Below are 56,388 nucleotides of genomic sequence, written 5' to 3' on the forward strand. Positions count from 1 at the left end.
GGTTTAATGTAAATCCACTACGTGTTCATTACCAAATGAAACTCAATTTTGGAATTAGTTATCCTCGTCCGTTCGAAATTGGCGCAGACCGATTGGTCAATGCAGCCTATTGTGCCAAAACCTACCCAGGAAAAAAGGCCATCCTTGTGGACTTAGGAACTGCAACTACCTTTTGTGTAATCAGTGAAAAACCTGAATATGTCGGTGGGGTGATTGCACCTGGTTTAAAAATTTCCATGGACGCTTTAACACGTAATACTGCTCAGCTTCCTCCGATCGTTTTTGGATCTCCTAAGCGGGTGTTAGGCGAATCTACTGTGGAGTCAATTCAGGCTGGGTTTTTCTTTGGTTGGATTGGTTTGTTAAGAGAAATTGTAAGAGCTATCAAAGAGGAACATCCAGGAGATTATGTAGTAGTCGGAACGGGCGGACTCGTCACCACCATTCATGCTTCGCATAACCAAGTATTTGATGAAATTGATCCTATGATGACTTTGAAAGGTTTGAAAATTTTAGCAGACTTAAATTCCTAATATTTTTTTACGATAGGCCTCACCCATAATTTCATACCCAATTTGGTTAGGATGAATGGGGTCAGAAACGGGATATAAAGGAACTTCGCCAGTATAGGATTCAAATATAGATTCAATTTCAACATAATCCAAATTGGATCTATTTTCTTTGAGTCGGCGTATGGTTTGGTTGTTAGTGCGTATGGTTTCCCGAATCGAAGCCATATTGGTTAAAGGAATTGTAGTAACCATTACTTTTGAGGTTTGTGAAGATTCCAAAAAAGTAATCAGTTCTATGGTTCTAGGTTCAAATCCACTCGTTCCATAAACCATTGCATCATTGGTCCCTAGTTCCAGTAACCAAAGATCGGTAGGAATCTCATTTAGGCGATTTTTATTTTGTAACCAATCTTGCGTCGAATAACCAGCAATCGAAATATCAGTTACTTTAAATCCAGGGGTGAGTTTTGTTTTTAGTCCGAATCCATCGGACCATTGCCCTAAAGAATCTCCTACAATTGTGATACGACGATCCATTGATACTCCTGCTAGAAGAGATAGATATTGGTTTGTTGGTTTATCAGAGTGGTAACAACCAATCAACAAAAAGATGGAGAGCATTGAAATGAAGAAGGTTTTATTGGGAACCTTTACTTTCATTTTTTTGTATAAACAATGGTTTTATAGTGTAACCAATGGTTGCCGGGAACAGGAATTTCCCATTCCTCCCTTTTCCAAGATGATTTTTTTAAATAATCTTTTATGACATGATTGATTAGTTGGTCATCGTAAAACACAAAACTGTCTCGTGACTTAATGGTCTGGATGTATGCTTCGGAAGGAATATCCAACTCGCCTGGGATAAATTCTAAAACATTCAAATCGGGTCGATTTTTTCGTAAGTCGAAGTAAGGATCGGGAAGAGCTTGTAAATAGACAAATTTTGAATCTGCTAAAATCATTTCTAAATGTTGAAAATGTGATTCTAAAATTTGTTTTGAATCTGTTTTATACCAGTGGATGTGATTTGTATAGAGTAAAGCAAAGAGAGATAATAAAATACCTACAAATGGTAATCTGAAACTTAATATTTTCGAATCGCATAACAAAGCCATTCCGAAGGCTAGTGGAAAAAGGATATGGAAAACATACCATCCTTCAGAAGAAGTATATAATGCAATTAGGATTGATAGAATCCAAATCCAAAACAAAATCCATTTTTGATCTAGTTTCCTAAATGATTTGATGGATTGATACGAAATATGCGCTAGGGCAATGAGTTCTATTATGATGACGACCAATCGTAATTTTGGAAACCCGAAACCGAAAGAAAAAACTTTTACTTTGTCTATTAGAGTGAAAGTCTCCAGTAGGTTTCGTTTGCGCGTAAGTTGTGCTCCGAATTGAATTTCAAACCAATCCCAATTCGGATGGATGTAATATATCCAACACAAAATCGGGAGAATTCCACCGAACAGAAACCAAGGAAGGGACTTCAAACCAAAGTTTCTCCAGACCAAAAAAAGTGTTACGAGCCCAAAGGAAGCACCAATGGGATGAGATAAAAAAGAAAGGGAGAGTGTAAAGCCCACTAAGAAAACATACCATGTTCTCGATTTATCTTTGTTAGTTGCGAAAAGAAGACTTACGACAAAGAAAAAAGCAGTGAGCCCTTCCATCCTGGCAGCGGTTCCAAAACGAAAAAGAAGTGGTTCCCACAAAATACTAGCAAATGCAACTTGGCTGGCAAATTTAGATAGGGATTCTCTTCTCAGTAACCAATAAAAACTTATAGCAGTGGCATAAACGATGGCAACATTGGCAATGCGAACTGTTGTTAGTGTGTCGGGAAAAATAGACAAAGAAAGGCCGGAGAAAAGTAAATACAGTGGTGGCATCCAGAGAGTTTTGGATTCCATTCCGGGAATGAGGCCATTCAAAACATCGGTTTGTAAATGGCCTCCGGTGGCAAAAGACAATGCTGGCGAGAAAAACAAAACCTCGTCAGGCCAAACAACAGGGAAGATGTCCAGGTTGATCCAGACCTGGAAGAAAAAGAGTGCGGAGATAATGAGAAACGAGGCGTAAGCCACGTGCTTATTATTTGGAGAGGGAATTAATGGCTTCTTGTTCCGTCTCAAAGACTTCAAACAAGTCCAAAAGTTCCACCACATCGAACACCTTTTTGACAGGAGGTGTGATACAGCAAAGTTTTAGTTTTCTACCTTGTTTGTCCAACTCTCGAACCATCCCAACAAAGATGCGAATTCCAGAGGAGGAGATGTATGAAATAAGCTCCAGGTTGATGATGATATCGCCCTCGCCGTTTTGCACGTCGTCGGCCAATTTGGCCTCCACTTCATCCGAATGGGTAATGTCCAAACGACCGTTAAGGTGAACGAGTGTGTGCTTTCCTATTTTTTTGGTCTTAATTTCCAAAGCGAGCCTACTTGGTGACTAGAATCTCCGAAAACACCAAAGGTTCAAGAAATTTTTAAGCTGCTTGGTTTTTGTTTCGATTAAAAAGTCGCGGATCTGTTCGTTCTTCGACCGGAATGTGTAATAATATTCTTTGTTTGGTAGAACGAGTAGATCTATGTCCCAAAAACTCTTGGATTTCCCAAACCGGAAAACCTTTTTTGAAAAGATCTAATGCGATCACATCACGAAGGAAAGGGATATGAATTTCTCTTGAGATAAGGTTACTTGCATTCTTTAGAATTTTTTGAATGGTCCTCGTCCGTAATTTTCCATAACGACCGGGAAATAGATAGTCGGTGGGTAAGAACTCGGATGAGTAACGATAGAGTTCCAATGCTAAGTTAGGTTCAATAAAGATTTTTCGTCTACGCAAACGACCACCGTTCTTTAATTTGAAAAGACTACGTTCAGGATTGAAGTCCGATATTTTGAGATGGATAATTTCTGGGAGTGATAGACCAGTACATACCAAAAACTTGATGATTAAGTAATGGAGGTAGTTACGATCACGGAGTTTGAACAAAAGAGTTCGTACTTCGGATTGGTCAATCAAACTGTTATCAAGTGTCATGACATCAACAGTCAGAACTTGTGGGAGGAGGGCTGGTAATTTCAAATTATTATTTAGCATATATTTTTCTCGCAGGAATGTAACAGTTATAACAATCTATGCAATCAATTTGTCACCAAACCGCAGTTTTGGATCAAAAATTCTGAAGAAATAAATTTACTTGTTCATGTTTTTGCAGCTTCCCATTTTCTGCTTGATTCATATTCTAAAAACGATCCTATCTTTGGGAGAAACGATAAAGGACAGAAACGAATGGACTCTTTGGAACTGAAAACGAATGACCCGGAACTGCAACTCACAAAGGAAGATTTACAAAAAGTTGAAGAACTCACTGGACAAATAAAACTAAATAATCCGAACGATGTTGTCTCTTACGGAGCCTCTGCGCAAGCCAAGGTTTCCGAATTTGCTGACAAAGTTCTTTCTGAAATCAAAACTAAGGATTCGGGATATGCTGGTGAACTCTTAAATAACCTATTGTTCAAAATCAAGGATTTGAATTTGGATAGTTTTGCGGGCGAAGGGAACACTCTGTCCAAAATTCCGCTGATTGGAGGCCTTTTTGACGCCTCAAGGAAATTCCTGGCCAAATTTGAAGACCTTCAATCCCAAATCGAAAAGATTGTGGAAGAACTACATACAGCGCGGACCAATCTCACAAAAGACATAACATTATTACAGGCGTTATATGAGAAAAACTTAGAATACTTTAAAGAAATTCAAGTGTACATAGCTGCGGGGGATCAAAAAGTTAAGGAGTTAAGAGACAAAATCTTACCCGAGATGTTGGCAAAAGCAAAAGCTCAAGGTGACACGTTGGCCTCTCAACAATACCAAGATATGATACAAATGGTGGATCGATTTGAGAAAAAAATCCACGATCTGAAACTCACTCGCATCCTCTCTTTACAGACAGGACCGCAGATCCGACTCATCCAAAATGGAAACCAAGTTCTTGTAGAAAAAATTCAAAGTTCCATACTAAATACAATTCCTCTTTGGAAAAATCAAATCGTGATCGCATTGGGTTTGTTACGTCAAAGAAAGGCTTTGGAAGCACAAAAACAAGTTTCCAAAACCACTAATGACCTAATCCAAAAAAATGCGGAAATGTTAAAAACAGGAACTGTTGAGATCGCAAGAGAATCCGAAAAAGGAATCATTGAAATCGAAACATTAAAAAATGTAAACCAGCAGTTGATCGAAACCATTACGGAAACTTTAAAAATTCAAGAAGACGGTCGCCAAAAACGAAAGTCTGCGGAACAAGAAATGATCAAAATCGAATCAGAAATCAAACAAAAACTATTGGAATCAAAATAGAATGACTGAAGTGCAATTGGAACAAAATCAAGAAGAAAAGAAATGGGCGAGGCGTGCCCATCTCTCTACAATCCTAACCTATCCAATGGCTTTATTGCCTTTTCCTTTTTTTATCTCTTCGCTTGGTGCAATGGTTTACCCGTTTGTTATGTGGCTTTCGAGAAATAAATCTTCCTATTCCGCCAAACAATCGCTAGAGGCAATGTATTTGCAGGCTTTGTTGTCACTCGGGTTTTTTGGGTTTGGAACTAAATTTGGTGATGATAGGGTTTTACTTGTGTTCTCTTACGTGCTTATGGCATTCCTTCATGTTATCTTTTTGGGAATTGCAATATACAGAACCACCATTGGAAAAGCCCACCACTATCCATTTAGTTTTTTCCCTCTTCTTTTTTCATCCAATCAGACCAAAGAGAACTGGAACGAATTAAAGAAAAAATTTGAAGATAAAGTCGAGTTTACCGAATACAAATCGCAAATGGAACGATTGGATGGTTTTCGAGTTTTAACAGAAAAAGAATCCAAATCATTAACTGATCCAACACTCCAAGGATTAAGTACTGAATACTTACATTCCTTATCTGATTTACGTGTCAGACTTGCGGAAGACCCATTGTCTTATCGAAAGGCAAAACAATTTCTGAATTATTTTCCTGAAACTGTATCTAAGATTTTGAGTCAGTACAATAAAGTGAGTGCCGATGCGGGTTCTGCAGAAACGGAAAAAAGAAAAACGGAACTTAACTCTTTACTGAGTGAAGTGATCAAAACAACAGAACAAGTCAGAAATAAACTGAAAGCAGATGAAACCCTAAATTTAGATGTTGAGATCACTGCGATGAAGAAAAACATCGAATTTGGTGGGTATTAATGCAATCAGAGTTACTGGATAGATCTTATCATTTTCTAAATTTCCTCCCAACTGTTTCCGACTTTTTAGTGCAAAAACATAAAGAATCGGGACTGAAGGTAGATGAAAAAGGTCTATACAATCTTGTGACGGAAGCTGATTTAAAAGCGGAGTCCATGATTTTGGATGAGATCCAAAAAAACTATCCTACTGATGGGATTCTTTCTGAAGAACGAGGAAAGTTAGAAGGTAAGTCTGGTTACACTTGGGTGGTGGATCCTTTGGACGGTACTACCAATTACACGCATGGACTCCCATTATACGGAATTTCTGTTGGTGTTGTAGAAACGGAAACTATGACACCCCTCATTGGAATGGTTTTTTTTCCAGAGCTAAATACCTATTATCATGCGATCAAAGGCCAAGGTGCCTTTCGAGAAAAAACCCCCATCGAAGTTTCCAAAACAAATTCTCTTAAGGATTCTCTTTTTGTCACAGGATTTCCTTATGATCGGAATCTATCTTTAGATACACTCATGCAGTATTATAAATCCATTTTACAAAAATCTCGTGGCATTCGTAGGACTGGAGCTGCAACTCTCGATTTATGTTGGTTAGCTGAAGGAAAGTTTGAAGGATATTATGAACTGGGATTAAAACCTTGGGATATGGCCGCCGCTGGTCTCATCGTTTTAGAAGCTAAAGGTAAAATTACTTCTATGGATGGTAACGATTTTTCTATTTTGATTCCGAGTTTACTAGCAACGAATGGCCTTGTACATGAATATTTGTTAGCTGAGTTTGAAGGACAAATCAATCGAGTAGCATACTAACCATCTGGTTTAGTTTTTTTCGGATTACCTCTTTACTAAAGTTCGCCAATACATATTCTCTGCCATTCTGACCCAACCGAGTGGCAATCTTCCGATTTTCCAATAAAAAATCCAAAGTTCTTTGGAAAGAAAGAGAATCTGAATAATATAACCCACCTTGACTTCGTAAACAATGCCCTCGCATCACAGATGATTTTGCATTTACGAGTACGGCTTTTTCTTGAATCCAGGCTTCCATTATTGAGATGGAAAAACTCTCAAATGCTGATGGATTGAGTAAAAGGAATGACTTTTGGATTTCAGAAATTTTTTCTTCTTCACTGACAAAACCTGTAAATGTAATGAAAGGATCCTTCGGGGTTTCCATAGAAGCGATAGAACCTAAACATTTAACAGCAATATCGGTTCTATGAGAAAAAAATTTCCAAATCTGAAAAAAATCAAAGAGTTCTGGATAACCCTTTGCTGGTTCTATTCGACCAATTGTAATTAGTTGATTTGAATGAGAAATCAATGTCGTTGGGTTTTTTAAAGTATCATTGATATAGGTTCCAATTAGAAAATAAGACTGGGCCTTTTGTTTTGTATAAGTCTCATAAACAGATATTTCTTCAGGAGCATTGAAACTATATATATATTGGTTTGAGTATGTCTTCCTATACATAGGAAGTCGAAAAGGGGGCTCGTCATGAAACGTTGGTACGATAATAAAGGGAATTTTTAATTTAGGAATACTTGCAACAACAGGATAATAAAGATATCCGATAAGGATGGCAATATCGAATGAGTTTTGTTCATTCGCAACGTATTCTACCAAGTCTGGACAATAAGGTCCCTGTTCTTTCAAAAAATCAAATTGTTCTTTGTCTGAAACAGAATCACCCTTTTCTAAACATCGATTTAAGATGTGATTCATCTTAGTCATATTCCTGGTTTGTTTAACCGGAAATCTAATGATACGAATTTGATTTTCTACACTATCACCTTTTGGGAACTCATTTTTCCAACTTACATAATCTTTGGCAGAAGACGTACAGACTGTAACATGATTGGATTCTGATAAAATCGATGCATAGTCGTAAGCTAATTTTTCAGCTCCCCCAGAAGCATGCTCTAAGAAACGCGCCGTGATAATTAGAATCCTTGCCATAGTTATGGTTTTGCCACTTCGAGAAGTGGAAGAATACTTGTAGATTCTAAATATTCGTTTAATCTTAAATTTTGTGAATAAATTATGGAATTTCTGAAATCAGAATCTTTAAAAATAGAATCAACTAAGGGAACAAGTGATTCAAAATCTTTTGATTCAAAAAGGATTCCAGACTGGTCCAATGTTTCCGGAACTGCCCCTGCTGCGAATGCAACCACAGGAAGATGAAAGAAAATGGCTTCCATAAGTGGAACGCAAAAACCTTCATGTTCACTCATGGATAGGAATATGTTACTTTCCGAATAGATTTTTTTTAGCATTCTTTCATCTACATAAGAAATAATTTTTACTTCTTCGGTTAGATCTAAATGGTGAATCATAAAATTGAGTTCATCCATATAAGATTGTTGGTTTGGATTACAGAAACCCAACATTCGCATGGAAAACTGGTTCCCCATTTTCGACTTCCATGTTCTTGCAAAACGTATTAAATCGTCCTGTCGTTTATTCGGTGCTATGCGGCCTACAAACAAAAAGGATGGCTGTGTAAATGATTTTGATTTAGGGTCTTTGGGAACATCTTTCCATTTTTGAAAATTCAGGTGGAGCGGAAGTAATCGCACGTGTTTGAACCCAATTTCCTTTAGCTCCGCTAAATTGAAATTGGAAACGGCAAAAGAATGATGAAACTGATCTCTGATAATCTCCAAATCTTCTCGACCTTTTCGCAATAAATAAGAAAATTTTAGATCATAACCAGAAAAGAAATCTTCAGGTGTAACATTATGATAAATAAGAATTTTTCTGTTTGGAAACTTTAAAACAAAATTTAGAACTTCACTATGGATGGAATGATGATATACCAACACATCATTTGGTTTGATATTTGCTTTTGTAAGTTTTTCTGCATATTTTCGATCATAGGAAAAAACATTTTCCGCAAATATTTTTCCATGATACCCTTCTTTGGAAAGTAATCGCTTAATCTCCAACATTTCTTGGGAAATGGCATCACCTAATTGGAATCCTGCGGAAAACTGATGTATATTCATTGAATACCGGAACTGAGAATGTTTGAAACTACTTCTTGAAATGGGAATTGGTTATAGGATTCCAATACTTTGTATTGTTCGGAAATCAGGGAAGTTCGTTTTTCTCTTTGGAATAAATTATCTTTCATTTGTTTTACAACGGAAGGATAATCTTTTGTTTTGAGAAGGACTCCAGCCCCTTTCATAGTTCCAGGAATGGCTCCGGCCGCAAAAGCAAAAACAGGAATACCCGAACCAAAAGCTTCCAGAATCGGCAAACAAAATCCCTCATGTTCACTCATGGAAACAAAGGCACCCGTTTTTTGTAATATTGATAATACCTCGGAATCTGTTTTGCCTGTCAGAAACTCAACTTTATCATCCAATTTGAGTTTCCGTACTAATTCTGTTAACTTATCAAAGTAACCATCGAAAGCACCAATAACAGATCCAATGCATAAACATTTAGCATCTGGATATTCTTGCACCCAATGGGAGAATAATTCAATTAAATCTTCCCATTTTTTTTGAGGAGAATAACGTCCTACAAATACTAAAGAATGATTTCGAGACACTGGTTCCGTTCTAGAAATAATATCATAAGATTTACAAATCGGAATGATATAAGGGTTTCTGAATTGATATTCTAAGATGGTCCTTAAGTTAAACTCGGAGTCACACCAAATAGAATCAGAGATGATTGCTAAAGTCGCAATCTCAAGATAGGAAAGAGATTCAAACTTTTCCATTGCAGAGTAAATATCGGGAGTAGTTGTATCCTTATAAAAGGATGCGGGCGTTATATTATGAAACCTTATTATCTTTTTCCCTGGTAAATTTAGAAACAAACCATAAGGATAACCTGCTCCACCATAGTGTAGAATATGAATGTCATCAGCTGTAGTTGGATGTTGGAAATTGTTTGTGAGATGGAACTGGCTATTTAAAGGTTTACCTTTTCTTTGTAATCTAGTGATGAAATGTGATTTGTAACCTAGCGAATTAAAAACTTCAGCGAGTCCAATCGCATCGTTTCCTACGCCATCCGAATCTTTTAGCTCATCTAAATGTTGAAAGACATTCATGTATCAAGTTTTGTATATCTGAATACTTTTGTGTCTTCTGTTGTAGAAAGATCTCTAACTTGTTTAAAACCTAGGGTTTCTAAATAGTTTGGCAACTTGTCTAAGTTAATCTCTGACGCTTGTAGATCGCTGAATGGGCGATTAGAATCGTTGGGTTTAATCAATACGGAAAAATATAAATGTTTTCCGTTGGGGAGCGAATTTGAAATTTCAGCAAATATTTTTTCGATCCAAAATGAAGGAAATCGATTAAGTGGTAAGTAAACTAAAATATCAGTAGAATTTTTGAGGATTTGTTTTAATGGAAATAATTTAGTTTCTAATTGGATAGTTGCTGTAATTTTTTTTTGAATGAATCGAAATTCGTTCTCATCTGAAGTAATACACTGAAATGGAATTTTCATTATTGAAAGTTGTTTTAGGATGTCCCCCCACTCAGGAAACAATACTGTAATTTCCTTTGTTATCGATATATCTTCTAAAGCAACTTTCCAGGCCGGATTAGAACCAGCATCGATAAAGTAAGAATTTGCCGCCCAACCGAAGTTAGGCAATGCACTTGATGAAGTTTGTAACAAGTGATCTCGATAAAAACCATCAAATCTGTTTTCAATTTGTTCTATTCTTTTTCCCAAACGGACGAGTTCATGCAAAACAGAAAAGAAGGCGCGAATTCTATTTTCAGAAAGTTTTTTATCGATTAGTCCATAAACGGAGATTAGGCGAGTAAGGATGTATTTGATCGGGCCTTTGATAAACCAAAACTTGGGATTTGAAAACTTGGGACCGGAAATCCCTTTTTCGAAGAGATGTGCTGTTCCTGCGGGATCAAATTTTCTAAATCCTTGCGGAGACTCTGGTTTGTAACTTAACTTTGTGAGTTCCAACCAATTCGCAACCTGGGAAGGATCCAAAGGAATCTTCGATTCGATTTCCTGCATTAGTTCCGATACGTTCAACTGTGGGTCGCGGACTTCGACAAAGGGGGATGGATTGAATTTCTTTTTGTCTTCCACAGTTTTCTTTCTTTTCTTGAGAGGATTTGGAAAATTGGAAGAATGGCAACTAAATCTTAGGGCCGAATCGGAAATTTCCCTTTTCTATGAAAAAAAAACAAACTTTAGTCACCGGGGCCAGCGGATTTGTAGGAAGTTATCTACTTCCTGCTCTTGAATTGCAAGGCGAGTCCAAAATTCATTGTTTTGAAGGTGACATTCGCGACCGAAATACAGTGTCGAATCAGTTAAAAGAAATTCAGCCGGATATCCTGATCCATTTGGCAGCTCAGGCCTTTGTTCCCATTGCCATAGAAAATCCATGGGAAACAGAAGAAATCAATGTGGGTGGGACCTTAAATTTATTGGAGTCTTTACATCGGTTACAAAGACCGTGCAAAATGTTGTACATTTCTTCAGCAGATGTGTATGGAAAACAAAACCTTTCACAGCTTCCTTTAAAAGAATCCTTTTTACCAAATCCAGTAAATCCTTACGCCGGAAGTAAATTAGCAGCGGAATCTTATTGCCGACAGTATGCTCATTATAGCCCATTTGTTTCCGTTGTGATTGCTCGACCCTTCAATCATATTGGGATTGGACAACGTAAGGAGTTTGTCATTCCTAATTTCTGTTCCCAAATCATCGAAGCCAAACATTCCGGTAAGTCTTTCATTGCCGTTGGAGACTTAGAGCCGACGAGAGATTTTTCACATGTAGAAGATATCATCAGCGGCTATCTAACCTTAATTGAAAAGGGTGAGTCTGGCGAAATTTATAATATCTGTTCTGGGGAAGAGCGAAGTATTCGCTATATGGTAGAAGAGTTAGTTAAATTTTCTGGTCATGAAATAAAATTTGAAGTGGATGTTGGACGTGTTAGAGCATCCGAAACATCCAAGGTGTATGGAGATAATTCTAAATTAAAGGCGCTTGGTTGGGAAAACAAACATAGCTTAAGCGAAACACTTTCTCAGATTTATAATCACTTAGAATCAGAATTTTTAAAATCTAAACAAACAGATTGAACTTCTTTCCATGTTTTATCAGATACAATTTTTCTGACGGAACCTTTTTTGTCCGACTGAATCAAAGTTTTAAGTGCCTTCATTCGTTCCTCTGTCGCTGGATGTGTACTTAAAAAATCAGTCAGCGATTTCGTTACCACTTCGTCGTTTTTGGCATTGGCGTCCTGTGGTTTGTCTTCGGATTCCAAAGTTTCTTTTTCTAATTCTTGCATTCGTTGGAAAAAGGTGAGGAGTCCAGAAGTTGAAAGATTTTGACTTTTTAAGTATTCGATAGAAGTGATGTCAGCTTCTGTTTCAAAATCCCTAGAAAATTTTAGAACAAGGATTGTGGATCCAAGCTCGGTAAACGTCTCCAAAAATTCCATATTTCCTAGGCCTGGACCAACTAATAAACTGATGGCAAGTGAAGTGCCTCCTGCCTTAACTAAATTTCTCATGTGGTGTCTTTTTTCCACATGTGCAATTTCGTGTGCTAAAACTCCTATAACTTCCTCTTGTGATTCGGCATCGTTTAACAATCCAGAGAAAAAATAAATCTTTCCGTTTGAGAGTGTGAAGGCATTGGGAATAGTGGAGCCAATCACAGAGACTTTGAATTGGTGTGGGCTGCCTTTCGGTACAATTTTTTTTAGGGCTTCTGTAAAGAATCTATCTGTTGCCTTAGTATTACATTCTTGAAATTGAGCATCCATTTTCATTTGAACCGACTCACCGAGTGATTTGTCCATAGAAACAGGGATAAAGTTGGTAACCAATTCCAATCCTTTAAAATAAAAAAAACCAATTACGGAAACGATAAGAATGGAAAGAATTCCTAACACCAGGGGATTCATTTCTCGAATAGAATAGAAAAAAGCATGCGCATGACTTTGAGATTTTTTTGTCTGTATCCAAAGGGATTCTAGTTTTTTTGCGTCCTCTTTGGAGCAGATAATTTCCAAAACAGGGCTTTCTTTCACTTCGTCAGGTCTTAATACCAGCTTACAACCTTTATGCGTCAAAGTGAATTCAGAAAATTGAGATACGCTGAGTTTATGCGCCGTATCTGCGGAAGAAAAATCGATGACTTGTCCGTGGATCAGTACGGTCCCTTCTTCGGGGACCGCTGATACTCCGTCAAAATATCGGGATGTAAATGTTTGGTTTTGAAACAATGTTTATGATAGGAAGGCTTCTAAAGTTTCCGCAAGTGCTTCCAAACCTTCCGCGGTAGCATTCGCTGTTGCATCTGGTTGTGCTGAAATGGTAGAGAAATCAACCTCTGCCTCCAAACTAACCGACTCTATAAAGAGTTTGGTCAATCGGACTACAGCCCAAGCAAATCCAATTCCTAAAGTAAATAGGATTATCAAATAAGCGATGAGAAAATTAACAAAAATCTTCCCACCTGTGATATCCGAACGGAATTTTTTGCCTTGGAAACTGGTTCTGTTCCAAATGTAATTTTGGATATCTGCCAAAAACCAAGAATAGTAGATTCCAAGAGTTACGATGCTAAGAAGAAATCCTTTTAAATAGAGGAAAAAGATTTCCTTACCTTCTGCTGAGAATCCGAAATTTGTATTTCCATATCTTGTTTTACTTTGTATGTAAGCTTCTTTTTCTGCGAAGAACCAAGGGTAATAAATTCCTAGTGTAATGATTGTTAATAGGATACCTTTTCCATAAAGTTTTGCTACTTCTAAAATCTTTCCATCGAAACCAAAACGAAGGTTACGGTAGCCAGTACGTGACGTAAGATATTTTCTGCCACCAACCACGATGATGGGAACCAATGCAAGAACCACCCCTAATGTCAGGAGATACCCTACAATCATTCCGAAGTAAGGGATAGGAATGTAAGCAAGGATGGTCTGGATGATATAGATTCCAATATATAATACTATGAAAATACCTAAAGCCTTGAGGAAACCGATGAATCGCTCTTTTCCCGTTCCGTGGAAGGAAAATCGTTCTCCTGCCCATTCTAAATTTTCTGCCATAAACTTTTGCACATTGGTTCTGGCCCAGAAGCTATATATCCCCAAAGTTACTACGGTAAGAAACATGTTCTTCAGTAAAAGGATGAAGAGCTGCCCTCCCGTTGCATGGTATTGTAGTCTTGTATTGTTCATTGATGTCCCCAAAGGATGATTAGTGGGGAGATTATAAAAGGTTTTACAAATGGGTAAAGAAAAATATTTCCTATCCATTAGAAATACAAATCGTACGATTGAATCTGATTTATAACTTTTTTAGGAATTGCCGAACTTGCTCACCTTGAACCAAGTCTACCTGTACAGAATGCGAACCATTTTGTTAACTTTTTTGTTCTTACTGGTCATTGCATCAGAAAGGATGGCTGACTCTAGACAAGAATTACCTCCGACTCTCGGAGATTTAAAGGGTCAAGATAAGTCAGTACGTCAACCTCCCGATCGAAAGGACAAAAAGGGGTGTTGCAAAATTAAATATCCGGCCGGTGGATATGATTTCTTTCTAGCGACTGAAGAAGATTGTCGCACCAGTTTATATTTTGACAGATTTTTAGGAGAGAATAATACTCTATGCTTTCGGTGGGAAGGGGAATAGAATTTGTCGATTTTATGGGCGTTCGAGAACAAGTTTTACAAACACTAGTCAAAATTTTTCCTTCTTATGATGCTTCTCTTGCAATTGCGGGTGGGGGCTGTAAGGCTTTTTATGCTTTAGGAGTTGGAAAAACCCTTCGGGAATGGGGAGTTCGTTTTACAGAAGTTTCCGGAGTATCAGCAGGCGCTGCTATGGCACTTTGTATCCTCTCACAAACTGAAGAAGAATCCGTAGAATATTTTGAAGAAATCACAAAACGTAATTCGCGTAACTTTCATTTTTCGAATTTCCTCCGGGGAGAATCCACCTTTCCCCATGAAGATATGTATCGGCGGACCATCCGCTTTGGAATGAAGTTTGATAAGGTTTTGGAATCTGGTTCCAAAATTTGGATTCACTCCGTAAAGGCCCATCCGAAAGAAGACTCTCTAAAAAATAAGTTCCGTTTAGCGAGGTTAATCTCTGAAACAGGTCGGGCATTTATTTTGGACGATAGGGATCGGTCGGATGGAATTCCTGCGAACAGAACCGCTGAGATGATCAAAAAATGGAATATGGTGGATGTGGATTTTACAGAGAAGGACTTTGTAAATTCAGAAACCATAGAACAATTCATAATGAATTCTTCCTCCATTCCACCCATTGTGGACTTTCAATCAGTGGATGATGAATATTATTTGGATGGCGGTCTGACCAATAATATGATGATTGAAGCGTTTTCGCCTAATGCCAAAATCATTGGAATCCACTATGAACCAAATACAATAGTGGGAAAAGACCCAGAACTATTGGCAAAGTCTTATTTGATCACGCCGTCTAAACCTTTACCAATTACATCTTTTGATTACACCAATCCAAAAGGAGTCAGGGAAACCTTTGAATTAGGAAAAGCTGATGCTTTGGCACAAAAAACTGCAATTCTTGATTATTTAAGATAGGATTGAAGTGCCTTTAAACCATTTATTAAAGTTTCTTCCTCGGAAATTAAACTAATAACCAATATACAGCGGTTATGCGAAAAACCATACCAAGATCCAGGATGTACAAATACCTCGGATTTTAATAAAATTTCCAAAACCAGATCTTCATCTTTTATTTCCAAATCCAATTCAAATAAAAAATACCACCCAGCTTCGACGATCGTTTTGTTTTTGATTTTTGAGTTATCTTCTAAAAATAAATTACATTCAGCAAAGTTTCGCATAATTCTTGTTCGAATGCGATTTTGGATCATTGATTTCCAGGGGATGAGTTCAGGGGTCGCAAGTTGGACAGGAGAATTGACAGAAAGGTATGTGTCGGCAACGAATCCCAAATTTTTTTGCATTTCTTTTCGGTAAAAATCCGGGCTTTTGTTTAGGATCCATCCCAGTTTGAGCTGAGGAAGAGCCAACATTTTAGAAAATCCATTACAGACCAATAGAGGGAAATTAGGTGCATCAGGAATCTGATGAGCCTCTCCAGAAAATTCATAACCGACAAAAACTTCATCTAAGAGGATTGGAATTTTGATTCCCAGTTCCTCCCATTCTTTCCAAAAACTAGCTGTGGTTCTAGATCCTGTGGGATTTGCGGGACTGACGAGAACAATCAATTTTGTTTTTGTGCTCACACAATTGGCAATGGTTTCTGCAGAATAAATCCATTTTCCCGTATCCGGATCTTCCTTTAGTGGGTAGTGGACTTCCTTAAGATTTTCAAGTCCAATCAGGAAGCTAAATAACGGATAACCAGGGTTTGGTGTTAAAACCTCATCCCCTGGATTTGTAAATAGTTTAAAAATGTAAGAATAGGCTTCCGAAGTACTGGCTGTTAGAATCAAATCAGATGTTTTGGTTTGGATTCCCCTATTTGTATATTCGGAAACAATGGAACTCCTTGTGGATTCTAATCCTTCGGCAATTGGATTATACTGGCTGAGGTCCAAACTGGAAAGTATATGAGACAAAGCACCCGGCGGGAATTCCAATCCTAGTTTTGTAGGATTGGAATTGGTGAGATCCAAAATTGTTTTTCCTGATTTTTCCAGGTTTTGTTTTGTTTGGTAGATTTTATTTTCTGAGTTTAAATCACCTAATAACTGAAAACGATTGGAAAATGAAAATGGGAAATTAGCCAAATCATCCTGCTTGGTGTAAGTATTTAGCAATCAAACGAACGAGAAACCTTGGAGAAAATCGAACCGACTGTGCTAAAAGGAAATTAAAGAATCCTGTAATTTTTACGACCTTTTTTCCAAACAGCGCATCAAGTCCAATATCCACTACATCCTGTGATTTCATAATGAGAAAAGATGACTTTACTAGATTGATTTTAGTCATATTGGCTCTTTCAAAAAATTCCGTTTGTGTTGGTCCTGGACAAACGCATGTTACTGTTACACCATAATCTCTTACTTCTTCGGCAAGTCCTTCACTTAAGGAAAGAACATACGCTTTTGAAGCATAGTAGCTTGACATCAGTGGTCCAGGTTGGAAGGCCGCAGTGGAGGCAACGTTTAAGATATAACCGTCTTTAGCTGCCACCATATCTTGCAAAAACAAATGGCAAAGTTCTGAAAGGGTAGTGACATTCAGTTGGATCAACTCTGCTTCTTTCTCAAAGGAATTTTTATGGAATTCGCCATTGATACCAAAACCTGCATTGTTCACTAAACAGTGAATGGATAACTTTAGTTTTTTGACTGCTTTGTATACAGCTTCTGCCGATTTGGGTTTGGCCAAGTCTTGGGCTATGACTACACTTTGTAATCCGTATTTGGTTTTGATTTCTGTGGCAAGTGCCTTTAACCGATCAGCACTGCGAGCGACTAAAACAGGAGTATAACCCTTTTTAGCCAAAGTCAGAGCAAAATCTTTTCCGAGTCCTGTGGAAGCGCCAGTAATTAGAGCATATTTCATTAGGGAAATTTATTACTGAATGCAAAAGTTGGCAATTCGAAACTAAATAGTTTTGGAAATTTTGAACGCCTGGTCAATATTAGTTTAATGAGCCAACCTCTTACCCATCCGCTTCATACCATCCAAAAAGAAAGAGCCATTATCTTCATCCTTGCGGCCCTCCAATTTTTACACATTCTGGATTTTGTCATCATGATGCCTCTCGGGCCCGTATTTATGGAAAGTTTCAAAATCGATTCTGCAGCCTTTGGGTTACTAGTTTCTTCTTATTCCATCAGTGCCGGTGTATTTGGACTCATCGGAGCTTTGTTTTTAGATTCCTATGATCGTAAAATGAGTCTTCTCGTATTGTTCTTCGGATTCTCTTTTGGGACATTACTTTGTGCCTTTGCTCCCAATTACCCATTTTTGCTTTTGGCAAGAGTTGTTGCCGGGGGATTCGGGGGAATGATTGGCGCTACTGTTTTATCCATTATCGGAGATATCATTCCTGTTTTTAGAAGGGGAACTGCCACGGGTGTTGTGATGAGTTCTTTTTCTGTTGCATCGGTGATTGGAATTCCCATTGGGCTTTCCTTAGCTAATAAATTTGGATGGCACTTTCCATTTTTATCTTTGGCAATTGCTGGATTTTTGATTCTACCTATCGGTTACAAAGTATTACCATCAATTCGTTATCATTTGGATTCGGATGTTCACCCAAAACAGTCGCAACTAAAATCATTAAAACAAGTGATTACCAAAAAAGACCATTTTGCTCCTTTCCTATTTATGGTTTTTTTGATGTTTGGAGGATTTACCATCATTCCTTTCCTCAGTCCATTTCTTGTCTCTAACGTTGGTTTAGCGATCAGTGATCTTCCTTATATTTATTTCTTTGGGGGACTTTTTACTTTTTTTACTAGTAGATTCATTGGAAAACTCTCCGACAGATATGGAAAATTGAAAGTTTATCAAATCATTTCAATCATAGCAGTGGTTCCTATTGTGATTGTTGTGACTTTGACAAAAACCGCATTACCTGTGGTTCTTACCGTCACAACTTTGTTTATGATTTTGGTTTCTGGACGGATGGTGCCTGCTTTTGCAATGATTACTTCTGCAGTAGAACCAAGGATTCGTGGGAGTTTTATGTCTGTAAATTCGGCGATCCAACAGATTTCTTCTGGTGCTGCATCTTATGTTGCCGGACTCATTTTGTTCCAGACTGCCGATAATCAATTAGAGAATTATGAGCTAGTTGGAATGATTTCTGTATTTAGTTTGTTATTTAGTGTTTACCTAGCTAAAAAAATAAAAATTGCAGGGTAGTTATAAAAATAGTATAGGATAAGTTAGCGAAGGTTAGTTTATTCTATAATTCTAATTTTCCAGTTTCAAGAAAATCGATGATCATGGTTTTTTGAGATACCGTGATCATCTTTTTTTCCAATAGTTGGTTAAGGATTTCGGAGGCAGTTCCAATTTCCATTCCAGCCATCTCAGAAAAAATAAACTGAAAGTTTTTATCAATCCTATGTTCCCCAATATAGGAAATTAGTTTTTCGCTAGTTTCTAGAATCAATTTCTGCCTATGAATGAGCCCTTCCATTGTGGAAAGTATGATCGAAACTTCGGGATCATCCACAAACAATTGCATTATATGTTCGTAGATTTTTGGAGACTGCAACGGTAATTCGTAGATCGAATCTCCAAGTGCATTGTATAAAGATTTTTCTTCTTCAAAATCCAAACCAGTATATTTGTTAAGGTTTGATACAATTTCTGATGGCAAAATGACGATAAATTGACAGGCATATTCTGGTTCTTTTAGGTACCGAACAAAATACTGAATTAGATCGCAAATGCGTAAATAACTAACAAAAGTCCAATACTTGAAACTTCTAATGTCAAACATGTGTTTGATGGACTTTTCTCTTTTGATAGAGTCTCTGATGTTCATGTAATTTTCAAAATCACATTTGAAAAGATAACTCAAAGTGTGGTTGGAAAAGGACTCAATAATTTCTCGAACGAGTGTTGGTTCTCCGATGTAGAGAAAATAGGAGATTAATTCTAAATTGTCTTTAGAAGTCCAAAGGAACTTTTCTAAAGTTTTTGCTGGAATTTGGGAAAAAGCTGAGAATCCAATTTTAAATGTAACTTTATCTTGTAAAAATGACTCGAGTTTATTTTTTGCAATACAATCTTCATCTACGTCTTGTTTTGCGAATGTATGCCTGCAACTAGGTGGACAGGCTTCATATAAGGATGTACCGAGGAAACATTTTGACATAGACTATTGAATTAATTCTCCGCAGTCTCTCATTTCTGGAGCATAAGGATTTTTTACTTCTCTACCTGTCATTAACCAAAATTTATCAACCATAGGACAGTAAAATCGATTGTACTTAGTTTGGTTTGGCACTTCTGTTTTGATTTGGATCAATATTTCCTGAATTTTAGAAATTTTCTCATAGCTAGTTTCTAAATCGGTCCCATCGGTTGGAAGGAGTGGGTGAAGAGTTTCTGCCCAGGCCTTAAATTTTGGATGTCCACTCGCTCCCAATGCATCAAGAGTTTCCGAAAAAACTTTCCAATTTGGTTTGGGATTGTCTTTTAGATACTCTTCGAGAAGGATTTGGTTCTCTGATAGGAGTTTTGCCGCTAGGTTTTCATGGGCAGGTGTAAAAGGAACGACCTCTTCCTTGCAAGAAAGGGCAAAAATGGCTAAAACGATGAGTAATATCCGAAATACATTCATATTTTGATTCTTTTTTCCTGAGTTGGAATTGGAATTCAAATTTTAGTTTCGAGTTTGTTAGAGGGAAATTGCTTTTTTCTCGACAAAGCCGGTTTTTCAAGCATGATGACAGAAAAGTTCACGAAGGTGTAATTCCATTATGATTATTGTAGAAGGCATTGGCCACGTCAGTATCCCCGTCTCCCAACTCGACACCTCTATCGATTTTTACCGGGACATTTTTGACTTCGAAGTGGAGACAAAGAAGGCTACTGAGGCAATTCTTTCTCTGGATTCCTTTCGTATACGATTGGTTGTCGCAGAAGTTTCAGACAGATCTCTCCCAACCTTAAGTTTTGTGATGGATGTGGATGATTTCACAGAAGCCATCAGCGAACTGGAAGAAAAGAACGTTAAGATCATTAAAGGGCCAGAAGGAACCGATTCTGGAGAGTGTCTTACGTTTGCAGATCCAAGCCAAAATTTAATAGAGATCTTTTACTCAAATTAAAACCTGCTAATTTCCTTAGAACCCTATCTAGTTTCCTCTTGGTATCTCCTTATCGATGACCCAGGAGGATGGGAAGGATTCTCCACTCTCTCCTATTTCACAGAAAGCCATCCTTACATTTTCTTTTTTTTGCGGAGAAATTAAATCTTTCTAAAGAACTAAACTACAAGTCGCAGAGTTGGCAGTAATATAGAATTGCGTTGCAACTCCGGCAGGAAAAGGAATGGTTGGGTCGTTCTGTAATACATAATCAGTCGCCTGACAGGACCGACTGAAAACTCTCACGGTAACAGCACTTTGACATCCGATAATTAAATTCCTGGCGGCTAATAAAGTATCTGTGTGGAACGCTTTTGTCTCAATAGCACCAAATTCTACTGATAAACTTTGGCCTTGTTTTAATTCAATCTCAGATCCATACTGTTTGTTTGTGATCGCATAGCAGTCGATAAAGTATTCAGTACCAGCGCAGTTAGCACCTTCTTTCGAGTTAGGCAAACAAACTCCACCTGATTTTGATACAGTAACAAATCCAGAAAAAGCACCATCTGGAACCCGGGTGTGTAACTCCGTTCCAAGATTTGCATTTATGGTGGCTACGATATCGTTAAATCGTACAACTGGATCCACTCCGAAATTTTCGCCTTTGATCACAACCTCAGTTGCAGGGTAAATGGCATTTAAGTTGTTTTGGGTTGGTGTTCCAATTTGAGGGGTAACAGAAGACACAACCGGAGGTGAACTTAGGAGTGCTACAAGAGGGTCTTCTTGCGACGAGGACTTGCAGGAAAAACTGTTTCCAAGTACTAGTGAGAATCCGATTGTGTATAAAATCCTTCTCATGACGGCTGCTTCCATTATCGGAAAATCAAAACAGTTTTCATTTCTATTTTTTCATCAGGAGGAAATTCTATGAACACTGTCACTCTCCAAACCCACCATACTTATGTAGCATTAATGGAACTGAATCGCCCCGAGGCAAAAAATGCCATTTCCATCCAACTCCTTGCAGAACTGCGAGAAAAGATTCAGGAAGTGAAAAAAAGTAAGGCGCGAACCTTAGTCATCATTGGTACCGGTGACGCCTTCTGTTCTGGCGCTGACCTAAAAGAAAGAAAATCCATGTCGGACTTGCAGGTAAAACAATTCCTGAAAGATATCAACCTTTGTTTTTCAGAGTTGGCAAATCTTTCAATCCCAACCATTGCAGCCATCAACGGGTTTGCCTTTGGTGGTGGTTTAGAAATGGCATTGGCATGTGATATTCGTTATGCGAGTGAATCTGCGCAAATGGGACTTACTGAAACCAAATTAGGAATCATTCCTGGAGCTGGCGGAACCCAAAGACTTTCCCGAATTGTGGGAGAATCTACGGCTATGGAGTGGATATTTTCAGGAAAAAAACTTAACGGAAAGGAAGCAATGCTCCGAGGTTTGGTATCTCAAGTATTTGATCCAGACCATTTACGGGAATCTTCTCTTGCCTTAGCACGGGAGATATCGGAATCTGCACCTATTGCCGTTTCTGCTGCGAAAAAAGCAGTGCGCCGCGGAATGGAGTTTCCATTGGAATCGGCCCTAGAGTGGGAAAGGCTTTGTTATTTTGAAACAATAGGTACAAAAGATCGAGTGGAAGCCTTACAGGCATTTGCTGAAAAAAGAAAACCTATTTTTAAGGGAGAATGATCCGTGATATTAACCGGAAAAGAAATTTTAAAAAGACTGGGAAACGATATTAAAATCGAACCTTATGATGCGAATCTATTAAATCCTAATTCATATAATTTACGATTGCATGAAGATCTTTTAGTATATTCTGAATTTCCTTTGGACATGAAAAAACCAAATCCTGTACAAACTTTAAAGATACCAGAAGACGGTTTGTTATTGGAACCTGGTACATTGTATTTGGGAAGGACTATCGAATTCACAGAGACTCACAATTTAGTGCCAATGTTGGAAGGCCGTTCTTCTATTGGGCGACTCGGGATGTTTGTCCACATTACCGCCGGTTTCGGGGATGTCGGTTTTAAAGGCTTTTGGACTCTAGAAATCCAGGTCACTCATCCTCTACGTGTTTATGCGGGAGTTCAAATCTGCCAAATTTTCTACCATACGGTCGAAGGAGAAATCAGTGAATACAAATCAGGGAAGTACCAAGCCAACCAAGGCATCCAACCATCTCTGTTGTATAAAGATTTTGAAAAGAAATAGATTCTAGATACTTTTTAGAATCAATATAAAGAGAACCTGCCTCCCGAACGGATGGCAGGTATTTCATAATTACAATTATTTTTTAGCTTTGAAAGTACAATCCCAACGAGCATCATCTACACTCATATTTCCAAGTTTTACCCAATTGTTCGTTTTTCCAATGAAGGTAATAGAACAAAGAGTTCCCTTTAGATCCAAACGATTTCCACCCTCAAGGGAAGTGAATTTTCCACAGTAGGTTTTACCATCACGTGGGTTGTAGATCTTTCCATTTTTATAAACACCTTCACCAACATAGTCAAATCCAGTGATAAAAACCATACCGAGGTTCGGACGGTTACGTAGTTTAGGATCTTCGTTGTTGTGGTCTAGATAAGGAGTCCCAGGAACACCTTTATCTTTTTCCTTCTCAGGGTAAGCATTGTCTTTGATACAAACCGTTTTACCGCAGTATTTATCACCACATTTGAAAATTTCGATGACTGAGTCTTTTTCCGGTGGTAGGTATCGTCCTAACGCAACGTCAGCCTCTTGGGCAAGTAGAGAACTTCCGGCGAAAAGAATGGCCGTCCATACACTTAAAACAAGTTTTTGATTCATAAGGATCCTTATTCTATAAAATTGGTTCGCTTATTCTGGCAGAATTTTGAATCTCTGGCAAGCTGGTTTTTGCAAATTCAGCACCACAATTTAGGAAAATAGTATATAGAAACAATGCAGTTAAAAAGATAAAAATATTATGTTTCATTTTAAATCAAATGACTCCACTAGGGAGTTTTTAATAAAGAACCGTAAGTCGATCCGAGAACATATCATTCGGAATACTTCGATAGAAAAAACGAATCATGCGGAAGTCGAAGAACTTTTTGAACTACAAAAAAAACTACGAAGTTTAATTACTACTTCTGCAGACGAAATTGCAGTTTCGATTCTTGGTTCTTCAACCAACTTAAAAAATATTGAATACTTACAATCGGAGTTTGTATCCGGTCTCTCCCATTTCAGTGATATTTCAGCGAATTTGGCTAGTAGCGCAGAAGAACTGGATGCAGTCATTCATTCCGTATCTTTCCAAATTACCGAAACTCTAAAAACATTCGATGCAACTGGACAAAGAAATATTGAGTTGGTGAAGAGTTTAGAAACCACTGCAAAAGAAATTGAAACAATCGCAAAACAGTCACTATGGGTTAAGGTTGAAAACCAAAAAAATGAAGTTGAAATTCAACTTCTATATAATGATCTCCAAAAAATTAATGAAAATATTCAATTGGTGAAGGATATTTCTGATCGGACCAATTTGCTTGCTTTAAATGCATCCATTGAAGCGGCAAGGGCAGGTGAGGAAGGTAGGGGATTTTCTGTTGTCGCTGACGGAGTTTCTAAACTTGCTGAAAATACAAAAGTAGCAGTAAAAACAATTCAAGATTCTGCCCAACATATCAGATCGCGATTTCTTGAATTCCAAGAAAACTCAAAAACCAGAACTTCCGTGCTTATTGAAATCATTGAAAAAATTCAAGCAATTGAGTCGTCGGTAGTATCCAACCGTAAAGAATCGAATACTAACTTAAGTGAAATTCAAATTTTGATTAGACAATTTCATGATTTAGAATTGAAACTTCGTGAAGTGGGGATTGCTTCTCAGAACATTGCAAATGATTCAACCAGTATTTCGAATCAAGTTCACATACTTTCAGATCATAGTGTGCAAACAAAATCAGATTTTGAAGCCATATTTAATAAAATTGAGAATACAGTGAAACTGATTACAAATCAAAACTCAGTTTGGTTATTAGAATTTATTTTTCAAAGAAGATTAGATCACATTCATTGGGTACAGGCAGTAGACCAAGCAATTGCAAGTGGAAACGTAAATTTGTTTCCCCAATTAAATCATACACTTTGTAAAATGGGATTATGGTATTATCAAAGTTCGGTTTTGGATTCAAAACAAAAAACAATACATGACCAACTAGAAATACCTCATCGTGAGTTGCACGGCTGCGCAATTCGAATCAAAGAAGCGATAATACAGAATGACAATTCAAAAATTTCGTTGGAAAGATCTAAGTTACAAGAATCGTTTCTTGAACTGGGAAAAATATTTGATACCTATATCCAATATTTGGAATCTAAAACGATGGAAGAATCACAACTAACCTCAATTAATTGAGGCTAGTTGCTTTTTCTAATAACTTTGAAAGTTTAAGAACGTTTTTGTTTGTTGGATCTATAGATTGTGCACGCGTAACATAAGTAACAGCGCGGTCAACATTCCCTAGTAAACGGCTAACGTCCGCAAGGTTTATTAAGTTTTGGAAATTTTCAGAGTCATATTTTAGGGCTTCTTGAGCTGCTTTTAGTGCACTTTCGTAGTTCCCGAGTTTTTTCTCAGACATGGCTAAGTAGTACCAATACTCTCCAGATCCTTCGTTTTCTTTCAAAAATTCAGTGAGGACTTTTGCCGCAATGTCATATTCTTTCCCTTTGTAACTTACAAGACCAAGAAACTTGTTTAGCTTTTGGTTTGTTGGATCTCCGAGGAAAGCTTTTTTCATTACTGTAATGGCTCTCTCAATTTCTCCATTTTGGTAAAGGACCTTTCCTTCTTCGAAAGCACCAGAAGTTGTAAGAGCTTCATCCCAGTCATCACCCGGTGTGTCGAAAAAATCATCCATGGGCTGTTGTGAGAAATCGTCTTTTTCTGGCGCGTGGAGGATAGGAGATTTGTCACTTTTGAAAATAACACTCATCATAGAGATATCATCAGTAATATCTCCAGTTTTTTTAACGAGTTTTTCCACTTCATAAATATCGCCATCAGATTGTTCAACAAATCTAAGGACCATAGTTTCATCTTCATTGATGGTTCTAACATCTTCATCCGGTGTAAGATCGATATCATCCCGACCATCGGAACCAAGGATCAGTTGATCTCCCGGTAAAAGTTGGAAGGTTTGTACTTCGAAAGGATATTCAGAATCCAATCCCAATTTACGTAGTTTTAATTCGTCTTCGATGAAACTTGCTTTTCCATCTCTGTAAAGAATACTGTAGGGGTGTTCTGCATTGAAATACCAAATTTTTCCACTGTCATCATCTATCAGCATGACTGTTGCAGAAATAACCATAGTTCCACTAAAAGATTTGAATACAGCATTGACTTCTTCATATACGTCTGTTAGCCATTCTTCGGGAGTGCGATTGAGAATTCTTTTGTTTCCAGCTGAACGTGCCATAATGGAATTCATGACCACACCCATTACTAAAGAGCCACCGGCCCCTTGCATGGATTTCCCCATAGCATCACCATTCATAACCATCGTATAACGATGGAAATCATCCGGTTTTCCTAATTTTAGATTTCCTGTGATACAAATATCACCACCGAGATCCCCAGTTTTATTACGGAATTCGAAGGTTTTCTTTTGATGAACAAAAAAATCACAACGAATGTTATCTGATTTGTTTGCATTAAAGAATAATGGTTTTGCAAGGAGTGAAGTGAGGAAATAGTCACCATCTTGTTGCACTTTCAATCGATGGATTTCATCCATTTTTTCTTGAAGTTCTTTGGTTCGTTCCTTCACTTTTTCTTCCAAGTTTTCTGCGTAGTCTTGGAGTTCACGTCTAGCGTCACGGATAGAAGAAACCATTCCATTGAATGATTCTGCTAAATAACCGATTTCATCATTTACTTTGATGGGAACTTCTACTTCCAAATTTCCTTGGTTTACTTTTTCCACCCCAGCAAGAAGTGCATAGAGTGGGTTAACGAGTGCTGAACGGAAAAATAGTGGGAAAACAACAAGTAAAACGAACATCACGATAGCAAGGATCACTAGTTCAAGTTTGGCTGATTTGTGCATATAGGCACGATAGTCTCGATAATTAAAACCAACTTCTCTATTGATTTTATTTTTCGAATCATAAGTCATATAAGCAACGTAATGCGAAACACCGTCTAAGTCTTTTCTGTAGTGCCTTGTTAAGTCTGGTTTGAAATAGCGAAAGAACTTCAACATTTCGACGCGAAGGTCACTTCCTGATATTTCTTTTCCATCCCATTTACAATCGCTGACGTGTTTGAGAATGGCGTCACGGAAACTATCTACGTTTTTAACTTTTTCGACGTATTTAACACCCTCTTCACAAAACTGATCTGGTAGAATATCCCCGAGTTTGTTTGTATTGATAAAGGTTCTTCGATTTAGTTTTTCGATCAGTTTAGAAACTTCAGTCTTTAATTCTGCCCCTTCTGAATCTGGATTTTCATCCAAAAACTGGAGGATGGCATTTTTATAACCTTCGAAGTAGTATGGTGTTTTTGTTAAGCTAGATTTAAGAGAATTGCGGTAATCGGATTCTCCAATTTTCACTACTTCATCATACAAAGCCGTATTATAAAGGTCCGCTTGAACTAGGGGTAGATCCAAATTTACAGAAGATGGCAAAAAGGCTTTTTTAAGATTTTGGTCAGCAGAATCGTATTCAATGACAAATAGAATGTCCTTGGAACGTTCCCCTCCTTCCGCAACCCTTAGGGCTTTTTGAATGGCAGTATTGTCAAAAGATGTTTCCTTTTCCTGGTCTACAAGGTAACTGAAGGCTTGCATGATGAGGAGGATGGTTACAAACGAAATTCCTACAATCTTAACCATGAAAGTGGTTCGTTCACTACTGTTATTGATAAATGTAATTGTGATAATAAAGAAAGTAAACGTGAAAAGTAATACCAGAGCTGTGAGGTAAGTGGATCGTTCCATAGCACCATCACGACTCATAACATTCGTGATGTTTGGTACAACGGCTGCAATGAGAGCTGCCACTAACATGATAATGAGAGTTCCCCGTTTGTCTTTGTTTACGTGGAAGATCCGATAACCCGGCATGACTAGGAAGTTGATAAAGGAGTAAGCTGCGATGAACAAACTAAGAATTCGACTCGGCCCTTCTGAATTAAAATCCCAGTGGTGGGCAGTGAAGTGGTACTTTCTTTCCCCTTGAGAAACTGTAACAAGGAACCAAAGTACAACAACAATAGCAACAGCATATAGACTAAATTGGATGATATTAGCTGCTTTTGGGTCTTCGTTATCTGGGAAACGAAAAAAGAACTGTCCGAAATGGATGATACCGAAGATGATAAATCCACCAGTGATCCAACGGTGGTAAGAAGCTATGGGATGGTAGTAAAAGGCTCCCAGCAAATACCCGAACTGAAACAAACACAAAAATAAACAAGCCAGCCCCATGTGTTTTGTGGCGACCGTTCTGTCTTTCAGCGAGAAAAAGAATGTAGTCAAGACCGCAAGGAGGACAGTGACAATTAAACTACCGAATGTGTAATAATTTGTTAGTATGTGGTCAACGGATAATATGCTTTCACTCATAGGGTCTTCTAGTTGCTAATTTAATACGAAATCGTAACAGGCAGAAATGCGAAATCAATTCATTTTCCTACCTTTCCGAGCAAATCGGTGAGACCACCGATTGCCCGAAGGGAAGGGTGAAATTTAACGAGTAGCGATAAAACAATCAATCCCATCGTATTTCAATTTTGATTTGAGAGATTCTGCTTTTGTGCGGTCTGCAAAATCCCCAACTTGAACTACGAATTTTCCATCTCTGGGAGTTACGAACACAGATTGGTTGTATTCAGATTTCATGTTTTCTTGGTATTTTAATGCTCTTTCTTTTTCCTGAAAGACCCCAACTTGCACAGTAAATCCTTTGCCGGCTGCTACTGGTTTCACCGCACCAGGTTTTACCGGTGTCAGTTTTTCTGGTTTTGTTGGGGCATCATCCAAAAGATCAGCATCATCTAAATCATCACCAAGATCATCTTCTCCTTTTTTGAGAACTTTGATCCCAACTTTCGTGACCCCTTTGTCTTTAAACTCAAGGATCTCCGCAGTTTTTTCGGATACATCGACAATTCGTTCATCGACGAAAGGCCCACGATCATTGATACGAACTACAGCTTCTTTATTGTTTTCCAGGTTTTGAATTTTGATCACACTTCCGATGGGGAGTGTTCTGTGAGCACCTGTCATCTTCATTCGATCAAAAAGTTCACCACTCGCAGTAGGACGACCTTGGAACTTCTGTCCATACCAGGACGATAATCCAATTTCATCAAACTGGTCTGTTGGTTTTTTTGTCGGGATTGCGGCGGCCGCAACAGGTGTTGCTGTTTTCGCGTTGGAATCTAAATCGTCAATGATGGAACGAGCCACTGGGTCTTCTGACTTTGTGTTACTCGTTGGTTTTGACTTTGCAGACCGTTCGAAAAAAATATCTTCCGGATCGCCGGAAGCACTATAATCTCTTCGGGTGGCATCTGCAGAACTGCAGGAAACCAACCACAATACTATGGATATAAGTATGAGTCTTTGCATAACTTTCCCCTTCCTCTGGACTCTTGTGTGTACCTTTCGGAAGGTTTTTCCAATCTCGTGATAATTTTTCTCGGGGGAGATTCGTTTCTGAAACGATAATGGCTAGTATGGCACAAGAAATCCAAACTCTATTCAACGAGGCAGTCCGTTTGGAGCGAAACGGTGAGTGGGATCGTGCTGAAACCCAATACAAAATTTTGCTCGAGAAGGACCCGAATTATCATTTGGCCTTACAAAACTTGGGTGTGATTTACGCCAAACAAGGAAAACATGCAGAAGCAATTCCTTTGTTTTCTAAGGCATACAAACTCCATGCAAATGTCAAAAACTGTTATAATCTAGCTGTTTCCCTTTACAAACATGAAGAAACAGAAAAAGCCATTAGTTTTCTAAAACAAACCTTAACCTTTGAAAAGAAGTTTATTTCTGCGCACCTTCTGCTCGCACAAGCCTATCAGAAGTTAGGCAACGATGATAAAACCGAAGTTTATCTAAATAATGTAATTAAAATCGAACCAAATCATAAATCAGCTTTAGGAGGGCTTGCGATGTTTTACTACGAAAGGAATCGTTTTCCAGAAAGTTTAAAAATGATCGAACGTTACTTGATTCTGTATCCCGGAAATGCTCAATTAAAAATCATTCAATCTGAGATCCTTGCCAAACAAGGAAATTATAAAGCATCAGCCACTTTACTTTCCACTATGGTAAAAGAGGATGTTGGATTTACGAACTTCAACGAAAGTCTGCATGCAGCTTGGTTAGAAGAAGATGGGGTTGCTCATGAAAGTCTGGTCCGGATCCAATCCAAAGCCAAAAAGAAACTGAAAGAGTTTCAAACCAAATTAGAACTTTCCAAAGAGAATCCAGAAGAGTTTTCGCCGCCCGATGCTCAGGAAGCTTTGGATTTAAGTTTGTTATATCTTTTCAACGGCAACCCGGAAAAAGCGATGCAATATTTGGTATTTGCTCAGAAGATGAAGGAAAAGACAGATCCTGATAGGCAATCCTAGATTGAAATTTCGTATATTAGACATTCTATTTTTTTCTTTTATATTCATTCTAATGGGATGTAGGTATCCCATCGCGAAACAAGAGGATTTGGAATCTGATTCCTTATTTTTGGAAGTGACTGGTTCCAGTGCGACCGAGTGTAATGCAGAAGGCATTCGACTGTCCAAAACCATTCAGTTAGACCAAGCGGAACAAGTTTGGGACAAATGCATTCAAACCAACCCGAACGAAGTTGTCGTTCATTTGAACCGACTTCGCTTTTACTTTCTATTGGATGAATACGAACTCCTTAAACAAAAAATTGCAAAGGAAACTCCCTCTCGGTCCTCCGTTACATATACAAATATTTTAAAAGAATTGGAAGTCCGTTTGCGAAATGATGAAAGGGTTGTGTTACTTGATGCCTTATCACGCGTGAAGGGATGGGAGTTATACTCTTACGAAGAGTTGGCCAATTATTATCTGCAAACAGGTAACTTTGCTTATGCGGAAGGATATTTTAACCAGATATTGGAAGTTGTTCCATTTCATGAAAATGCGCTGTATGGGATGGCAGACATCCAAATACAAAAAGGTAACTGGTACAGTTTGTTGGATTACGCAAAATCTCTAGAAGTTGCCACTAAAAAGAATAAGGAATTTCATTTTTATTTTGTAAAGGCCAATTATGAATTGGGGCGGTATGAAGAAGCTTTGAAGTGGGCGGAATCAGCTACTGCTAGTGAAAAAACACAAATCAGTTTTTTAGAAGTTTGGCGAGATACGTTACTCGTTCTAAAAGATTTTCCTAGATGGGACGGGCTTTTGCCTTACTACCGTAAGGCGGTTGAAAAGGGATTTGGGATCCCTGAGTCGACTTTTTTCCCCACATTTTCCAAAGAAGGGAAGGATGTTCGGAAAGCATCTCGTTCTGGTAGAAGTTAATCAAATAAGCTAAAAGTTTAAATCCATACGATAAATATCATTCCATCTCTTGGCATAAATTCCAAATTTTTTCTGCTTGTCTCAGCTTAAGAACGTTATGCGTTCGAATGAATGGGATTTTATACCGCAATAGATGGAGTTCACAGGCCAAAGTGACAAATTCCCTTTCTGTGATCGGTAAATTTCCAAGTACGTTTCCTAGAAAGGACTTTCTAGAGACTCCCACCATCAATTGTGGAAATTCTAATTTTAGAATTTCTAATTCTTGTAAAACTCGAAAGGAAACCATCGGATCTTCACTCAAAAAAAAACCCATTCCTGGATCATAATGAAGAGCTGGTTCGGGAATCCCCATCGTCAAAAGTTCTGAGCGACGATCTCTAAAAAAGATCTGGATCTTTTTCACCACTTTTTCCGGTGTGAGATCTGATTTATATTTCGCAATGTTCTTGTTATGCGAATGCATGATGATGAGTTTTAGCCCTGGGTGTTTTTCGAAGGCAGGTTTGAGAAAACTACGGTCACCTTCATAGGTAAAACCAGAGATATCGTTGATGCAGCGAACTCCTGCCTCAATTGCTTTTTTCTGTACTGCCGGGCGAAAACTATCCAAACTAATTCGAACACCTTGTGGAACAAAATGTCGAATGACAGGTTCTACTCGCCGCCATTCCTCTTCCTCTGAAACTAGAGTGGCATCGATGTTAGAAGATTGGCCAGACACATCCAACCAATCCGCTCCTTCTTGTAGGAGTTTAGTCCCTTGTTGAATCGCATCATCTGGGTTTAGAAATTTTCCTCCGTCACTAAACGAGTCGGTGGTAATGTTTAAGATTCCGAAGATTTCGGCCATGAATGAGAAGGATTATCGGTAAAGCTGCCCCTAAAAGCCTTATTTTTCCCTTGGCAGAAAATTCCGATTAGCCGATACATAGGAGAGACGGCAGATGAAAAAACTCCTTATTTCCTTAATCATTTTGGCATTCCCACTTCTGGCTCAGCCTTTACCAAAAGTGAAGGATGTAAGGTTTTACCAGCCACTCAACACGCAAAATGTGGAATATAGCCCCATCATTTCCCCGACTGGTAGGTATTTGGTATTTCAGTCCAACCGTCCTGGTGGTGAGGGAGGGATGGATATTTGGATTTCGGAAAACTTAAGTTTTCCTGATCGAATGAAATTACCGGTGTGGTCTCCTCCAAAGAATTTTCGAGAACTCAATACATCCAATTTTGAAGGAATGTTTTCTATCCTCTTTGATGAAGAAGAAAAACCATACGAACTGTACTTTACTTCAGTTCGTGATAAAACCCAAGCCGACCCCAAAAAGAATCGTGAAGGGTATGACGGCCTGAATCTATATTATACAAAGATCAATCAAAGAACAGGTCTTTGGTCTGTTCCCATTCATCTGAATGAAGTTAATTCCCACTTTGAAGATAAAATGCCTGCTCTTTCGCCTGATGGTTGTTCGATGGTTTTTTCCTCCAATCGCCCTGGCGGACTCGGAGGTTTTGACCTTTGGATTTCTAAACGAGAACCCACAACTGAGTCAAAAGAAATGAATCCGGACAAACCAAAAATTAAATGTAGAGATGGAGTTTGGCAAAAACCGATTTCTATGGGTACTATTATCAACACAAAAGATGATGAAATTAGTCCTCATTTCCATTGGGATGGACTTCGTTTATATTTTAGTTCGAATCGTGGGGATAAAAATCGTAAATTTAGTTTTTATTATAGTGAATATAATGAAGCGCAAAACCTTTTTGAAACTCCAGTTTTATTAGGATCTCCTTTTAATACCAAAAAACAACTGTCAGGTGAATCGACGGGATTTCCTTTCGATACCCCTGCCGATTATTCCACTTATAGTCTTTGGGAAGAAAGTGATAATGAAGGTATATCTGTAACATTTGATGATTTGTGGTTTTATTTTTCTTCCAATAGACCAGGTGGAGAAGGTCAGTTTGATATCTACAGGACTATGGTTCCAGAAGACCTACGTCGTAGTTATGAATTTGTATTTCGTGGACTTGTACTCGATGGATCAGAAGCCATAATGATTGGACTTGATTCTACTCTGAAAATCTATGATGATACAAGACCGATCCAAGTGATTACATCCAAAAGGATTGGTGGTGACTTATCCATTGCGGATGCGGAGAATTTTCGTACAACCATCAAAACAGGAAAATTATACAGAGTGGAGGTTTCTTCTCCTGGGTTCCACCCGACAGAAGTCCTTTTGGATTTAAGAGGGAACGTTGGAAAGGATAAGGAACAATACTCTCAAATCATCTTACAGCCCATTCGACCCACGAAAGATGAACGACCAGATAAAGCCATCCAGGGGATTCGATTCATTGTCAAAGATCGCAAAACAGATCTTGTCATTCCGAATGCGACTTGTTATTACTTTGATGATCTAACACGAAAGGGAAAATCAATAGAAGCAAAAGATTCACGTTTTGATTTAGATAAATCCCCTACCATGGATTTTGAAATTTTGGTGAGGGCTAAAGGATTCAAAGAGGAAACTTTCCTCTTTTCGAAGGACAAAATTCCTGGAATGGAAGGGAAAGAAACGGTCCTCTACCTCAGAAATTTAAATGACTTTGATAATCTTTATAATACAATTATTTATTTCCCATTTAATGAACGAATATTGAGTGATGAAGATAAGAAAAAATTAGATCTTTTTGCTGACTTCCTCATTCAACACAAGAATGAAAAAGTTGAAATTGGTGGACATACTGATAATATAGGGAATAAGGAATACAACATCAGTTTGAGCGAAGATAGAGCTCTTTCTGTTTATCAATACATGCGACTCAAAGGTGTTCCCAAGGAACGAATGAAGGTACAAGCTTACCATTATTCTCAACCGATTGCAGAAAATGAAACAGAAGAAGGAAGATCTCGAAATAGACGTGTGAATTTCAAAAAGATAGACTAATTATGATCAATCGCGTTAAAATTCATTTCGACCAAGAAAGAGAGTACCTTCCTTTAGAAGCGGTACGTACTTTACCGGAATTTTTCAAACAAATGATGGGTGGGAATGGATTGTTTCTAAAAGGTTACGATACCCCAATTCGTGCAAAGTTCAAAGGGGAAAGACCAGACGGTGCCCATATTTGGGAATTGGAAACTATCCCAGAATTAATCGAAACCATTTTTACAGTACAAGCAACTCCTGGATTTCATGTTGAAGTGGATTACGAGTTGATAAACCAAAAAGACAATCTCCTTCTTGGAAAAATTATAGATCGCAGACAAACTTATGCTACGAGACAAGATCCGAGAAATGAAAAGGTTCGGGGTAATGTCGTCGCATCAAATTTTTTAGTCGCTAAAACAAATATTGACTTTTCTAAGTTAACAGGAGTTAGCTCGCAGGTAATCCTTTCTGATATCCAACGGACAGTTTTAAAAAATTATCCACAATCAAAAGTTGTCTTTCTTTCTGTATCAATTCATAGCGATGAAATTGATTTGATGAAAGAACATAAAAAACCAATCTTTATTTTGGACACAGAAACATTTGAATCCTTTCCTTCTGAGGATGTGTACGACCCTAAAAAAATCTTTGAAGATGAGTTTTTATTGGATGATAAAATCCAAGAATACAAAAAGAAAAAAATCGGTTCTTTTATTTATTACCCTCTATTCATACAAATGAAAGATATGCATTTTTTTGCATATCTTTCACTCGAGACCGAAAGACCAGGGATTCCGGATGAAGTACTGGATTTGTTTAAAGAGGTTGAGCGTACGTTTCAAGAAAGAATCATGGACTCAAATACCCATATTCTTGATATCAGACAAAACGTACTCAACGTTTCCCGAGGTGGAGTTGCCTTGGAAGTTAACGATATGGAAATTATCAAAGCATTGAAAGTGAAACCTACATTTACCTTAGATATCAATTTCAAATTGCAGGCACCCATCAGGATGGCAGTAGAATTACGGCATTTGGAAGAGGTGAATGACTATTTTAGATTGGGTGGAAGGATCACAGGTGTCAGCGGAGATAAAAAAGCCAAAGAGATTTACCATAGTCTTATTGAATTTTTTGGCTGATCTTCTGCGCAGCGCAAGGTTCCAGGGGCCATACATTGAAAGAACAAAAACTAACAACAGAAAACTATAAAGGCACTCGGGATTTTTATCCTGAAGATATGCGCCTTCGCAATTATTTATTCTCAGTAATGAAAGACGTCGTCAGGTCGTATGGATACGAAGAATACGATGGCCCGATGGTAGAATCTTTGGATCTATACCGAGCCAAAACGGGCGAAGAAATTGTTGGAAAACAAATATATAATTTCATTGATAAAGGTGACCGTGAGGTAGCGATTCGCCCTGAAATGACACCAACTGTCGCAAGGATGGTGGCAAAAAAATTGCGAGACCTTCCTCGTCCCATCCGTTGGTTTTCTATTCCGAACCTCTGGAGATACGAACAACCTGGCCTCGGGCGACTGCGGGAACACTGGCAGTTGAATGTCGATATGTTTGGTGTGACAAGCCAGAGGGCTGAATTAGAAATTTTGTCTTTGGCTTGCGATATTCTTTTTGCCTTTGGTGCCCCACGGAACAGTTTTAAAGTAACTATTTCACATAGATCCCTTCTCGACGAATTTCTGTTAGATGGTCTTAAGGTTAGTCCAAACCAAGCACATGAAGTTTCAAAAATTTTGGACAAAAAAAACAAAATTACTGAAGACGAATACATTGCCCTTGTTTCGAAAACCATCCCGAATGATCCAACTGCTGTATCAAAAATCAATTTATTTTTAGCTGCGACTACAGATACGCTGAGTCAAATTCCAGGGATCAAAGAAGAAACATTAAATGCCATTCAGACTTTGTTTGAGGATCTTAAAACCATTGGATTACATGATATAGTCTATTTTGATCCGTCGGTGGTTCGAGGGTTTGATTATTACACAGGTTTTATTTTTGAAATTTTCGATACTTCTCCGCAGAACAAACGTTCGTTATATGGTGGTGGGAGGTATGATAATTTAATCGGTCTTTTTTCCAATGAAGAACTTTCTGGAATTGGGTTTGGACTTGGAGATGTCACGCTTCAAAATTTTTTAACAGCACACAATCTGTTACCGAAATTTTCCAGTGATTCCACGGTTTTTATTCCTCTATTGGATGAACCTTCCTTTTCTGAGAACCATAACTTTGCAAAAGAACTCAGAAAGGAAAAAATTGCTGCCGAGGTTTCCTTAGTTTCTCAAAAGATGGGAAAACAACTTTCTTATGCAGAGAAAAAAGGGTACCGGTGGATCCTCCTTCGTGGGGAGGATGAAATCAAAGCGGGGACAGTGACTTTGAAAGACATGGCAACACGTAACCAATGGACTTTCTCCTTTTCTGAAGCACTTCAAAAGATAAAAGAAGAGCTTTCTAAATGAATTTGATTTCTTCTATCGATTTAAAATTATCTGTTTGGATCCAAAAGAACTTACACCATCCAAAACTTAGTTGGGTTTTATCCAGAGTCAATCGTGGTGAAATGTTTGCTCTGGTTTTGTTACCACTTATGTTTTTAAGTGATCTGTACAAACCTGTTTACATTAGTCTACCTTTTGTATTAATATTCACGTATTTAACAGATCGTTTGGTTTTGGTACTGAAGAAATACTTCGCAAGAAAACGTCCCCTAGTCAGTGTTATGGGAAAGATAGATTCTAATCCCGATATGAAACATTCTTTTCCCTCGGCACATAGTGCTAATTCGATTGTTGTATCTACCATTTTGGTTTTTGCATTTCATGAAACCCCATATTTCTTTTTCTTTAGTTTGTTTGCGGGTGTGGGTAGATTAATTACCTTACACCATTTTGTGAGTGATATTGTAGGAGGATGGATCATTGGTTTTGGAATTGGACTTATTGCAGTTTTATTTCATTATTATCTTTGGCCTTATTGTTTGACACTATGAAACATATTGGATATTTTTTCTCATTTTTAATTGTTTATTTATTTTATTTTCCTTTTAAGATCCTTCCATATAAGTGGTGTTTGGCGTATGGAATCTTTTTAACAAAACTGATTTATCCATTAGATAAAAAACATCAAAAAGTAGCTGCCGACAACATTCGTTTTGCCTTTCCTAACTATTCAGAAGAACAAATTGGAAACTTAGTCAAAGCTCATTATAGACATTTGGGAATTTTACTCGCTCATACACTCTGGGCTCCGCGAATGACAAAAAAATGGTTGGATGAAAATTTGATCATTGATGCAGAAAGTCTACAAATTGAAGAAGAAACCAAAAAACAAGGAGTGGGAGTCATTTTGATTTCTGGTCACTTTGGTACTTGGGAAATTTTAGTTCAATTTTTAGGAATTCGAATGAAGGGCGGAGGGATTTACAAAAAGGTAAGAAATCCCTTTGTAGATCGACTTTTACGTAACATGCGATCCAAAAATGGTGTGGTTCTTGTCCCTGTACAAGAATCCACACAAGTCATCAAACTTCTCAAACAAGGGTATTGGATTGGATTTGGGGCTGATCAAAATGCAGGTAAGGCAGGGATTTTTGTTCCTTTTATGAACAGGCAAGCCTCCACTTTTGTGGGACCGGCACTTATGGCTTACTTAACCGGAGCTAAAATGTTATATTATTCAGTGTTAGCTGGCGATGATGGTAAAGTGATTGTTCGGGTTAAAGATTTGGGTTTCGTTGATAAAAAACTTTATCCGTCAAAAGATGATGTAATCAGGCATTATACAGAACTTTGGACTAAGACTTTGGAAGAGGAAGTAAAATTGTTTCCAGAGCAGTACTTTTGGGTGCATCGTCGTTGGCGAACCCAACCGGAAGTCACCGGAAACAATCAGTAATAGTAAACGAAAGATTAGAAATTTAATCTTTCGTTTACCGATCTCAGAGTTACTCTCCGAGAAGTGCTAGTGTCGGTTTATGACGAACGGCACCATTTTCAGCAATCATACATGCATTGATGATTTCGTCTTCCAAGTTGATGTTGAATTGTTTTTCTTTATTCACAAAAAGTTTTAGGAAGTTAACAATATTCTTTGCATACATTTTACTTGCGTCCATTGGTTGCGTACTTTGTAGATTAGAATTACCAATGATTGTAATCCCTTTATAAACAATAGTTTTATCGTTTTCAGTGACTTCACAGTTACCGCCATTGACCGCAGCTAAGTCCACAATCACCGAACCTTGTCTCATTTTATCTACCATCTCTTTGGTAATAAGGACGGGAGCTTTTTTTCCTGGGATGAGAGCAGTTGTAATAATGATGTCTGCTTTTTCTGCAAACTTTGCAATGGCCTCTTTTTGACGTCTTTGGTAATCTTCTGACTGTTCTACCGCATAACCACCTGTATTCGACGCATCGGCAGCACCTTCTACTTCCACAAATTTTGCACCGAGAGACATACACTGTTCTTTTACTTCTGGTCTCGTATCAAATACGTCCACTACGGCTCCCAATCGGCGAGAGGTTGCAATGGCTTGTAAACCCGCAACACCAGCGCCAAGAATGAGAACTCTTGCAGGCGTGATAGTTCCCGCAGCTGTAGTCAACATCGGAAAAAAACGGCTGTAGTTGGAAGCGGCAAGTAACACAGCTTTGTATCCGGAAACGGTTGCTTGGCTACTGAGAACATCCATAGACTGCGCACGAGTAATTCGTGGGATAGTGTCCATAGAGAATATTTTAAAAGAAGCATTGGCAATTTCTTTTACTTTCTTTGGGAAAGCAAGAGGAGAGAGCGTTGCAATGTAGATTTTATCTTTGCCGATTTTTTTTGCACTTTGTTCATCCAAAGCATGAATGGATACAACAATGTCCGATCCAGAGAGAATTGCATCTCTTGATTCCACTGTTGCACCAACATCTTTGTAATCCTTATCGGAGAAATATGCATTGTCCCCTGCTGTAGTTTCAACTGAAACAGTGAAACCTAACTTTTTCAAAGGGTCAACAACATCCGGAGTGATTGCCACTCGGTTTTCATAAGATGGTTCTTTGATTACGCCTATTTTCATTTTATACTCTTTTGCTAAAATATTCGATGGTTTTTTTTACGCCTTCCACTAATGGAACAGTCGTTGAATAATTCAATTTTTCTTTCGCTAAACTTAAGTTTGGTTTTCTTCTGGTTGGATCATCTTGCGGAAGTGGCAGATAAATGATTTTGGATTTACTTCCTGTTTCTTTGATCACTAGTTCTGCCAATTCTTTGACGGTGAATTCACCTTCATTTCCTAAATTGACTGGTCCAACAAAATTGTCTGTATTCATCATTGAGATGATTCCGCGAACTAGATCATCAACAAAACAAAAGGAACGTGTTTGACTTCCGTCACCGTAAATGGTTATGTTTTCTCCACGTAACGCCTGTACAATAAAGTTACTAACGACACGACCGTCATCGGGAATCATTCGTGGACCATAAGTATTAAAAATCCGAATCACTCGAATGTCCACCCCATGTTGGCGATGGTAATCAAAACATAAAGTTTCAGCCACTCGTTTTCCCTCATCATAACAACTACGGATTCCAATTGTATTTACGTTTCCCCAGTATGATTCCGTTTGCGGGTGTTCGAGAGGATTTCCGTAAACTTCAGAAGTACTCGCTTGTAAAATTCTTGCTTTCACTCGTTTGGCAAGACCAAGCATGTTCATCATTCCCAAAACATTCGTTTTGGTGGTTTTGATGGGATTACTTTGGTAGTGAACAGGAGAGGCAGGACATGCCATATTGTAAATCTCGTCTACTTCCAATTTGATGGGATCCGTAATATCGTGGCGGATCAGTTCGAAATTCGGATTTCCGAGAAGGTGAGTGAGGTTTTCTTTTCGCCCGGTATGGAAATTGTCCAATACGATGATTTGGTTCCCAGCGTTCAAAAGAGTTTCTGCTAGATGGGATCCGATGAATCCGGCTCCACCTGTGATAAGGATTCTTTTTGCCATTGAGATTCTATATTTATGAAGTCGGTGTCCTACGCAAATGAAAATTTGCGAGAAGCCTTAAGGACTGTTGTCTTTGGGAGGGAAGTCTTGGAACAAATTTGGGGGCAAAACGATTCCACTTTCGGGATCAACACCTCGTTTTTCCAACCATAGTTTTGCTTCGGGAGAAAGGTCCCCAGGAAACCGTTCGAAACTTTCTTCCATACCAGGAAATTCATGGGTTTCTTCGTGGCTGAGCGAACTGCGTAGGGACATAAAAATAATTCCTATGCTGAGGAGTGACCAAAGAGTCGCGATCATATAACCGAGCACAACGACAACGGTAGGGACTTCCTGGTTTTGTAGGTCTTCTGGCCCAAGGCCAGCCATCCAAAAGGCAAGGATTCCAGCATCAGTTTCTGTGAGTCTTTCTGCAAAGTCAGAAAGATCATATAAGGAATAGAGGGAGATACTTGTGCCCAAAAATACTAGCGAAAGGATCGATATAGTTTCGCCTAACATACCTGTTACGAGAATGCCCACACCCCAAAAAATTCCGGTAAAATAAGCAAGATCTCCCAGTTTAGAATATAATACACTGACTGAGATTAAAAACAAACCAAACAAAATCATTGTTTGGCGGGCATGACGTCCTTGAAATCCTAAACGGAGTAAAAATGCGCCAACTAGGGAAGAGCCAATGTATCCTGCAGAAACAACAAGGATGAAGGAACCACGAAAAGAAGCAGGGACGGCAATGGTTTCTCCCCCTTCGTTTCCATGTAGGGCGATTCCTTTTACAATCCCACCGCTAAAGAGGGCGGCCGTGGCATGGCAAATTTCATGTATGAGTACAACAAATTCTTTGAGGTAAGATGTGAATTGGTGGTCCCAAAACGCAACTAGGCTCAGAATCAAAGATAGAAAAATGACAAACTTAACCGGTTTTTCTGCCATCATCGATTTAAATATCGGCTAGTTGGGTGTAAAAGAAAGACCAATAAATGTAATATCATCCGATTGTTCTCGGTTCCCGCGAAAATTTGTCATCTTGGCATCCAAAAGCTGGGGAATTTCTTTGACGGTTTTTTCGGCATTAAAATGTAAAAATTCGATGAGTGTCTCTTCTCCAAAAATTTCATCCCTTTCACTGAAGGCTTCTGTGATTCCATCTGAGTAAAGGAAGAGTTTGGTTCCCGGCAGTAATTTTAATTCTTGGGCATGGTAATCGGTCTCTAAAATTCCAAGTACACGTTGTGTTTTGGAATGTAATTTGATTTGTCCATCGGCCCGCATCTCTATCAAAGATAAATGACCTGCATTGACATACTTAAAGATATTTTGGTTCGAATCAAAAATTCCACCAAGAAGAGTCATGAACTCATTCCCTTTGTAACGGGCGCGAAAAAACGAATTGATCTCACGAAATAGTCCTTCTAGAGAAGTTCCATTTCTAAGTTGTTCTCTCACAATTCCTTTGATGGCGCTGACTAAAAATCCAGTTCCGAGTCCATGACCAGCAACATCACCTAACAAAACAATCATTTTTGTTTGAGAAACTGGAATGATATCGAGATAATCTCCTGAGATTCCAACTGCCGGTTTAGAAATATAACCATAATCAATTCCTTTGACTTCACTTGGCAAAATCAAACGAAGTGTATTGTCTACAATGGATGCGGTTTGGATATCTCTTACTATTTTACGTTTTTGAATTTCATCTTCGAGTAAACTATAGTTTTCCAGTAACATACCTGAAATTTTTACAACTTCGTTGATAAATTTTAATTCTCCGATGGAAAAATATTTTTTATCTAATTTTTCTCCAATGAGAATCATTGCCTGAATATTTTTTTTGTTTGAGGAAGAATCAAAAGCTGGAAATGCCAATTGAACGTTCAGTCCTTTTAAAAAATTATATAGAGTTTCCCGAAGCCCAATTCCGTATTCGAGATGTGAAGTTACGGTAACTCTGTCTGTGCTTCTAAAATAGTTCCAAATTTCTGATTGGGGTGAGATCCGAACAAAATCAATATTTTTTAGATCAGTACTGGCGAACTGATCTCCAGGAATTAGGATAATGATATTAGAAACATTTACGGTATCTTTCACTGTGCGATTGATTGTGAGGATTGTTTTTCGCATAGAAAGAGGAGAAGATAAAAGTGCTGTGATTTTGTTAATTCCTTCGCTGAGTTTTGGATTTTGTTCAAAGAACCAATAATCAAATAACTCCTTCACACGTAGTTTGAGTGGAATCAAATAAGCGGTGACTAAAAAAAGATAAATTAGATTAAACACCCAACGGTCCTTCAGATAGCGAATCGGAAGAATAAAGTCTAAGATAAAAATCGAACCGATATAGGTTCCCAAAATGATGGAAACTAAAATCAAAGTTACAATACTCGGAGTAAAAATAACTAAAGAGGGAACAAATGTATAACGGTAAGTTCCATAAAAGAAAGAAAGAATAAATAATAGATACGTTACTATAAAAAGAGAGCGATGTACAAAAAACCAAGGATATCCATCAAAAAATATAATACTTATAGGAAGTGCTACATAAAGAAAAATTGAAAATACTAAAACAATTCTTTTGAGAAGCGCTTCTTCTTGTGGTTTGGAACGAACAATTTCATAAATATTGGCTATAATATTGATGGAACCAAATAAAACTGTGATTGCGTGGGCAACTAATACAACTCTTTCGATCAGTATCATATCGTACTTTTCTTGTGAGGCGATCATGGCCATGATAAAGGATATTAATACTTGGGGTAGCAGCCACTTGGAATTGATTTCCTTTCCACGAAGTCTGTAAATTAGGTGGTACTGTAGAAAACTTCCTAAATAGAGTGTGAGAACAAAAAGAAAAACCGAATTCTTGAAAGTTAATACAAAAACATTGGATAGGATGATGAGACCAAAGTTAAAGAAAAAACCGAATATAAGTGCATCTCTTGTGGAGTAATAAAAATAAACTGCAATGGCTAGACTAAAAAAAGCCAAGAATAAGTCAGAAAAAAATACTCCAAGAACATCTGTTTTACGGATGGTAGTTAACTTAAAAACTTCTTCATAAATATTACCATTAGTATCTTTGATATGCAATCGAATCGAATCGGTATCCGAAAAATCGGCTATGGATTCAAACTTTTCTAAGTCTTCTTGGATTACAGAATTTCCCCAGTGGGCCCGGTTTCCTTCTCCAATATTCACAATCAAACCTGAAGGGTAATGGTAAAAGGGAAGTCTCTTTGTGTTGTTTTGAAATCCAATAAATGCAAATAGGAGAATCAGAAAAAATAAGAGAGAAGATAGTATGGTGATTGCAAGTTCTCTCATTTGATTTCCGGCTCTTCAAAACTAAATTTAAGAACTGCTTCTCCACGTTGTTGGATGATGATCGGACCTTTGTCCATATTGATCATGTTTTTCCATCCCATACTCGCAACGACTTCTTCTGAGTTTCGGGTAATGCGGAATTGTTTTCCTTCTTGAACAATATATAGTTCAGAATATCCGATTTTTCCAATTATCAGTTCGTAGTTTTCTTTCCAATCTAACTTCTGGAAGGTGGTTTGAATTAATGACTTTATATCAGAGAATCCTTTTAAGATACGAAGTTTAGATTGAGAATATACAACCCCTAGAATATATGAAAGAATAATACCGATATGTTGGTAGGATTTCCCAGCATTCAGAATCACAAAAAACCAACTTCCATCTTCTACTTGGAAAAACTCGATTAAGTTTCTGTTAGTTCTTTTAAATGCTGTAATTTCCCAACCCATAAGGTTTGGGATGGTGCCTGTTTCTAAAAGGTTTTGAACACGAACAGCATAGGCCGCTTCTTTCTGGTATTTTTTATTTTCTGAAATATGATAGGAGAGGATATGGTTGTGGATCGTTAAGGCAGATTGGCCAGCTAATAGAGATAAGCTATGGGTTGCATCTATGTTGGGGATGTTGGAGACGGCAATAAATCCGAATAGTTTTTCCCTGAAGATAAATGGGTAAATATAATTTGCATGAAGTTCCATAAAGTCATTATTTATGTTTTCATGGGAATATGTTTCCGCAACAGAAGCACCGTTTCTTTTGCTAAGTAAAAAAGATTGGAAACTTGTTTTCACCGTAATGTCTTTTGTCGGACTCAGTTTTTTTTGCCGTCCTCGGAAGTAGGAATGGAATGCGAAGGTTCCATTATGAGTGAGTACAGCCATGGTTCCCGAATGGCTTCCTGTAATTTTCACCATATCCGGAAAAACATTTTTGATGAGAGCATCAAAGTTAAAACGTTTGATAGCTTGCCTGTAGGATTCAGCATCTTCTGTCAGATACTCAGATAAAAATCGTGTGCGAATGTAACGGGTGAGTCTTTCTATAATTGGCAGATATAAAATCAGAGCAAAAGCACTAGTAAGTAGTAATGCGAGTTCCAAACGATAAGACATCTGTTCAGGAATTTGTGATAGAATTAGAAAATAAGAAAGATACACGAGCAAAATAAATAAAGTACGCGTAAAGATATTCGTTACCGAAAGTTTTAGCTGATAACTAGAAGGTAAAAAGTATTTGAGCGAACTTTTGAATTTATTTGAGTTCATGTTGTGTAGTATGCATTTTCCTGAATGTATCCTTCCGTAAAATCACAACTCCAAAACGTTTTTTGGAAGGAACCTGTATTTAGTATTACCGAAATTTGAATTTCTTCATTCGATTTTAGATATTCGGCTAACTTTACTTTGGTGTCGTTGTCGGCTCCTTTGACAGAGATTCCACCCAATAGGATTTCAAGAGTATCATAAGGAATGGGTTCATCAAAAACTTTTCCAATCGCCATCACAAACCTCCCCCAGTTCGGGTCCCCTCCATAAATGGCGGTTTTGACAAGGGGTGAATTCAGAATGGATTTCCCAATTTTTGTTACTTGGACATCATCTCTTCCATTTGAAACCGCTAGTTCGATGAGTTTGGAGGCACCTTCTCCATCTCGAGCAATCATCTTGGAAAGGTCCGTGGCAATCTCTCTTAGATTAGATTCAAAAACTGAATCAGGGATTGTTCCAAGAGCTCCAGAACACATAAGGACCACGGTATCGCTTGTGGACGTATCCGAGTCGATGGTCACACAATTATAAGTTAGATCCACAACTCGTTTTAATATCCCTGATAGGTCGCCCGATTCGGGAAGATAATCGCAAAGAATGTAGGATAACATAGTTGCCATGTTCGGTTCAATCATTCCCGCACCTTTGGCAATCCCGAACATCACACCCTCATTCGTTTGTGTTGTGATGGTTCGATAGGAGATTTTTTTGCGAGAGTCGGTAGTCATAATGGCTTCGGCCACTTCGTCTAAATTTCCCGGTTTTAAATCTGCTTTTGCCATAGAACAAGCGTTAAGGATTTTTTCAATAGGAAGGGGAACTCCGATTACTCCCGTGGAGGAAGGAAGGATGTCTCTTGCAGGAATGCCCAATGATTTTCCAAGTTCAGTACAAATTGCGTAGGAATTTTGGATTCCTTGTTCTCCCGTGGCTACATTCGAATTTTTAGAATTGATGACGATGGCTTGCAGGTATCCATCTTTGATATGGTCACGCCCCACATAAATGGGAGCGCCGGGAAAATTATTGCGAGTGAAGACGGCTGCCGCCTTACATCGATTTTCTGAATATATGACCGCAAAATCTAAACTTGTGTCTTTGATTCCTATGTTTTTGCCGAAGGAATAAAATCCCAAAGGAAACTTCATAAATACCTACCGGATACCAATATTCTATCCGGCGACTTCTCTTACTAGAATCTATTTTTTAGGAAATTCAAAGGTAAAAATGGAGCCACCTTGGGGGTTGGGAGAGACTGAAACTTCACCAGAATGCAGTCTTGCAATGTGTTTTACGATGGAAAGTCCAAGGCCTGTCCCACCTTCCTTCCTGGAACGGTTGGTATCCACGCGGAAAAAACGTTCAAAGATTCGCTCCGCGTCCTCTGCAGAGATTCCAATTCCATGATCGACCACTTGGATTTGATTTTTGTCCTCTGTAGAAGAAGTCCTTACAATGACGCTGGAACCTTCGGGACTATAGGCAGAAGCATTAGAAATTAGATTCACCAGTAGATCCTCAAGGAGCAAACGATCAGCTTTGACTCGGAAGTCGGAAGGGATATCTAAAACCAAGTTTTGTTTTTTCTGAGAATAGATAACACCCAAGGATTCAGATACATTTTTTACAAGATCCAAAACCGATACATCAGTAAGATTCAAAACAGTTTTGTGATTTTCTAAACGAGATACAGTCAACATATCTTCAACAATTCGAATCAATCGATCTGTATTTCTGAGAATGGCATCTAAAAATTTTCTTTCATTTGAATCTTGTGGAAGTTTTAGTTTGTATTCCAAAGTTTCCGCATAACCTTTAATCGATGTTATGGGAGTTTTTAATTCATGGGAAGCGTTTTGAAAAAACTGTTCTCGGATGAGTTGATTTTGTCTATCTTCTGTGATGTCAGACAAAACTCCTATATAAAGCTGGATCATGGAATCGGATTTAATGGGATAAATACGTGCCGTATAAAAGTGAATGCCATCTTGAAACTCTGTTTTTCCTTCCACTCCATGATGGATTTTATCTTTGATGAAACCAAGGAGTTCTTTGTTTTTGATCGAAGGAATATAATCTTTGTACTGAGAATTTTTTTCAATTAAGGTATCTGAAATATTACGATTCAAAAATAGGAATTTTTCATTCCTATCAATGGCAAACACACCTTCTTTTAGATTTTGTAGTAAGTAATTAAACTTTTCCTTTTCGACAGTAAGATCCAAAAATTGGACTTTGAGTCTTTTTGCCATTTCATTGATGGACAAAGCAAGGGTTGCCAGCTCGCGAATGTCAGGCGAAGAAAGTTCAACACCAAAATCTCCAGCATTGATTTCTTTTGTTTTTTTCTCTACAGTCGCCAGCGGATCTGTGATTCGCATCGCAATGTTTGTGGAAGTATAAAAAGTACCGAAAATAGCAATTAAAACAAATCCGAATAGTATGAGAGGGCGTACGGCAGGTACAACTAGATCGTAAACAAAAAATACTCCCAAGGCAAGGGTCAATAAAACGAGTAAAAGACCCCAGTTGAGTAAAAGTAATGTAGAAAAAAAACTACGCATCTCGGAATCGGTAACCGACCCCGCGTATGGTTTCTAATCTTTCTTTTTCGGAGAGTAATTTGTCACGAAGACGTTTTATGTTTACGTCAACTGTTCGGTCTGTAACAAAAACGTCTTTTCCCCAAATTCGATCGAGTAGTTTGTCCCTAGAAAAAGCCACACCAGGATTTCCAGCAAACAGTTGTAAAAGTTTGAATTCAATAAGAGTCAGATCAATTTCTGTTCCTTCGACAAAAACTTTGTGGGCGGTTGGATTGATTTGGATTTTTCCAGTGGAGATGGTTCCTTGGACTTCCCCAGCAGGATCTGTTGTTCTTCGTGTAACGGTTCTTACGCGAGCCACAAGTTCCCGAATGTTAAATGGTTTGCGAATGTAATCATCGGCACCTAACTCAAGACCAAGGACAACGTCTGTTTCCCCGGTTTTTGCAGTTACCATTAAAATAGGAATATGAGGGTATTTTTCTTTAATCCGTCTGCAAAGGTCCATCCCACCAATTCCCGGTAACATCAAATCCAAAATGATTCCGTCCGGGAGGTGTTTTTCTAAACGGGGGAGGACTTCCATCCCATTGTGACATACTTCGGTCTGAAATCCTTCTTCCTCTAAATGGAACTGGATGAGTCCTGCAATGTCTTCTTCGTCATCTACAATTAGTATTTTCATGAATTATTCCAAAAGTAACAGGGATTCATTACAAAGAGAATACAAAATGATGACAATGAAACGATATCTATCTATTTGCCGAGCATTTGGTTGATGTCTCGGATGGCTTGTCTTTGGCGGAGTAACAAAAAGCCAAGAAATCCGAAAAACAAAAAGAAGGCCAGGCCATAAACCCAAAGTAGGGAACGTAGGCGTGCCTGCTCTTTTTCGATGGCTTGGATTTCTTCCAAGTGGGAAATGAGGAAATAAAAATTATCTGCTTTCGCGTAGGATTTTTTAACTTCTGTTCGGAGTTCCGAAACGAGGACCTTCGAATCTTCTTTGGACAGAGATTCAACTAAAGGCAGAGCACGATCCAAATCCATTTTCAGAAATTCTTCAGCGGAGGGCAGAACCTCGGCAGAGAGGGAAACGGCAAAACAAAAAAACGGGAGAACCAATAGACCTTTCACGAATATTCTAGACCTCTTCAAATCCAAGTTTCTCCTTCCATTCATTCAGAAAAGGAATTCTTGTGTTGAGGAGCAAAAAGCCAAGGACAAGAGAGTAGAAACAGAAAAATAAACTAGAACTAATTAATAGGGGCAAAAGTAAACCCGTGTTCTCGTGGTGAAATACAGAGAGGAACATGGTACCGAGTGGGATCATAAATAGCAAAATAGAAAGGCCAACCGAGGAGAATAAAAATTTTAAAGGCAAAATTTGTCCTAACACTCGCAAACGAATTATGGTAGGCGCTTCCGAATGTTTTAAAAACGGATCAGGATTTACGAATGGTCGATTGGTATTAAAATCAGCTTTCGATTTCATGTGACCACCACTTTCTTAGAAGATCCTTCCCTCGGGAAATATGGCTTTTGATCGTATTGAGTTTTATATTTAGATCCAAAGCAATTTCTTTGAGAGGTTTGTTTTCAAAGTAATGTAATAGAATCGGCATTTGGTATGATTTTGGTAATTTTGAAATGAGGGATCGCAAAGTATGACTTGTTTCTTCTTTATCTAAAATTTCGGCAACAGAAGGACCTGATTTATCTGCTACGAAAGAAATGTCTTCTTGCCAATCCGCAATCGGCAGTTTTTTCTTTTTAAAAACTTTTGTTAGGCGAAATCTCGCAATTTGAAATAACCAAGTGGAAAATTGTGATTCCCCGCGAAACTTACTCAGTGATTCGTAAGTTTGAATGAATACTTCTTGGGTAAAATCCTCTGCTTCTTCTTCCGTAAGAAAAGCTTTCCTGGCTTGGGAAAAAACCATTCCTTGGTAACGTTTCATAAGCACTTCAAATTGGGACACGTCGCCTCTTAAGACTGACTGCACGGAGTTCCAATCTTCCTCGTTACAGATACGTTGTACCGGCTCTATCGATACATTTTGTAGAAGGTCAAAAGACCGAGTCCAATTGCGAATGGGATTAACCCTCCTAACATCGCCATAGAATTTCCTAAGACGAGTATAAATACAAACGATAAGGCAAATCCAGTGAATGTCAACAAAAGACCTAGGAAAAAGGAATACAATCTGATGTCAAAACTCCAAGGTTTGTATTGGCCCGATTGGATGAGTGCCATCTTTTGTTTATGCCACCACTGAAACAAAAAAAACAAAAGTGTGGTGCCAAAAATGATCCCTATATTGGGGACTAAATAAAGAACCAAACGATAAGGGTCGGATCCACCGCTTTCCTGAATTTTTGTTAATAGTGTTACGATTGTTTCATATTGTTCTTCCGTCATGAAACAGCTTCTCCAATTAAATTTGATGCATAAGAACTAAGATAAGACATTCCTTCTGGTTTGTCACATTGGAAAATTTGGCATCCTATATTTATAGAATCGTTTTCTCCTTTTTTTATACTTCTCAGACTTCCGTAAAAGGTATAAGGGGAAGAGTTAATTACCATTTGAAAAGATACAGGAGATCCTAGTGTTTTGTTTTCCATGATAGTTCCTGCGGGGAAGGTCATACCAATTCCACGTCCATCTTGACTTATATCTCTAACGGGTGTTGTGCGAATTAGAGTTTCCCAATCTTTTGCATAAGCAAATTCCAGTTGGAATACAAATTCTTCCGCTTTTTGATCTAAAAAAGCAAGTAATGGTCCAATCCCTTCCGGCCCTTCGATATTTGATTGTAAAATGGGATTTCCCAGATCCGGTAAATTGCTGATGATTTCAAAGTAACCGAGTAAAACTTTTCCATTTGAGAAAAATGGAAAAATCAAAGTGGATTTTGCATTGTTTAAAAGAAGTGAGTCCAAGTAAGAACGAATGTATATTTCGCTCAGTTTTTTGGGGGTAAAGAAACCTCTTTCTGTATAAAAAACTCTGCGATTCGCATCACGCACATAATACGGTGCTCTGGAAGTAGCAAGTGCTTCCATTAATTGTGTGTCTATGGCATAATAAAATCCAATTTGAATTTTTTTGATAAAATAACCGTAATTCGTTAACACTTGTTCCAGGTGGACTTGCCACTCGTTCAAAATTTGGTTGATAATAGAAGTTTTTCCATAAATAGAGATGACAGTTCCCAAATCTGCAGTCTGAGCCATTTTAAATTCGTAAGCAGAAATATCTTCAATGTTTGCTCGTTTTGCGGAACGTTCCAAGGGCTCTATGAGGATTTCATAAACTTGTTGTAAATCATCTTGGTAGGGGTTGACTGGTTTGACCCGAAGTTCGACTCTGTTTTCTTTTAAAACGCAAACGAGAGATTTTGGTTTTGAGACAATTGGTTCTGTGGTAACAATTGTGATATGAACTGATTTTAGGATGTCGTTTACTGCTACTGGATTTTGAAGTGTAAACTTTTGTTTGGTATCCTTGTCTTGGAGAACCGTCGTAGTCAGTTTGGAAACGATTCCCAAAACCGTCCTTTGGTCAGTCAGTCTATATTTTTTCATGGTCTAAGCAGTATGATACGTAAAATCCTAATTTTTGCCATAGTTTTTCCATCTTTTTTGCCTCTATGGGCAGAAAAACCAAAGTACCAGTACTTCGGAAAAGCATACGATCTGAGCACTGGAAAGTATATATACTCAGACAATCATAAAGAATATTATAATAATGGAAAGCATACCCATTCGGATATCGTTTATAAAGATGCTGAGGGAAAGGTATTCGGCACCAAACACATTGAATTCGATAAAAACTCAGAAGTGCCCACTTTCAAAACCGAAGACTTTAGAGATGGTTATACGGAAGGTGCAGATGTAAGGGGGAAATCCGTTCGTCTATTTTCGAAACGAAAAAAAGAAGATCCTCTTGCCGAACGAACCTATACTCCCAAAGGACCAGCAGTGATGGATGGGGGATTTGATTATTTTGTAAGAAACAATTGGGAGACTTTAGCAAAAGGAGAAAGGATGTCCTTTCATTTCCTCGCACCCATCCAGTTAGATGATTATAAATTTGCTGCGGAAAAAATTCGAGATGGAGAATGGAAGGGAAGGCCTGCTTTATATTTACGATTGGAAGTGGATAATTTTATTTTGAAACAGGTTGTGAAACCCTTTCTTTTGGTTTATGATGTTCAAACCAGGAGAATTTTACAATTCGATGGGCTTTCAAATATCAATGATGAAAATGGGAAAAGTTTGAAAGTAAAAATTGTATATGATTATCCAAAGGAAGTATTGGAACCTTGACACAAAGAAGTTTAGACCAATTTTTTAAAAATCCACGGACTTGGAAGGAAGACCTTGTCGCCGTGGGTGGAGATTTTTCCGTAGAGCGTTTGTTATATGCTTACAAACGTGGAATTTTTCCTTGGTCAGAAGATCCTATCCGTTGGTATTGTTTGGATCCCCGCGCTATCTTTGATTTACAACGAGTTCACTTTTCAAAAACAGTACTGCGTAAAGTCAGACAAGGTAAGTTTCGTATCACTTTCAATGAAGCTTTTCCGATTGTGATGCAAGCTTGTTCCTACAGAGAAAAAGATAATACTTGGATCACTCCAGGTTTTATTGAAGGATATTTAGAATTACACCGAATGGGTTGGGCTCATTCGGTAGAAGTGTGGAATGCAGAAAATATTTTGGTGGGCGGGGTATATGGAGTGGCTATTGGTAAATTCTTTGCCGGGGAAAGTATGTTTTCTTTTGAATCGGATGCGGGAAAGGTTGGGTTATACCATTTGTTCGAAAAATTAAGACAGTCGGGATTTGCACTTTTTGACACCCAACAACTCAATCATGTGACCTGGCAATTGGGTGCTTACGAAATTCCCAAACATTCCTATTTGGATCGCTTGGAACGTGCATTAGGTGATTCGAACCCTTGGATCATTCCACCTTCACTCGACTGAATTCATCCAATTCCACTTTCCACAATTTCTGAATTTCACCTGTAATGCTGTCCCATTCTTTATCACCTAACTTTGGTGCCTTAAAAGGATCAAAATTTGGATGGTTTTCCCAAAAAATATCCAATTCTGGTTTGGAAATGGTCGTTCTAAAAATTTCTGCTTCTTGGATTTCCGCATCAGGATTGTTTTCTCCCTGAATGAAAAAAGGTTTGGAAAAACTTAGGGAAAGCCTATGAAACTGGTGCAGGGCTAATGCATAACCAACTCGCAGAAGCACCAAACTATGGTATTCTGTATTGGTTTTCCGGTAGTCTGATGCATCATTGAAGGTGAGTGCTGAGTTACTACCATAAGTGATATGAACTTCGTTTTTTTTGTCCACATCCACACCGGATTCAAATCGTTTAAATTCTTTTCCTAAGATTTTTGGCAAAACTAAATTCGAAAAACTGATCAGGTTTTCTTGGTTTCCATCACGAAGAGAAGTGATTTCCTGAATGGTAACTTCTTTCGGCTGGCAACCAATGAGTAGAACAGCAGTTACAAGCAAATTGAGAACAAGTTTCATCTTAACCTTTATTTGACTTAATTTTGGCAAATTCTACATCAATACGACCAGTTAACATTTTGAAATACATGATCCAATCCGACACAAAAGAATAAAATGGATAGATAAAGGTTGCTGGTCGGTTCCCTTCGACGAAAAAATGTCCGATCCATGCAAAGAAATACCCACTAACAAGGGCGCAGGCTAAGATATAGAATTTACCAGTGGATACAAATCCAAGGATACATCCTAATGCTAGGCTTGATCCAACAAAGTGAAGAGCTCGGTTGAACGGATGACTATGTTCTTCCAGATAAAACGGGAAAAAATCTTTCAATGTTTTGTATTTCTTTTCCATATAGGGTTCCTCGCATTTGATCTTAGTAGATATTTTAACTTTGCCAAGACAAAAATGATTCTAAATATTAGAGTTTATCCCTAGTTTTTTCGGCTATATTCGATAAATCTGATATGATTTTAAAATTGTGTTGCGCGTTAGTGGGTACTGCCTAATTTGCATTAACATTTAGAATCTAACAGAGAGTTAAATTTAGCAAGAAAGCAGGAGAATGTATGAAACCTAAATCGATTAAACCGGATGAGCTGAGTAAGATTTTTGCCGAACTAAAAAAAGGTGAAGAGTCTGCAATTGGTAGCTATTTGGTAAAAGGGGTTCGCCTTCAAATCAGTAAGTACAATCTTTCCGGTGCAGAACGAGTTCAATTGTTATATAAACGAAGAAGAACCCAAGGGATGTGTATTGTATGCGGAAAAAAGTTACAAAGAAAAATCCATCTACAGACCAACTCTATAGATTATGCGAAGAACACCGCAATAAGATTGATAAAGGTTCTAAATAACCATTTCACTTGAGAGAGTTTCCCGCTTTTCTTTGCGGGAGCTCACTCCAAATTCTTTCCCTTTCTTCCTCGCTCATCGCAGACCAATTTCCAATTTCTTCAATAGTGCGAAAACAACCAGCACAGAGCCCTGAATCTGGGTCCATCATACAGACTTTGGTACAAGGCGATTTTAGTGACATAGGCCTTAAAATAGTAAATTTTTATAAATTTTCCTAAGCTAGTTTCGGAATCCGTCGATCCTTCCCATAAGGGAAAAGGAATTCGCATGTTGGATTGGGTAGAATCACTTAGAAGTTTATTTACTAATGAAATAGACTGTTACAAGCGCCTTCTGGAATTGGAAGGCAAAAAAAGAGCTGCGATCCATTCTGCGGACGGAAAATCCCTAGAGTCTTTCGTTAAAGAAAGTTATCATATTATGGTGGAAGCCTCCGAATTGGAACGAATTCGAATGAAGGCCATCGAAGATGTCTATGAAAAGGAAAAATTCACGAAAGACGAATCTTCCATCACACTTACAAATTTTTTAAACCAATTGGATCGTGAGTCCAATTTTAAACTAAAAACCTTTGCTTTAGAATTAAAGAAAGTAGTGGCCGATCTGAAAGACGCCATCATCACCAATGACAAACTCTTAAAAACAAGAAAAGAGTTTTTGCAAACAACTGTTGACTCTTTGCAAGAGTTATCGAAAGAAAAAGTTTATACCTCACACAAACAACCGACAAGGCGTGGGCAGGGCCAAAAAGGCGCGATCATTTTGAACGCGACTGCCTAGGAGAATCGTATGGGATCAACATTCCAAGGAATTGAAATAGGGAAACGAGGACTTTCGGTCCACCAACAAGCGATCCAAACCACAGGTCATAACATATCCAATGCGGATAACAAACATTATGCTCGCCAACGAGTGGTAATGAACAGTATGGATCCAATTTATGATCCAGCTTTCAACCGCGCCGAAGTTCCCGGTCAAATTGGCCAAGGGGTAAAAATTTCTGAAATTGAAAGGGTTCGTGATAATTTCATCGATGACCGTATCATTGACTCTTCTTCTCTCAAAGAATATTGGGGCAAAAAAAACGACTACCTATACCAAGTAGAAACAGTATTTAATGAACCAACAGGGACTACACTTCGTTCCATGATGGATCAGTTCTGGTCTTCTTGGGAAGATCTTTCAAATTATCCAGAAGAAACCGCACATAGAGCTGTGGTTCAAGAGAAAGCAGAAGCGCTTGGTTCTCGAATGGAAGATGTGTATCGCAAACTGTCTCTTCTCCGAGATCAGTCCAATCGTGAAATTGAATCGAAGGTAAACCATTTAAATACGGTTGCTGAAAATATCAAATCTCTGAACGAAAAAATCACAAAATCACAAGCATTAGGTGACAACCCGAATGACCTTCTCGACAGAAGGGACGAACTTTTACAAGAACTTGCGGGAATGGCGGACATTACCATTGGCCGCAGTGACGAAGATGAACTCATGGTTTTTATTGGCCAACAGATCCTTGTTCAAGGACAAAAAGTCCATAAAATCGATCTCGTTGGAAACCCGAATAACGATGGGCTTCTTGACTTGAAATGGTCCCAGACAGGGGACACTGTTTTACTTCGTCAGGGAAGTATCCAAGCTCTATACGAAATCCGTGATAAGATCTTGGTTGAGAAAATCAATGCCGTAGATGCCCTTGCCATCAATGCCATGGATGTCATCAACGAAATCCACAAAGATGGATTTGGGCTAAATGGAAAAACCAATTTAAACTTTTTTGAAAGCCGCGCCCTTGCCACCAATACCTTCGGGGAAATCGATACAGACGGCGATGGATTAAACGATAAAACCGCTGTGTTTCGTGTGACAGGTCGCACATCCATTGATGCGGATCGTCCCATTGGAATTTCCGGAACCATGCGTTTTTTAAAAGCAAGTCCTGGTGGGGAAACAGAGGTTCTTGTTCCTTATTCCAAAGATGACACTTTGAATGCAGTGATCAAACGAATCAATCGTTCGGAAACGGGTGTAGTTGCTTACATGTCGCATGACAACCAGTTGGCGCTAAAAGCAACGACAAACTCGCTGGATAAAAAAGAAAACTTTATGATTCGTCACTTAGAAGATTCCGGCGAACTCTTAGTTGGTCTTACCGGAATTCTAACGGCAACAGGAGTGGCAGGATCTTTTGATTATCGAAAAATTGGTGAGATCAACAAGTTCCAAGCCAATGCACAAGACATCACTCTCACACCGATGTATCATCCCTCTTCTTTCTTTAAAATGTCTGAAGATGTAAGAAACAATCCGGCAAACATTGCGGCGGCCCGTGGAAAGGATGTGAATGGATCGGGTGACTACAACTCACCTAACGGCCAAAAGGACGGATCCAATGCTCTTCTCATTGCTGCAGCGCTCCGAGAAAAACCGGTGATGTTTGATTATTCCAAAACAACGGATGATTTTTACAACTCCCTGATTTCTAGACTCGGAACAGAAGCTCGCGAAGCAAAACAAGAGTATACAACACAAAATGAACTGATGGTGGAACTTGAAAACATGCGTCAGTCTGTGATGGGTGTGAACTTGGATGAAGAGATGGCCAATATGGTTCAGTTCCAACAGTCCTATAACGCATCCGCAAGAATGATCTCCACACTCAATGAAATGTTGGATACCATCATCAATAGGTTAGGTGTATAAAAATGATTCGAATCACTAACATGATGCAGAACAATTCCTTG

The 56,388-nt window shown here is 38.3% G+C and carries 59 protein-coding genes and 1 pseudogene (2 of these 60 cut by a window edge); 25 read left to right on the forward strand and 35 right to left on the reverse strand.

Going from position 1 to position 56,388, the window contains the following annotated elements; all coding sequences use genetic code 11:
• A protein-coding gene (locus LEP1GSC195_RS15280) for a type III pantothenate kinase (protein ID WP_015682199.1) crosses the window boundary here: on the forward strand, positions 1-533 show its 3' portion. Its footprint begins 259 nt before the window's first position; the window shows 533 of its 792 coding nt (coding positions 260-792); its start codon lies beyond the left edge, outside the window; its stop codon occupies positions 531-533.
• Here LEP1GSC195_RS15280 and LEP1GSC195_RS15285 read toward each other — a convergent pair.
• Genes LEP1GSC195_RS15285 through LEP1GSC195_RS15300 form a run of 4 tightly spaced genes read right to left on the reverse strand, consistent with a single transcriptional unit; the run spans position 522 to position 3,624 of the window.
• Positions 522-1,172 carry an SGNH/GDSL hydrolase family protein gene (locus tag LEP1GSC195_RS15285; RefSeq protein ID WP_198012784.1) on the reverse strand — a complete coding sequence of 217 codons (651 nt, stop codon included), beginning with the start codon at positions 1,170-1,172 and terminating at the stop codon, positions 522-524. The genes LEP1GSC195_RS15280 and LEP1GSC195_RS15285 overlap by 12 nt on opposite strands.
• Positions 1,169-2,605 carry an ArnT family glycosyltransferase gene (locus LEP1GSC195_RS15290; RefSeq protein ID WP_015680734.1) on the reverse strand — a complete coding sequence of 479 codons (1,437 nt, stop codon included), beginning with the start codon at positions 2,603-2,605 and terminating at the stop codon, positions 1,169-1,171. The genes LEP1GSC195_RS15285 and LEP1GSC195_RS15290 overlap by 4 nt, the downstream gene beginning before the upstream one ends.
• A gap of 7 nt (positions 2,606-2,612) precedes the next feature.
• The gene (locus LEP1GSC195_RS15295; protein ID WP_040506824.1) at positions 2,613-2,951 is read right to left on the reverse strand and encodes an STAS domain-containing protein; all 339 of its coding nucleotides are present in this window, start codon (positions 2,949-2,951) and stop codon (positions 2,613-2,615) included.
• 55 nt (positions 2,952-3,006) lie between these two features.
• Positions 3,007-3,624 (reverse strand): site-specific integrase, encoded by a 618-nt coding sequence (locus LEP1GSC195_RS15300; protein WP_015681879.1) that lies wholly within the window; start codon positions 3,622-3,624, stop codon positions 3,007-3,009.
• Between the two features lie 192 nt (positions 3,625-3,816).
• Between LEP1GSC195_RS15300 and LEP1GSC195_RS15305 the strand changes: the two genes are divergently transcribed.
• Genes LEP1GSC195_RS15305 through LEP1GSC195_RS15315 form a run of 3 tightly spaced genes read left to right on the forward strand, consistent with a single transcriptional unit; the run spans position 3,817 to position 6,570 of the window.
• A complete protein-coding gene (locus LEP1GSC195_RS15305; RefSeq protein ID WP_002976016.1) occupies positions 3,817-4,887 on the forward strand; it encodes a toxic anion resistance protein in 1,071 nt (356 codons plus the stop codon).
• A 1-nt stretch (position 4,888) separates the two neighbouring features.
• A complete protein-coding gene (locus tag LEP1GSC195_RS15310; protein WP_015680562.1) occupies positions 4,889-5,758 on the forward strand; it encodes a DUF4870 domain-containing protein in 870 nt (289 codons plus the stop codon).
• Complete coding sequence (locus tag LEP1GSC195_RS15315) at positions 5,758-6,570, forward strand: inositol monophosphatase family protein (protein ID WP_015680865.1); 813 nt, start codon at positions 5,758-5,760, stop codon at positions 6,568-6,570. The genes LEP1GSC195_RS15310 and LEP1GSC195_RS15315 overlap by 1 nt, the downstream gene beginning before the upstream one ends.
• Here the strand turns inward: LEP1GSC195_RS15315 and LEP1GSC195_RS15320 are convergent.
• Genes LEP1GSC195_RS15320 through LEP1GSC195_RS15335 form a run of 4 tightly spaced genes read right to left on the reverse strand, consistent with a single transcriptional unit; the run spans position 6,551 to position 10,852 of the window.
• Positions 6,551-7,720: a glycosyltransferase family 4 protein gene (locus tag LEP1GSC195_RS15320; protein ID WP_015680907.1), complete on the reverse strand. Its 1,170-nt coding sequence runs from the start codon at positions 7,718-7,720 to the stop codon at positions 6,551-6,553. The two genes, LEP1GSC195_RS15315 and LEP1GSC195_RS15320, sit on opposite strands and share 20 nt — an antisense overlap.
• A 2-nt stretch (positions 7,721-7,722) precedes the next feature.
• Positions 7,723-8,772: a glycosyltransferase family 4 protein gene (locus LEP1GSC195_RS15325; protein WP_015682682.1), complete on the reverse strand. Its 1,050-nt coding sequence runs from the start codon at positions 8,770-8,772 to the stop codon at positions 7,723-7,725.
• Entirely contained in the window at positions 8,769-9,836 is a 1,068-nt protein-coding gene (locus tag LEP1GSC195_RS15330) for a glycosyltransferase family 4 protein (protein WP_015682173.1), read from the reverse strand. The genes LEP1GSC195_RS15325 and LEP1GSC195_RS15330 overlap by 4 nt, the downstream gene beginning before the upstream one ends.
• Positions 9,833-10,852 (reverse strand): LIC_10202 family protein, encoded by a 1,020-nt coding sequence (locus LEP1GSC195_RS15335; protein WP_015681653.1) that lies wholly within the window; start codon positions 10,850-10,852, stop codon positions 9,833-9,835. The genes LEP1GSC195_RS15330 and LEP1GSC195_RS15335 overlap by 4 nt, the downstream gene beginning before the upstream one ends.
• Before the next feature lie 86 nt (positions 10,853-10,938).
• Between LEP1GSC195_RS15335 and LEP1GSC195_RS15340 the strand changes: the two genes are divergently transcribed.
• Positions 10,939-11,859, forward strand: coding sequence for a GDP-mannose 4,6-dehydratase (locus tag LEP1GSC195_RS15340; protein ID WP_015681154.1), 921 nt, complete (start codon positions 10,939-10,941; stop codon positions 11,857-11,859).
• On the opposite strand, the gene LEP1GSC195_RS15345 is transcribed toward LEP1GSC195_RS15340, so the two are convergent.
• Positions 11,817-13,013, reverse strand: coding sequence for a M48 family metallopeptidase (locus LEP1GSC195_RS15345; protein ID WP_040506826.1), 1,197 nt, complete (start codon positions 13,011-13,013; stop codon positions 11,817-11,819). The genes LEP1GSC195_RS15340 and LEP1GSC195_RS15345 overlap by 43 nt on opposite strands.
• Positions 13,014-13,016: 3 nt before the next feature.
• Positions 13,017-13,973 (reverse strand): YjgN family protein, encoded by a 957-nt coding sequence (locus LEP1GSC195_RS15350; protein WP_156827658.1) that lies wholly within the window; start codon positions 13,971-13,973, stop codon positions 13,017-13,019.
• A 223-nt stretch (positions 13,974-14,196) separates the two neighbouring features.
• Between LEP1GSC195_RS15350 and LEP1GSC195_RS20305 the strand changes: the two genes are divergently transcribed.
• Positions 14,197-14,430, forward strand: a complete 234-nt coding sequence (locus tag LEP1GSC195_RS20305; protein ID WP_408605943.1) for an LIC_11321 family protein — start codon at positions 14,197-14,199, stop codon at positions 14,428-14,430.
• Positions 14,406-15,368: a patatin-like phospholipase family protein gene (locus tag LEP1GSC195_RS15360; RefSeq protein WP_015681856.1), complete on the forward strand. Its 963-nt coding sequence runs from the start codon at positions 14,406-14,408 to the stop codon at positions 15,366-15,368. The genes LEP1GSC195_RS20305 and LEP1GSC195_RS15360 overlap by 25 nt, the downstream gene beginning before the upstream one ends.
• Here the strand turns inward: LEP1GSC195_RS15360 and LEP1GSC195_RS15365 are convergent.
• Positions 15,356-16,549, reverse strand: coding sequence for a pyridoxal phosphate-dependent aminotransferase (locus LEP1GSC195_RS15365; RefSeq protein ID WP_015682495.1), 1,194 nt, complete (start codon positions 16,547-16,549; stop codon positions 15,356-15,358). The genes LEP1GSC195_RS15360 and LEP1GSC195_RS15365 overlap by 13 nt on opposite strands.
• A 1-nt stretch (position 16,550) precedes the next feature.
• Positions 16,551-17,330, reverse strand: coding sequence for an SDR family NAD(P)-dependent oxidoreductase (locus LEP1GSC195_RS15370; protein ID WP_015681357.1), 780 nt, complete (start codon positions 17,328-17,330; stop codon positions 16,551-16,553).
• A gap of 87 nt (positions 17,331-17,417) precedes the next feature.
• Between LEP1GSC195_RS15370 and LEP1GSC195_RS15375 the strand changes: the two genes are divergently transcribed.
• Positions 17,418-18,641, forward strand: coding sequence for an MFS transporter (locus tag LEP1GSC195_RS15375; RefSeq protein ID WP_015680853.1), 1,224 nt, complete (start codon positions 17,418-17,420; stop codon positions 18,639-18,641).
• 43 nt (positions 18,642-18,684) lie between these two features.
• On the opposite strand, the gene LEP1GSC195_RS15380 is transcribed toward LEP1GSC195_RS15375, so the two are convergent.
• Together LEP1GSC195_RS15380 and LEP1GSC195_RS15385 are read right to left on the reverse strand one after the other, a co-directional pair.
• Positions 18,685-19,605 (reverse strand): cyclic nucleotide-binding domain-containing protein, encoded by a 921-nt coding sequence (locus LEP1GSC195_RS15380; RefSeq protein ID WP_015682690.1) that lies wholly within the window; start codon positions 19,603-19,605, stop codon positions 18,685-18,687.
• Positions 19,606-19,608: 3 nt separating this feature from the next.
• The gene (locus tag LEP1GSC195_RS15385) at positions 19,609-20,112 is read right to left on the reverse strand and encodes a DUF3347 domain-containing protein (protein WP_015681718.1); all 504 of its coding nucleotides are present in this window, start codon (positions 20,110-20,112) and stop codon (positions 19,609-19,611) included.
• 100 nt (positions 20,113-20,212) lie between these two features.
• On the opposite strand from LEP1GSC195_RS15385, the gene LEP1GSC195_RS15390 reads away from it, so the two are divergent.
• Entirely contained in the window at positions 20,213-20,563 is a 351-nt protein-coding gene (locus LEP1GSC195_RS15390) for a VOC family protein (protein ID WP_002976138.1), read from the forward strand.
• Between the two features lie 150 nt (positions 20,564-20,713).
• Here the strand turns inward: LEP1GSC195_RS15390 and LEP1GSC195_RS15395 are convergent, their stop codons facing one another.
• Positions 20,714-21,406, reverse strand: coding sequence for an LIC10067 family putative lipoprotein (locus tag LEP1GSC195_RS15395; RefSeq protein ID WP_015680945.1), 693 nt, complete (start codon positions 21,404-21,406; stop codon positions 20,714-20,716).
• Positions 21,407-21,475: 69 nt separating this feature from the next.
• Here LEP1GSC195_RS15395 and LEP1GSC195_RS15400 point away from each other — a divergent pair, with 69 nt between their 5' ends.
• A complete protein-coding gene (locus LEP1GSC195_RS15400; protein WP_015681869.1) occupies positions 21,476-22,249 on the forward strand; it encodes an enoyl-CoA hydratase-related protein in 774 nt (257 codons plus the stop codon).
• Between the two features lie 3 nt (positions 22,250-22,252).
• A complete protein-coding gene (gene dcd / locus LEP1GSC195_RS15405) occupies positions 22,253-22,777 on the forward strand; it encodes a dCTP deaminase (RefSeq protein WP_002976105.1) in 525 nt (174 codons plus the stop codon).
• Positions 22,778-22,852: 75 nt separating this feature from the next.
• Here the strand turns inward: dcd and LEP1GSC195_RS15410 are convergent, their stop codons facing one another.
• On the reverse strand, positions 22,853-23,377 hold the full coding sequence (locus tag LEP1GSC195_RS15410) for a DUF2147 domain-containing protein (protein ID WP_015681222.1): 525 nt from the start codon (positions 23,375-23,377) through the stop codon (positions 22,853-22,855).
• Between the two features lie 139 nt (positions 23,378-23,516).
• On the opposite strand from LEP1GSC195_RS15410, the gene LEP1GSC195_RS15415 reads away from it, so the two are divergent.
• Positions 23,517-24,953 (forward strand): methyl-accepting chemotaxis protein, encoded by a 1,437-nt coding sequence (locus tag LEP1GSC195_RS15415; protein ID WP_015681725.1) that lies wholly within the window; start codon positions 23,517-23,519, stop codon positions 24,951-24,953.
• Here the strand turns inward: LEP1GSC195_RS15415 and LEP1GSC195_RS15420 are convergent.
• A complete protein-coding gene (locus LEP1GSC195_RS15420; protein ID WP_015682281.1) occupies positions 24,946-28,173 on the reverse strand; it encodes a SpoIIE family protein phosphatase in 3,228 nt (1,075 codons plus the stop codon). The two genes, LEP1GSC195_RS15415 and LEP1GSC195_RS15420, sit on opposite strands and share 8 nt — an antisense overlap.
• Positions 28,174-28,296: 123 nt before the next feature.
• On the reverse strand, positions 28,297-29,181 hold the full coding sequence (gene mpl36 / locus LEP1GSC195_RS15425) for an RlpA family plasminogen-binding lipoprotein MPL36 (protein ID WP_015680608.1): 885 nt from the start codon (positions 29,179-29,181) through the stop codon (positions 28,297-28,299).
• 107 nt (positions 29,182-29,288) lie between these two features.
• On the opposite strand from mpl36, the gene LEP1GSC195_RS15430 reads away from it, so the two are divergent.
• Positions 29,289-30,194, forward strand: coding sequence for a tetratricopeptide repeat protein (locus LEP1GSC195_RS15430; RefSeq protein WP_015682409.1), 906 nt, complete (start codon positions 29,289-29,291; stop codon positions 30,192-30,194).
• A 1-nt stretch (position 30,195) separates the two neighbouring features.
• On the forward strand, positions 30,196-31,119 hold the full coding sequence (locus LEP1GSC195_RS15435) for a tetratricopeptide repeat protein (RefSeq protein WP_015682794.1): 924 nt from the start codon (positions 30,196-30,198) through the stop codon (positions 31,117-31,119).
• Between the two features lie 37 nt (positions 31,120-31,156).
• On the opposite strand, the gene folP is transcribed toward LEP1GSC195_RS15435, so the two are convergent.
• Entirely contained in the window at positions 31,157-31,972 is an 816-nt protein-coding gene (gene folP / locus LEP1GSC195_RS15440) for a dihydropteroate synthase (protein WP_015681109.1), read from the reverse strand.
• Positions 31,973-32,066: 94 nt separating this feature from the next.
• Between folP and LEP1GSC195_RS15445 the strand changes: the two genes are divergently transcribed.
• From LEP1GSC195_RS15445 to LEP1GSC195_RS15465, 5 genes are read left to right on the forward strand one after another with little or no spacing between them, the layout of a single operon-like run.
• Positions 32,067-34,079: an OmpA family protein gene (locus tag LEP1GSC195_RS15445; protein ID WP_015681594.1), complete on the forward strand. Its 2,013-nt coding sequence runs from the start codon at positions 32,067-32,069 to the stop codon at positions 34,077-34,079.
• Between the two features lie 2 nt (positions 34,080-34,081).
• Positions 34,082-35,206, forward strand: coding sequence for a DUF1577 domain-containing protein (locus tag LEP1GSC195_RS15450; RefSeq protein WP_015680917.1), 1,125 nt, complete (start codon positions 34,082-34,084; stop codon positions 35,204-35,206).
• 35 nt (positions 35,207-35,241) lie between these two features.
• Positions 35,242-36,555 (forward strand): histidine--tRNA ligase, encoded by a 1,314-nt coding sequence (gene hisS / locus LEP1GSC195_RS15455; RefSeq protein ID WP_015681233.1) that lies wholly within the window; start codon positions 35,242-35,244, stop codon positions 36,553-36,555.
• The gene (locus LEP1GSC195_RS15460; protein ID WP_015680560.1) at positions 36,552-37,085 is read left to right on the forward strand and encodes a phosphatase PAP2 family protein; all 534 of its coding nucleotides are present in this window, start codon (positions 36,552-36,554) and stop codon (positions 37,083-37,085) included. The genes hisS and LEP1GSC195_RS15460 overlap by 4 nt, the downstream gene beginning before the upstream one ends.
• A complete protein-coding gene (locus LEP1GSC195_RS15465; RefSeq protein ID WP_015682533.1) occupies positions 37,082-37,990 on the forward strand; it encodes a lysophospholipid acyltransferase family protein in 909 nt (302 codons plus the stop codon). The genes LEP1GSC195_RS15460 and LEP1GSC195_RS15465 overlap by 4 nt, the downstream gene beginning before the upstream one ends.
• A 49-nt stretch (positions 37,991-38,039) precedes the next feature.
• Here LEP1GSC195_RS15465 and LEP1GSC195_RS15470 read toward each other — a convergent pair whose 3' ends face one another.
• From LEP1GSC195_RS15470 to LEP1GSC195_RS15530, 13 genes are all read right to left on the reverse strand, one after another.
• Complete coding sequence (locus LEP1GSC195_RS15470; protein WP_015681849.1) at positions 38,040-39,167, reverse strand: Re/Si-specific NAD(P)(+) transhydrogenase subunit alpha; 1,128 nt, start codon at positions 39,165-39,167, stop codon at positions 38,040-38,042.
• Position 39,168: 1 nt separating this feature from the next.
• Positions 39,169-40,101, reverse strand: a complete 933-nt coding sequence (locus LEP1GSC195_RS15475; RefSeq protein WP_002988752.1) for a UDP-glucuronic acid decarboxylase family protein — start codon at positions 40,099-40,101, stop codon at positions 39,169-39,171.
• A 57-nt stretch (positions 40,102-40,158) separates the two neighbouring features.
• On the reverse strand, positions 40,159-41,037 hold the full coding sequence (locus tag LEP1GSC195_RS15480; RefSeq protein WP_040506831.1) for a M50 family metallopeptidase: 879 nt from the start codon (positions 41,035-41,037) through the stop codon (positions 40,159-40,161).
• 18 nt (positions 41,038-41,055) lie between these two features.
• Positions 41,056-43,425: a PP2C family protein-serine/threonine phosphatase gene (locus LEP1GSC195_RS15485; RefSeq protein ID WP_015681355.1), complete on the reverse strand. Its 2,370-nt coding sequence runs from the start codon at positions 43,423-43,425 to the stop codon at positions 41,056-41,058.
• Positions 43,422-44,690 (reverse strand): hypothetical protein, encoded by a 1,269-nt coding sequence (locus LEP1GSC195_RS15490; protein WP_015681289.1) that lies wholly within the window; start codon positions 44,688-44,690, stop codon positions 43,422-43,424. The genes LEP1GSC195_RS15485 and LEP1GSC195_RS15490 overlap by 4 nt, the downstream gene beginning before the upstream one ends.
• On the reverse strand, positions 44,687-45,841 hold the full coding sequence (gene argJ / locus LEP1GSC195_RS15495; protein ID WP_015681773.1) for a bifunctional glutamate N-acetyltransferase/amino-acid acetyltransferase ArgJ: 1,155 nt from the start codon (positions 45,839-45,841) through the stop codon (positions 44,687-44,689). Before argJ ends, LEP1GSC195_RS15490 begins: the two co-directional genes overlap by 4 nt.
• Before the next feature lie 51 nt (positions 45,842-45,892).
• Positions 45,893-47,257, reverse strand: coding sequence for a HAMP domain-containing sensor histidine kinase (locus tag LEP1GSC195_RS15500; RefSeq protein ID WP_015682289.1), 1,365 nt, complete (start codon positions 47,255-47,257; stop codon positions 45,893-45,895).
• Complete coding sequence (locus LEP1GSC195_RS15505) at positions 47,250-47,924, reverse strand: response regulator (protein WP_015681117.1); 675 nt, start codon at positions 47,922-47,924, stop codon at positions 47,250-47,252. The genes LEP1GSC195_RS15500 and LEP1GSC195_RS15505 overlap by 8 nt, the downstream gene beginning before the upstream one ends.
• A gap of 71 nt (positions 47,925-47,995) precedes the next feature.
• The gene (locus LEP1GSC195_RS15510; protein ID WP_232227812.1) at positions 47,996-48,289 is read right to left on the reverse strand and encodes a hypothetical protein; all 294 of its coding nucleotides are present in this window, start codon (positions 48,287-48,289) and stop codon (positions 47,996-47,998) included.
• 94 nt (positions 48,290-48,383) lie between these two features.
• On the reverse strand, positions 48,384-48,734 hold the full coding sequence (locus LEP1GSC195_RS15515; protein WP_015682723.1) for a hypothetical protein: 351 nt from the start codon (positions 48,732-48,734) through the stop codon (positions 48,384-48,386).
• Positions 48,718-49,245, reverse strand: a complete 528-nt coding sequence (locus LEP1GSC195_RS15520) for an RNA polymerase sigma factor (RefSeq protein WP_269571373.1) — start codon at positions 49,243-49,245, stop codon at positions 48,718-48,720. Before LEP1GSC195_RS15520 ends, LEP1GSC195_RS15515 begins: the two co-directional genes overlap by 17 nt.
• Before the next feature lie 41 nt (positions 49,246-49,286).
• The gene (locus LEP1GSC195_RS15525; protein WP_015682578.1) at positions 49,287-49,661 is read right to left on the reverse strand and encodes a hypothetical protein; all 375 of its coding nucleotides are present in this window, start codon (positions 49,659-49,661) and stop codon (positions 49,287-49,289) included.
• Entirely contained in the window at positions 49,658-50,830 is a 1,173-nt protein-coding gene (locus LEP1GSC195_RS15530) for a hypothetical protein (RefSeq protein WP_015680672.1), read from the reverse strand. Before LEP1GSC195_RS15530 ends, LEP1GSC195_RS15525 begins: the two co-directional genes overlap by 4 nt.
• Positions 50,831-50,842: 12 nt before the next feature.
• On the opposite strand from LEP1GSC195_RS15530, the gene LEP1GSC195_RS15535 reads away from it, so the two are divergent.
• Both LEP1GSC195_RS15535 and aat read left to right on the forward strand, forming a co-directional pair.
• On the forward strand, positions 50,843-51,574 hold the full coding sequence (locus LEP1GSC195_RS15535; protein WP_015680821.1) for a hypothetical protein: 732 nt from the start codon (positions 50,843-50,845) through the stop codon (positions 51,572-51,574).
• The gene (gene aat / locus LEP1GSC195_RS15540) at positions 51,571-52,236 is read left to right on the forward strand and encodes a leucyl/phenylalanyl-tRNA--protein transferase (protein WP_015682158.1); all 666 of its coding nucleotides are present in this window, start codon (positions 51,571-51,573) and stop codon (positions 52,234-52,236) included. The genes LEP1GSC195_RS15535 and aat overlap by 4 nt, the downstream gene beginning before the upstream one ends.
• Here the strand turns inward: aat and LEP1GSC195_RS15545 are convergent.
• Together LEP1GSC195_RS15545 and LEP1GSC195_RS15550 are read right to left on the reverse strand one after the other, a co-directional pair.
• Positions 52,214-52,804, reverse strand: a complete 591-nt coding sequence (locus LEP1GSC195_RS15545; RefSeq protein ID WP_015681478.1) for a hypothetical protein — start codon at positions 52,802-52,804, stop codon at positions 52,214-52,216. The genes aat and LEP1GSC195_RS15545 overlap by 23 nt on opposite strands.
• Before the next feature lies 1 nt (position 52,805).
• A complete protein-coding gene (locus LEP1GSC195_RS15550) occupies positions 52,806-53,141 on the reverse strand; it encodes a DUF962 domain-containing protein (protein WP_015682754.1) in 336 nt (111 codons plus the stop codon).
• Positions 53,142-53,356: 215 nt separating this feature from the next.
• Here LEP1GSC195_RS15550 and LEP1GSC195_RS15555 point away from each other — a divergent pair.
• Positions 53,357-53,643, forward strand: a pseudogene (locus tag LEP1GSC195_RS15555) (LIC10235 family protein).
• 5 nt (positions 53,644-53,648) lie between these two features.
• On the opposite strand, the gene LEP1GSC195_RS15560 reads toward LEP1GSC195_RS15555, so the two are convergent.
• A complete protein-coding gene (locus LEP1GSC195_RS15560; protein WP_040506834.1) occupies positions 53,649-53,825 on the reverse strand; it encodes a DUF1289 domain-containing protein in 177 nt (58 codons plus the stop codon).
• 86 nt (positions 53,826-53,911) lie between these two features.
• Here LEP1GSC195_RS15560 and flgN point away from each other — a divergent pair, with 86 nt between their 5' ends.
• The 3 genes in view from flgN to LEP1GSC195_RS15575 are tightly spaced (at most 9 nt apart) and all read left to right on the forward strand, a layout consistent with a single transcriptional unit that may run on beyond the window.
• Positions 53,912-54,424 (forward strand): flagellar export chaperone FlgN, encoded by a 513-nt coding sequence (flgN, locus tag LEP1GSC195_RS15565; protein WP_015682322.1) that lies wholly within the window; start codon positions 53,912-53,914, stop codon positions 54,422-54,424.
• Between the two features lie 9 nt (positions 54,425-54,433).
• Positions 54,434-56,347, forward strand: a complete 1,914-nt coding sequence (flgK, locus tag LEP1GSC195_RS15570) for a flagellar hook-associated protein FlgK (RefSeq protein WP_015680674.1) — start codon at positions 54,434-54,436, stop codon at positions 56,345-56,347.
• Positions 56,348-56,352: 5 nt separating this feature from the next.
• Positions 56,353-56,388 carry the start of a flagellar hook-associated protein 3 gene (locus LEP1GSC195_RS15575; protein WP_232227844.1) on the forward strand. It continues 1,230 nt past the right edge of the window, so 36 of the gene's 1,266 nt are visible here — the first part of the coding sequence; the start codon lies at positions 56,353-56,355; the stop codon falls past the right edge of the window.

This window comes from Leptospira wolbachii serovar Codice str. CDC (assembly GCF_000332515.2).
GTDB lineage: Bacteria > Spirochaetota > Leptospiria > Leptospirales > Leptospiraceae > Leptospira_A > Leptospira_A wolbachii.

What these genes read in the sequence shown, in the direction of transcription:
- LEP1GSC195_RS15285 (WP_198012784.1), bottom strand. Translation starts at nt 1,172, where the DNA reads ATGAAAGTAAAGGTTCCCAATAAAACCTTCTTCATTTCAATGCTCTCC.
- LEP1GSC195_RS15300 (WP_015681879.1), bottom strand. Translation starts at nt 3,624, where the DNA reads ATGCTAAATAATAATTTGAAATTACCAGCCCTCCTCCCACAAGTTCTG.
- LEP1GSC195_RS15305 (WP_002976016.1), top strand. Translation starts at nt 3,817, where the DNA reads ATGGACTCTTTGGAACTGAAAACGAATGACCCGGAACTGCAACTCACA.
- LEP1GSC195_RS15310 (WP_015680562.1), top strand. Translation starts at nt 4,889, where the DNA reads ATGACTGAAGTGCAATTGGAACAAAATCAAGAAGAAAAGAAATGGGCG.
- LEP1GSC195_RS15315 (WP_015680865.1), top strand. Translation starts at nt 5,758, where the DNA reads ATGCAATCAGAGTTACTGGATAGATCTTATCATTTTCTAAATTTCCTC.
- LEP1GSC195_RS15320 (WP_015680907.1), bottom strand. Translation starts at nt 7,720, where the DNA reads ATGGCAAGGATTCTAATTATCACGGCGCGTTTCTTAGAGCATGCTTCT.
- LEP1GSC195_RS15325 (WP_015682682.1), bottom strand. Translation starts at nt 8,772, where the DNA reads ATGAATATACATCAGTTTTCCGCAGGATTCCAATTAGGTGATGCCATT.
- LEP1GSC195_RS15330 (WP_015682173.1), bottom strand. Translation starts at nt 9,836, where the DNA reads ATGAATGTCTTTCAACATTTAGATGAGCTAAAAGATTCGGATGGCGTA.
- LEP1GSC195_RS15340 (WP_015681154.1), top strand. Translation starts at nt 10,939, where the DNA reads ATGAAAAAAAAACAAACTTTAGTCACCGGGGCCAGCGGATTTGTAGGA.
- LEP1GSC195_RS15350 (WP_156827658.1), bottom strand. Translation starts at nt 13,973, where the DNA reads ATGAACAATACAAGACTACAATACCATGCAACGGGAGGGCAGCTCTTC.
- LEP1GSC195_RS20305 (WP_408605943.1), top strand. Translation starts at nt 14,197, where the DNA reads ATGGCTGACTCTAGACAAGAATTACCTCCGACTCTCGGAGATTTAAAG.
- LEP1GSC195_RS15360 (WP_015681856.1), top strand. Translation starts at nt 14,406, where the DNA reads ATGCTTTCGGTGGGAAGGGGAATAGAATTTGTCGATTTTATGGGCGTT.
- LEP1GSC195_RS15370 (WP_015681357.1), bottom strand. Translation starts at nt 17,330, where the DNA reads ATGAAATATGCTCTAATTACTGGCGCTTCCACAGGACTCGGAAAAGAT.
- LEP1GSC195_RS15375 (WP_015680853.1), top strand. Translation starts at nt 17,418, where the DNA reads ATGAGCCAACCTCTTACCCATCCGCTTCATACCATCCAAAAAGAAAGA.
- LEP1GSC195_RS15380 (WP_015682690.1), bottom strand. Translation starts at nt 19,605, where the DNA reads ATGTCAAAATGTTTCCTCGGTACATCCTTATATGAAGCCTGTCCACCT.
- LEP1GSC195_RS15390 (WP_002976138.1), top strand. Translation starts at nt 20,213, where the DNA reads ATGATTATTGTAGAAGGCATTGGCCACGTCAGTATCCCCGTCTCCCAA.
- LEP1GSC195_RS15395 (WP_015680945.1), bottom strand. Translation starts at nt 21,406, where the DNA reads ATGAGAAGGATTTTATACACAATCGGATTCTCACTAGTACTTGGAAAC.
- LEP1GSC195_RS15400 (WP_015681869.1), top strand. Translation starts at nt 21,476, where the DNA reads ATGAACACTGTCACTCTCCAAACCCACCATACTTATGTAGCATTAATG.
- LEP1GSC195_RS15410 (WP_015681222.1), bottom strand. Translation starts at nt 23,377, where the DNA reads ATGAATCAAAAACTTGTTTTAAGTGTATGGACGGCCATTCTTTTCGCC.
- LEP1GSC195_RS15415 (WP_015681725.1), top strand. Translation starts at nt 23,517, where the DNA reads ATGTTTCATTTTAAATCAAATGACTCCACTAGGGAGTTTTTAATAAAG.
- LEP1GSC195_RS15420 (WP_015682281.1), bottom strand. Translation starts at nt 28,173, where the DNA reads ATGAGTGAAAGCATATTATCCGTTGACCACATACTAACAAATTATTAC.
- mpl36 (WP_015680608.1), bottom strand. Translation starts at nt 29,181, where the DNA reads ATGCAAAGACTCATACTTATATCCATAGTATTGTGGTTGGTTTCCTGC.
- LEP1GSC195_RS15430 (WP_015682409.1), top strand. Translation starts at nt 29,289, where the DNA reads ATGGCACAAGAAATCCAAACTCTATTCAACGAGGCAGTCCGTTTGGAG.
- folP (WP_015681109.1), bottom strand. Translation starts at nt 31,972, where the DNA reads ATGGCCGAAATCTTCGGAATCTTAAACATTACCACCGACTCGTTTAGT.
- LEP1GSC195_RS15445 (WP_015681594.1), top strand. Translation starts at nt 32,067, where the DNA reads ATGAAAAAACTCCTTATTTCCTTAATCATTTTGGCATTCCCACTTCTG.
- LEP1GSC195_RS15450 (WP_015680917.1), top strand. Translation starts at nt 34,082, where the DNA reads ATGATCAATCGCGTTAAAATTCATTTCGACCAAGAAAGAGAGTACCTT.
- LEP1GSC195_RS15460 (WP_015680560.1), top strand. Translation starts at nt 36,552, where the DNA reads ATGAATTTGATTTCTTCTATCGATTTAAAATTATCTGTTTGGATCCAA.
- LEP1GSC195_RS15465 (WP_015682533.1), top strand. Translation starts at nt 37,082, where the DNA reads ATGAAACATATTGGATATTTTTTCTCATTTTTAATTGTTTATTTATTT.
- LEP1GSC195_RS15470 (WP_015681849.1), bottom strand. Translation starts at nt 39,167, where the DNA reads ATGAAAATAGGCGTAATCAAAGAACCATCTTATGAAAACCGAGTGGCA.
- LEP1GSC195_RS15475 (WP_002988752.1), bottom strand. Translation starts at nt 40,101, where the DNA reads ATGGCAAAAAGAATCCTTATCACAGGTGGAGCCGGATTCATCGGATCC.
- LEP1GSC195_RS15480 (WP_040506831.1), bottom strand. Translation starts at nt 41,037, where the DNA reads ATGGCAGAAAAACCGGTTAAGTTTGTCATTTTTCTATCTTTGATTCTG.
- LEP1GSC195_RS15485 (WP_015681355.1), bottom strand. Translation starts at nt 43,425, where the DNA reads ATGAGAGAACTTGCAATCACCATACTATCTTCTCTCTTATTTTTTCTG.
- LEP1GSC195_RS15490 (WP_015681289.1), bottom strand. Translation starts at nt 44,690, where the DNA reads ATGAACTCAAATAAATTCAAAAGTTCGCTCAAATACTTTTTACCTTCT.
- argJ (WP_015681773.1), bottom strand. Translation starts at nt 45,841, where the DNA reads ATGAAGTTTCCTTTGGGATTTTATTCCTTCGGCAAAAACATAGGAATC.
- LEP1GSC195_RS15500 (WP_015682289.1), bottom strand. Translation starts at nt 47,257, where the DNA reads ATGCGTAGTTTTTTTTCTACATTACTTTTACTCAACTGGGGTCTTTTA.
- LEP1GSC195_RS15505 (WP_015681117.1), bottom strand. Translation starts at nt 47,924, where the DNA reads ATGAAAATACTAATTGTAGATGACGAAGAAGACATTGCAGGACTCATC.
- LEP1GSC195_RS15510 (WP_232227812.1), bottom strand. Translation starts at nt 48,289, where the DNA reads ATGGATTTGGATCGTGCTCTGCCTTTAGTTGAATCTCTGTCCAAAGAA.
- LEP1GSC195_RS15515 (WP_015682723.1), bottom strand. Translation starts at nt 48,734, where the DNA reads ATGAAATCGAAAGCTGATTTTAATACCAATCGACCATTCGTAAATCCT.
- LEP1GSC195_RS15525 (WP_015682578.1), bottom strand. Translation starts at nt 49,661, where the DNA reads ATGACGGAAGAACAATATGAAACAATCGTAACACTATTAACAAAAATT.
- LEP1GSC195_RS15530 (WP_015680672.1), bottom strand. Translation starts at nt 50,830, where the DNA reads ATGAAAAAATATAGACTGACTGACCAAAGGACGGTTTTGGGAATCGTT.
- LEP1GSC195_RS15535 (WP_015680821.1), top strand. Translation starts at nt 50,843, where the DNA reads ATGATACGTAAAATCCTAATTTTTGCCATAGTTTTTCCATCTTTTTTG.
- LEP1GSC195_RS15545 (WP_015681478.1), bottom strand. Translation starts at nt 52,804, where the DNA reads ATGAAACTTGTTCTCAATTTGCTTGTAACTGCTGTTCTACTCATTGGT.
- LEP1GSC195_RS15550 (WP_015682754.1), bottom strand. Translation starts at nt 53,141, where the DNA reads ATGGAAAAGAAATACAAAACATTGAAAGATTTTTTCCCGTTTTATCTG.
- LEP1GSC195_RS15560 (WP_040506834.1), bottom strand. Translation starts at nt 53,825, where the DNA reads ATGTCACTAAAATCGCCTTGTACCAAAGTCTGTATGATGGACCCAGAT.
- flgN (WP_015682322.1), top strand. Translation starts at nt 53,912, where the DNA reads ATGTTGGATTGGGTAGAATCACTTAGAAGTTTATTTACTAATGAAATA.
- flgK (WP_015680674.1), top strand. Translation starts at nt 54,434, where the DNA reads ATGGGATCAACATTCCAAGGAATTGAAATAGGGAAACGAGGACTTTCG.